61 protein-coding genes, 1 tRNA gene and 1 pseudogene (2 of these 63 running past the window's edge) are annotated in these 55,363 nt (G+C 69.9%); 56 read left to right on the top strand and 7 right to left on the bottom strand.

All coding sequences use genetic code 11. From position 1 onward, the window contains the following. The 11 genes and pseudogenes from rpoB to P3T27_RS06530 form a co-directional block, all read left to right on the top strand. Positions 1-2,290: the 3' portion of a DNA-directed RNA polymerase subunit beta gene (gene rpoB, locus P3T27_RS06580; protein WP_280675208.1), read on the top strand. It extends 1,187 nt beyond the left edge of the window; only the last 2,290 of its 3,477 coding nucleotides appear in the window; the start codon falls outside the window, past its left edge; its stop codon occupies positions 2,288-2,290. 98 nt (positions 2,291-2,388) lie between these two features. Beyond that, positions 2,389-6,282 carry a DNA-directed RNA polymerase subunit beta' gene (locus P3T27_RS06575; RefSeq protein ID WP_280675206.1) on the top strand — a complete coding sequence of 1,298 codons (3,894 nt, stop codon included), beginning with the start codon at positions 2,389-2,391 and terminating at the stop codon, positions 6,280-6,282. 144 nt (positions 6,283-6,426) lie between these two features. After that, positions 6,427-6,500: transfer RNA gene (locus P3T27_RS06570), tRNA-Met, on the top strand. A gap of 169 nt (positions 6,501-6,669) precedes the next feature. Then, a complete protein-coding gene (locus tag P3T27_RS06565) occupies positions 6,670-7,344 on the top strand; it encodes a DUF4097 family beta strand repeat-containing protein (RefSeq protein ID WP_280675204.1) in 675 nt (224 codons plus the stop codon). Positions 7,345-7,426: 82 nt separating this feature from the next. Next, positions 7,427-8,614, top strand: a complete 1,188-nt coding sequence (locus P3T27_RS06560; RefSeq protein ID WP_280675202.1) for a histidine kinase — start codon at positions 7,427-7,429, stop codon at positions 8,612-8,614. Further along, positions 8,611-9,291 (top strand): response regulator transcription factor, encoded by a 681-nt coding sequence (locus tag P3T27_RS06555; protein ID WP_280675200.1) that lies wholly within the window; start codon positions 8,611-8,613, stop codon positions 9,289-9,291. The genes P3T27_RS06560 and P3T27_RS06555 overlap by 4 nt, the downstream gene beginning before the upstream one ends. Positions 9,292-9,430: 139 nt before the next feature. After that, a complete protein-coding gene (locus tag P3T27_RS06550) occupies positions 9,431-10,087 on the top strand; it encodes a hypothetical protein (RefSeq protein WP_280675198.1) in 657 nt (218 codons plus the stop codon). A 179-nt stretch (positions 10,088-10,266) separates the two neighbouring features. After that, a complete protein-coding gene (locus P3T27_RS06545; RefSeq protein ID WP_280675197.1) occupies positions 10,267-11,007 on the top strand; it encodes a Sir2 family NAD-dependent protein deacetylase in 741 nt (246 codons plus the stop codon). A 110-nt stretch (positions 11,008-11,117) separates the two neighbouring features. After that, positions 11,118-12,332 (top strand): cytochrome P450, encoded by a 1,215-nt coding sequence (locus P3T27_RS06540; protein WP_280675194.1) that lies wholly within the window; start codon positions 11,118-11,120, stop codon positions 12,330-12,332. Between the two features lie 36 nt (positions 12,333-12,368). After that, positions 12,369-12,518 (top strand): annotated as a pseudogene (locus P3T27_RS06535) (ADP-ribosylglycohydrolase family protein); the annotation flags it as partial. Positions 12,519-12,564: 46 nt separating this feature from the next. Continuing rightward, positions 12,565-13,890, top strand: a complete 1,326-nt coding sequence (locus P3T27_RS06530; RefSeq protein WP_280675192.1) for a serpin family protein — start codon at positions 12,565-12,567, stop codon at positions 13,888-13,890. Here P3T27_RS06530 and P3T27_RS06525 read toward each other — a convergent pair whose 3' ends face one another. From P3T27_RS06525 to P3T27_RS06510, 4 genes are all read right to left on the bottom strand, one after another. Beyond that, on the bottom strand, positions 13,891-15,003 hold the full coding sequence (locus tag P3T27_RS06525) for an ADP-ribosylglycohydrolase family protein (RefSeq protein WP_280675190.1): 1,113 nt from the start codon (positions 15,001-15,003) through the stop codon (positions 13,891-13,893). A gap of 132 nt (positions 15,004-15,135) precedes the next feature. Further along, the gene (locus P3T27_RS06520) at positions 15,136-16,416 is read right to left on the bottom strand and encodes a DUF2786 domain-containing protein (RefSeq protein ID WP_280675188.1); all 1,281 of its coding nucleotides are present in this window, start codon (positions 16,414-16,416) and stop codon (positions 15,136-15,138) included. 101 nt (positions 16,417-16,517) lie between these two features. Next, positions 16,518-18,152, bottom strand: a complete 1,635-nt coding sequence (locus tag P3T27_RS06515) for a transporter (protein ID WP_280675186.1) — start codon at positions 18,150-18,152, stop codon at positions 16,518-16,520. Further along, the gene (locus P3T27_RS06510) at positions 18,149-19,015 is read right to left on the bottom strand and encodes an ABC transporter ATP-binding protein (protein WP_280675184.1); all 867 of its coding nucleotides are present in this window, start codon (positions 19,013-19,015) and stop codon (positions 18,149-18,151) included. Before P3T27_RS06510 ends, P3T27_RS06515 begins: the two co-directional genes overlap by 4 nt. 244 nt (positions 19,016-19,259) lie before the next feature. On the opposite strand from P3T27_RS06510, the gene P3T27_RS06505 reads away from it, so the two are divergent. The 8 genes from P3T27_RS06505 to P3T27_RS06470 all read left to right on the top strand — a co-directional run bounded on the left by P3T27_RS06505 (position 19,260) and on the right by P3T27_RS06470 (position 28,525). Then, on the top strand, positions 19,260-19,817 hold the full coding sequence (locus P3T27_RS06505; RefSeq protein WP_280675182.1) for a DUF1707 and DUF4190 domain-containing protein: 558 nt from the start codon (positions 19,260-19,262) through the stop codon (positions 19,815-19,817). A 446-nt stretch (positions 19,818-20,263) separates the two neighbouring features. After that, entirely contained in the window at positions 20,264-20,635 is a 372-nt protein-coding gene (gene rpsL / locus P3T27_RS06500; RefSeq protein ID WP_014144289.1) for a 30S ribosomal protein S12, read from the top strand. Between the two features lie 2 nt (positions 20,636-20,637). Continuing rightward, entirely contained in the window at positions 20,638-21,108 is a 471-nt protein-coding gene (gene rpsG / locus P3T27_RS06495) for a 30S ribosomal protein S7 (RefSeq protein WP_030055803.1), read from the top strand. 39 nt (positions 21,109-21,147) lie between these two features. After that, positions 21,148-23,253 carry an elongation factor G gene (gene fusA / locus P3T27_RS06490; RefSeq protein WP_280675179.1) on the top strand — a complete coding sequence of 702 codons (2,106 nt, stop codon included), beginning with the start codon at positions 21,148-21,150 and terminating at the stop codon, positions 23,251-23,253. Positions 23,254-23,487: 234 nt separating this feature from the next. Then, positions 23,488-24,681 (top strand): elongation factor Tu, encoded by a 1,194-nt coding sequence (gene tuf / locus P3T27_RS06485; protein ID WP_280675177.1) that lies wholly within the window; start codon positions 23,488-23,490, stop codon positions 24,679-24,681. Between the two features lie 190 nt (positions 24,682-24,871). Beyond that, on the top strand, positions 24,872-26,926 hold the full coding sequence (locus tag P3T27_RS06480) for a hypothetical protein (RefSeq protein ID WP_280675175.1): 2,055 nt from the start codon (positions 24,872-24,874) through the stop codon (positions 26,924-26,926). Positions 26,927-27,134: 208 nt separating this feature from the next. Then, positions 27,135-28,091, top strand: coding sequence for a glycosyltransferase family 2 protein (locus tag P3T27_RS06475; protein WP_280675173.1), 957 nt, complete (start codon positions 27,135-27,137; stop codon positions 28,089-28,091). Continuing rightward, positions 28,091-28,525 (top strand): GtrA family protein, encoded by a 435-nt coding sequence (locus tag P3T27_RS06470; protein ID WP_280675171.1) that lies wholly within the window; start codon positions 28,091-28,093, stop codon positions 28,523-28,525. The genes P3T27_RS06475 and P3T27_RS06470 overlap by 1 nt, the downstream gene beginning before the upstream one ends. A gap of 112 nt (positions 28,526-28,637) precedes the next feature. Here the strand turns inward: P3T27_RS06470 and rfbC are convergent, their stop codons facing one another. Together rfbC and rfbA are read right to left on the bottom strand one after the other, a co-directional pair. After that, entirely contained in the window at positions 28,638-29,246 is a 609-nt protein-coding gene (rfbC, locus tag P3T27_RS06465) for a dTDP-4-dehydrorhamnose 3,5-epimerase (RefSeq protein WP_280675169.1), read from the bottom strand. Beyond that, on the bottom strand, positions 29,243-30,118 hold the full coding sequence (gene rfbA, locus P3T27_RS06460) for a glucose-1-phosphate thymidylyltransferase RfbA (protein ID WP_280675167.1): 876 nt from the start codon (positions 30,116-30,118) through the stop codon (positions 29,243-29,245). The genes rfbC and rfbA overlap by 4 nt, the downstream gene beginning before the upstream one ends. 83 nt (positions 30,119-30,201) lie before the next feature. Between rfbA and rfbB the strand changes: the two genes are divergently transcribed. From rfbB to P3T27_RS06430, 6 genes are all read left to right on the top strand, one after another. Then, the gene (gene rfbB, locus P3T27_RS06455; RefSeq protein WP_280675165.1) at positions 30,202-31,179 is read left to right on the top strand and encodes a dTDP-glucose 4,6-dehydratase; all 978 of its coding nucleotides are present in this window, start codon (positions 30,202-30,204) and stop codon (positions 31,177-31,179) included. Next, positions 31,176-32,111 (top strand): dTDP-4-dehydrorhamnose reductase, encoded by a 936-nt coding sequence (rfbD, locus tag P3T27_RS06450; protein WP_280675163.1) that lies wholly within the window; start codon positions 31,176-31,178, stop codon positions 32,109-32,111. The genes rfbB and rfbD overlap by 4 nt, the downstream gene beginning before the upstream one ends. After that, the gene (locus P3T27_RS06445) at positions 32,108-33,445 is read left to right on the top strand and encodes a hypothetical protein (protein ID WP_280675162.1); all 1,338 of its coding nucleotides are present in this window, start codon (positions 32,108-32,110) and stop codon (positions 33,443-33,445) included. The genes rfbD and P3T27_RS06445 overlap by 4 nt, the downstream gene beginning before the upstream one ends. Before the next feature lie 68 nt (positions 33,446-33,513). After that, positions 33,514-34,203 carry a glycosyltransferase family 2 protein gene (locus P3T27_RS06440; RefSeq protein WP_280675159.1) on the top strand — a complete coding sequence of 230 codons (690 nt, stop codon included), beginning with the start codon at positions 33,514-33,516 and terminating at the stop codon, positions 34,201-34,203. After that, positions 34,200-34,598: a DUF2304 domain-containing protein gene (locus P3T27_RS06435; protein ID WP_280675157.1), complete on the top strand. Its 399-nt coding sequence runs from the start codon at positions 34,200-34,202 to the stop codon at positions 34,596-34,598. Before P3T27_RS06440 ends, P3T27_RS06435 begins: the two co-directional genes overlap by 4 nt. Before the next feature lie 5 nt (positions 34,599-34,603). Then, on the top strand, positions 34,604-35,506 hold the full coding sequence (locus P3T27_RS06430; protein ID WP_280675155.1) for a glycosyltransferase: 903 nt from the start codon (positions 34,604-34,606) through the stop codon (positions 35,504-35,506). A 96-nt stretch (positions 35,507-35,602) separates the two neighbouring features. Here the strand turns inward: P3T27_RS06430 and P3T27_RS06425 are convergent, their stop codons facing one another. Further along, positions 35,603-37,360, bottom strand: coding sequence for a hypothetical protein (locus P3T27_RS06425; RefSeq protein ID WP_280675153.1), 1,758 nt, complete (start codon positions 37,358-37,360; stop codon positions 35,603-35,605). Positions 37,361-37,751: 391 nt separating this feature from the next. Here P3T27_RS06425 and P3T27_RS06420 point away from each other — a divergent pair, with 391 nt between their 5' ends. From P3T27_RS06420 to P3T27_RS06270, 31 genes are all read left to right on the top strand, one after another. Next, complete coding sequence (locus tag P3T27_RS06420) at positions 37,752-39,551, top strand: hypothetical protein (protein ID WP_280675150.1); 1,800 nt, start codon at positions 37,752-37,754, stop codon at positions 39,549-39,551. Positions 39,552-39,941: 390 nt separating this feature from the next. Further along, positions 39,942-40,250, top strand: a complete 309-nt coding sequence (gene rpsJ, locus P3T27_RS06415) for a 30S ribosomal protein S10 (protein ID WP_012785157.1) — start codon at positions 39,942-39,944, stop codon at positions 40,248-40,250. Between the two features lie 14 nt (positions 40,251-40,264). Then, a complete protein-coding gene (gene rplC, locus P3T27_RS06410) occupies positions 40,265-40,912 on the top strand; it encodes a 50S ribosomal protein L3 (RefSeq protein WP_280675148.1) in 648 nt (215 codons plus the stop codon). Between the two features lie 4 nt (positions 40,913-40,916). Beyond that, positions 40,917-41,594, top strand: a complete 678-nt coding sequence (gene rplD, locus P3T27_RS06405) for a 50S ribosomal protein L4 (RefSeq protein WP_280675146.1) — start codon at positions 40,917-40,919, stop codon at positions 41,592-41,594. After that, the gene (rplW, locus tag P3T27_RS06400) at positions 41,591-41,914 is read left to right on the top strand and encodes a 50S ribosomal protein L23 (protein WP_104816576.1); all 324 of its coding nucleotides are present in this window, start codon (positions 41,591-41,593) and stop codon (positions 41,912-41,914) included. Before rplD ends, rplW begins: the two co-directional genes overlap by 4 nt. Before the next feature lie 43 nt (positions 41,915-41,957). After that, positions 41,958-42,794: a 50S ribosomal protein L2 gene (gene rplB / locus P3T27_RS06395; RefSeq protein WP_280675144.1), complete on the top strand. Its 837-nt coding sequence runs from the start codon at positions 41,958-41,960 to the stop codon at positions 42,792-42,794. 11 nt (positions 42,795-42,805) lie between these two features. After that, on the top strand, positions 42,806-43,087 hold the full coding sequence (gene rpsS, locus P3T27_RS06390) for a 30S ribosomal protein S19 (protein WP_030055821.1): 282 nt from the start codon (positions 42,806-42,808) through the stop codon (positions 43,085-43,087). Positions 43,088-43,137: 50 nt separating this feature from the next. Continuing rightward, a complete protein-coding gene (gene rplV / locus P3T27_RS06385; RefSeq protein WP_030055822.1) occupies positions 43,138-43,485 on the top strand; it encodes a 50S ribosomal protein L22 in 348 nt (115 codons plus the stop codon). Beyond that, entirely contained in the window at positions 43,485-44,309 is an 825-nt protein-coding gene (rpsC, locus tag P3T27_RS06380) for a 30S ribosomal protein S3 (protein ID WP_188306763.1), read from the top strand. The genes rplV and rpsC overlap by 1 nt, the downstream gene beginning before the upstream one ends. 5 nt (positions 44,310-44,314) lie before the next feature. After that, positions 44,315-44,734: a 50S ribosomal protein L16 gene (gene rplP, locus P3T27_RS06375; protein ID WP_030055824.1), complete on the top strand. Its 420-nt coding sequence runs from the start codon at positions 44,315-44,317 to the stop codon at positions 44,732-44,734. Next, positions 44,734-44,958, top strand: a complete 225-nt coding sequence (gene rpmC / locus P3T27_RS06370) for a 50S ribosomal protein L29 (protein WP_063348970.1) — start codon at positions 44,734-44,736, stop codon at positions 44,956-44,958. Before rplP ends, rpmC begins: the two co-directional genes overlap by 1 nt. Next, positions 44,958-45,230, top strand: a complete 273-nt coding sequence (rpsQ, locus tag P3T27_RS06365; RefSeq protein WP_110670527.1) for a 30S ribosomal protein S17 — start codon at positions 44,958-44,960, stop codon at positions 45,228-45,230. The genes rpmC and rpsQ overlap by 1 nt, the downstream gene beginning before the upstream one ends. Positions 45,231-45,332: 102 nt before the next feature. Then, positions 45,333-45,704 carry a 50S ribosomal protein L14 gene (rplN, locus tag P3T27_RS06360; protein WP_030393301.1) on the top strand — a complete coding sequence of 124 codons (372 nt, stop codon included), beginning with the start codon at positions 45,333-45,335 and terminating at the stop codon, positions 45,702-45,704. A gap of 15 nt (positions 45,705-45,719) precedes the next feature. After that, the gene (gene rplX, locus P3T27_RS06355) at positions 45,720-46,031 is read left to right on the top strand and encodes a 50S ribosomal protein L24 (protein WP_030055828.1); all 312 of its coding nucleotides are present in this window, start codon (positions 45,720-45,722) and stop codon (positions 46,029-46,031) included. Further along, entirely contained in the window at positions 46,031-46,600 is a 570-nt protein-coding gene (rplE, locus tag P3T27_RS06350; RefSeq protein ID WP_030300393.1) for a 50S ribosomal protein L5, read from the top strand. Before rplX ends, rplE begins: the two co-directional genes overlap by 1 nt. Positions 46,601-46,604: 4 nt before the next feature. Continuing rightward, complete coding sequence (locus P3T27_RS06345) at positions 46,605-46,790, top strand: type Z 30S ribosomal protein S14 (protein ID WP_030055830.1); 186 nt, start codon at positions 46,605-46,607, stop codon at positions 46,788-46,790. 271 nt (positions 46,791-47,061) lie between these two features. Next, a complete protein-coding gene (gene rpsH, locus P3T27_RS06340) occupies positions 47,062-47,469 on the top strand; it encodes a 30S ribosomal protein S8 (RefSeq protein ID WP_031063036.1) in 408 nt (135 codons plus the stop codon). Between the two features lie 22 nt (positions 47,470-47,491). Further along, positions 47,492-48,031 (top strand): 50S ribosomal protein L6, encoded by a 540-nt coding sequence (gene rplF / locus P3T27_RS06335; protein ID WP_280675127.1) that lies wholly within the window; start codon positions 47,492-47,494, stop codon positions 48,029-48,031. A gap of 3 nt (positions 48,032-48,034) precedes the next feature. Then, a complete protein-coding gene (rplR, locus tag P3T27_RS06330; protein ID WP_030232494.1) occupies positions 48,035-48,418 on the top strand; it encodes a 50S ribosomal protein L18 in 384 nt (127 codons plus the stop codon). A gap of 48 nt (positions 48,419-48,466) precedes the next feature. Next, positions 48,467-49,090 (top strand): 30S ribosomal protein S5, encoded by a 624-nt coding sequence (gene rpsE, locus P3T27_RS06325; protein WP_030055834.1) that lies wholly within the window; start codon positions 48,467-48,469, stop codon positions 49,088-49,090. Next, complete coding sequence (gene rpmD / locus P3T27_RS06320; protein WP_030055835.1) at positions 49,090-49,272, top strand: 50S ribosomal protein L30; 183 nt, start codon at positions 49,090-49,092, stop codon at positions 49,270-49,272. Before rpsE ends, rpmD begins: the two co-directional genes overlap by 1 nt. Continuing rightward, on the top strand, positions 49,272-49,727 hold the full coding sequence (rplO, locus tag P3T27_RS06315; protein ID WP_097237491.1) for a 50S ribosomal protein L15: 456 nt from the start codon (positions 49,272-49,274) through the stop codon (positions 49,725-49,727). The genes rpmD and rplO overlap by 1 nt, the downstream gene beginning before the upstream one ends. A 306-nt stretch (positions 49,728-50,033) precedes the next feature. After that, complete coding sequence (secY, locus tag P3T27_RS06310) at positions 50,034-51,344, top strand: preprotein translocase subunit SecY (RefSeq protein WP_280675123.1); 1,311 nt, start codon at positions 50,034-50,036, stop codon at positions 51,342-51,344. Then, positions 51,344-51,997: an adenylate kinase gene (locus tag P3T27_RS06305; protein WP_280675121.1), complete on the top strand. Its 654-nt coding sequence runs from the start codon at positions 51,344-51,346 to the stop codon at positions 51,995-51,997. The genes secY and P3T27_RS06305 overlap by 1 nt, the downstream gene beginning before the upstream one ends. 108 nt (positions 51,998-52,105) lie before the next feature. After that, positions 52,106-52,945, top strand: a complete 840-nt coding sequence (gene map / locus P3T27_RS06300) for a type I methionyl aminopeptidase (RefSeq protein ID WP_280675119.1) — start codon at positions 52,106-52,108, stop codon at positions 52,943-52,945. Positions 52,946-53,084: 139 nt separating this feature from the next. Continuing rightward, complete coding sequence (gene mscL, locus P3T27_RS06295) at positions 53,085-53,510, top strand: large conductance mechanosensitive channel protein MscL (protein WP_280675117.1); 426 nt, start codon at positions 53,085-53,087, stop codon at positions 53,508-53,510. A 194-nt stretch (positions 53,511-53,704) separates the two neighbouring features. Then, positions 53,705-53,926 (top strand): translation initiation factor IF-1, encoded by a 222-nt coding sequence (infA, locus tag P3T27_RS06290; RefSeq protein WP_003956442.1) that lies wholly within the window; start codon positions 53,705-53,707, stop codon positions 53,924-53,926. A 32-nt stretch (positions 53,927-53,958) separates the two neighbouring features. Then, on the top strand, positions 53,959-54,072 hold the full coding sequence (gene rpmJ, locus P3T27_RS06285) for a 50S ribosomal protein L36 (protein ID WP_003956441.1): 114 nt from the start codon (positions 53,959-53,961) through the stop codon (positions 54,070-54,072). Positions 54,073-54,250: 178 nt separating this feature from the next. Then, on the top strand, positions 54,251-54,631 hold the full coding sequence (rpsM, locus tag P3T27_RS06280; RefSeq protein ID WP_148644398.1) for a 30S ribosomal protein S13: 381 nt from the start codon (positions 54,251-54,253) through the stop codon (positions 54,629-54,631). Positions 54,632-54,703: 72 nt separating this feature from the next. Further along, positions 54,704-55,111, top strand: a complete 408-nt coding sequence (gene rpsK, locus P3T27_RS06275; RefSeq protein ID WP_014136257.1) for a 30S ribosomal protein S11 — start codon at positions 54,704-54,706, stop codon at positions 55,109-55,111. A gap of 144 nt (positions 55,112-55,255) precedes the next feature. Next, on the top strand, positions 55,256-55,363 hold the 5' portion of the coding sequence (locus P3T27_RS06270) for a DNA-directed RNA polymerase subunit alpha (protein WP_030055844.1). Its footprint extends 915 nt past the window's final position; only the first 108 of its 1,023 coding nucleotides appear in the window; the start codon lies at positions 55,256-55,258; its stop codon lies beyond the right edge, outside the window.

The following is a 55,363-nucleotide window of genomic DNA, read 5'->3' as shown; positions in this document are numbered from 1 at the left end:
GCCGCAGACCCTGATCAACATCCGGCCGGTCGTCGCCTCCATCAAGGAGTTCTTCGGCACCAGCCAGCTGTCGCAGTTCATGGACCAGACGAACCCGCTGTCGGGCCTGACCCACAAGCGTCGTCTGTCGGCCCTCGGCCCCGGTGGTCTCTCCCGTGAGCGCGCCGGCTTCGAGGTCCGTGACGTGCACCCCTCGCACTACGGGCGCATGTGTCCCATCGAGACCCCTGAAGGCCCGAACATCGGTCTGATCGGGTCGCTGGCCTCGTACGGCCGGGTCAACGCCTTCGGCTTCATCGAGACCCCGTACCGCAAGGTCATCGAGGGTGTCGTCACCGAGCAGGTCGACTACCTGACCGCCGACGAGGAGGACCGCTACGTCATCGCGCAGGCCAACGCCCCGCTGACGGCGGAGCTGACCTTCGCCGAGCCGCGCGTCCTGGTCCGCCGCCGTGGCGGCGAGATCGACTACATCCCCGGCACCGAGATCGACTACATGGACGTCTCGCCGCGCCAGATGGTGTCGGTCGCGACCGCCATGATCCCGTTCCTCGAGCACGACGACGCCAACCGCGCGCTCATGGGCTCGAACATGATGCGCCAGGCGGTGCCGCTGCTGAAGAGCGAGGCTCCGCTGGTCGGTACCGGCATGGAGTACCGCTGCGCCGTCGACGCCGCGGACGTCATCACCGCCGAGAAGTCGGGTGTCGTCCAGGAGGTCTCGGCCGACTACGTCACCGTGGCCAACGACGACGGCACGTACACCACGTACCGCGCCGCCAAGTTCACCCGCTCCAACCAGGGCACCGCCTTCAACCAGAAGGTGCTCGTGGACGAGGGCGCCCGGGTCGAGGTCAACCAGGTGCTGGCCGACGGCCCGTGCACCGACGAGGGCGAGATGGCCCTCGGCAAGAACCTGCTCGTGGCGTTCATGTCGTGGGAGGGTCACAACTACGAGGACGCGATCATCCTGTCGCAGCGCCTCGTCCAGGACGACGTCCTCTCCTCGATCCACATCGAGGAGCACGAGGTCGACGCCCGTGACACCAAGCTCGGCCCCGAGGAGATCACCCGGGACATCCCGAACGTCTCCGAGGAGGTCCTCGCCGACCTCGACGAGCGCGGCATCATCCGGATCGGCGCCGACGTCGTCACCGGCGACATCCTCGTCGGCAAGGTCACCCCGAAGGGTGAGACCGAGCTGACCCCCGAGGAGCGCCTGCTCCGCGCGATCTTCGGTGAGAAGGCGCGCGAGGTCCGCGACACCTCGCTGAAGGTCCCGCACGGTGAGTCCGGCAAGGTCATCGGCGTGCGCGTCTTCGACCGCGAGGAGGGGGACGAGCTTCCCCCGGGCGTGAACCAGCTGGTGCGCGTCTACGTGGCCCAGAAGCGCAAGATCACCAACGGTGACAAGCTCGCCGGCCGTCACGGCAACAAGGGCGTCATCTCCAAGATCCTGCCGGTCGAGGACATGCCGTTCCTGGAGGACGGCACCCCGGTCGACATCATCCTCAACCCGCTGGGTGTCCCGTCCCGAATGAACCCGGGACAGGTCCTGGAGATCCACCTCGGGTGGCTCGCGAAGCAGGGCTGGGACGTCTCCGGCCTCGCCGACGAGTGGGCCCAGCGCCTCCAGGCGATCGGCGCCGACACCGTCCAGGGCGGCACCAACCTCGCCACCCCGGTCTTCGACGGCGCCCGCGAGGACGAGATCACCGGCCTGCTGGACAACACCACCCTCACCCGTGACGGTGAGCGCCTGGTGAACTCCACCGGCAAGGCCCGGCTGTTCGACGGCCGCTCCGGCGAGCCGTTCCCGATGCCGGTCTCGGTCGGCTACATGTACATCCTCAAGCTGCACCACCTGGTCGACGACAAGCTGCACGCCCGTTCGACCGGTCCGTACTCGATGATCACCCAGCAGCCGCTCGGTGGTAAGGCGCAGTTCGGTGGTCAGCGCTTCGGTGAGATGGAGGTGTGGGCCCTTGAGGCGTACGGCGCTGCTTACGCGCTGCAGGAGCTGCTCACCATCAAGTCCGACGACGTCCTCGGCCGTGTGAAGGTCTACGAGGCCATCGTCAAGGGCGAGAACATCCCCGAGCCCGGCATTCCCGAGTCCTTCAAGGTTCTCATCAAGGAAATGCAGTCGCTCTGCCTCAACGTGGAGGTGCTGTCCTCGGACGGCCAGTCCATCGAGATGCGGGACTCCGACGAGGACGTGTTCCGCGCCGCCGAGGAGCTCGGCATCGACCTGTCCCGGCGCGAGCCGAGCAGCGTCGAAGAGGTCTGACGGAGGTTGGGCCGGCTGCCCGCGCAGCCGGCCCGCCCCCAGGCCCCCCTCAGACCACATGAACGACTCTCGACTTACGAAAGAGGGCTTGACGACCAGTGCTTGACGTCAACTTCTTCGACGAGCTCCGCATCGGCCTGGCCACCGCCGACGACATCCGCCAGTGGTCGCACGGCGAGGTCAAGAAGCCGGAGACCATCAACTACCGCACCCTGAAGCCCGAAAAGGACGGACTCTTCTGCGAGAAGATCTTCGGCCCCACCCGGGACTGGGAGTGCTACTGCGGTAAGTACAAGCGCGTCCGCTTCAAGGGCATCATCTGTGAGCGCTGCGGCGTCGAGGTGACCCGCGCCAAGGTGCGCCGTGAGCGGATGGGCCACATCGAGCTGGCCGCCCCGGTCACCCACATCTGGTACTTCAAGGGCGTGCCGTCCCGCCTGGGCTACCTGCTCGACCTGGCGCCGAAGGACCTCGAGAAGGTCATCTACTTCGCCGCCTACATGATCACCTGGGTCGACGACGAGCGCCGCCAGCGCGACCTGCCGTCCCTGGAGGCGCACGTCTCGGTCGAGCGTCAGCAGATCGAGAACCGCCGCGACTCCGACCTCGAGGCCCGTGCCAAGAAGGCCGAGACCGACCTGGCCGAGCTGGAGGCCGAGGGCGCCAAGGCCGACGTGCGCCGCAAGGTGCGCGAAGGCGCCGAGCGCGAGATGAAGCAGCTGCGCGACCGTGCGCAGCGCGAGCTCGACCGCCTCGACGAGGTGTGGGCCCGCTTCAAGAACCTCAAGGTCCAGGACCTCGAGGGCGACGAGCTGCTCTACCGCGAGCTGCGCGACCGCTTCGGCACCTACTTCTCCGGCTCGATGGGCGCGGCGGCCCTCAAGGACCGCCTCGAGACCTTCGACCTGGCGGAGGAGTCCGAGCGCCTGCGCGAGATCATCCGCACCGGCAAGGGCCAGAAGAAGACCCGTGCGCTGAAGCGCCTCAAGGTCGTCTCCGCGTTCCTGCAGACCACCAACAAGCCCAACGGCATGGTGCTGGACTGCGTCCCGGTCATCCCGCCGGACCTGCGTCCGATGGTGCAGCTGGACGGTGGCCGCTTCGCGACCTCCGACCTGAACGACCTGTACCGCCGCGTGATCAACCGCAACAACCGCCTGAAGCGCCTGCTCGACCTCGGTGCCCCCGAGATCATCGTGAACAACGAGAAGCGCATGCTCCAGGAGGCCGTCGACGCGCTGTTCGACAACGGCCGCCGCGGCCGTCCGGTCACCGGCCCGGGCAACCGCCCGCTGAAGTCCCTCAGCGACATGCTGAAGGGCAAGCAGGGTCGTTTCCGTCAGAACCTGCTCGGCAAGCGCGTCGACTACTCGGCCCGTTCGGTCATCGTCGTCGGCCCGCAGCTCAAGCTGCACCAGTGCGGTCTGCCCAAGGCCATGGCGCTGGAGCTCTTCAAGCCGTTCGTGATGAAGCGCCTGGTCGACCTGAACCACGCGCAGAACATCAAGTCGGCCAAGCGCATGGTCGAGCGGGCCCGCCCGGTCGTGTGGGACGTGCTCGAAGAGGTCATCGCCGAGCACCCCGTCCTGCTGAACCGTGCGCCCACCCTGCACCGCCTCGGCATCCAGGCCTTCGAGCCGCAGCTGGTCGAGGGCAAGGCCATCCAGATCCACCCGCTCGTCTGCACCGCGTTCAACGCGGACTTCGACGGTGACCAGATGGCCGTCCACCTGCCGCTCTCCGCGGAGGCGCAGGCCGAGGCCCGCATCCTGATGCTGTCCTCGAACAACATCCTGAAGCCGGCCGACGGTCGCCCCGTCACCATGCCGACCCAGGACATGGTGCTCGGTCTGTTCTTCCTGACCTCGGACCGCGACAACGTGAAGGGCGCCGGTCGCACCTTCTCGTCGACCGCCGAGGCGATCATGGCCTTCGACGCCCGCGACCTGGACGTCCAGGCCCCGATCGAGCTGCGCCTGCCGGCCGGCACCGTCCCGCCGCGCGGCTGGACCCCGCCGGTGGACGAGGACGGCCAGTCGACCTGGTTCGACGGCGAGCCGTTCCGCCTGACCACCACCCTGGGCCGCGCGCTCTTCAACGAGCTGCTGCCCGAGGACTACCCGTTCGTCGACTACGAGGTGGGCAAGAAGCAGCTCTCCGCGATCGTCAACGACCTGGCGGAGCGCTACCCCAAGGTCGTCGTCGCGGCGACCCTGGACAACCTGAAGGCGTCCGGTTTCCACTGGTCGACCCGCTCGGGCGTCACCGTCTCGATCTCCGACGTCGTCGTCCCGCCGAACAAGCCCCAGATCCTGGAGGGCTACGAGGCGAAGGCGGAGAAGGTCCAGCGTCAGTACGAGCGCGGCCTGATCACCAACGACGAGCGCAAGCAGGAGCTCATCGGCATCTGGACCCAGGCGACCAACGAGGTCGCCGAGGCCATGAACGAGAACTTCCCGAAGACGAACCCCATCTTCATGATGGTCGACTCGGGTGCTCGTGGAAACATGATGCAGATGCGCCAGATCGCCGGTATGCGTGGTCTGGTGTCGAACGCCAAGAACGAGACCATCCCGCGACCCATCAAGGCGTCGTTCCGTGAGGGTCTCACCGTGCTGGAGTACTTCATCTCCACCCACGGTGCCCGTAAGGGTCTGGCGGACACCGCCCTCCGTACCGCCGACTCCGGCTACCTCACCCGTCGTCTGGTCGACGTCTCCCAGGACGTCATCATTCGCGAGGAGGACTGCGGCACCGAGCGCGGCCTGAAGCTGGCGATCGGCTCCGTGGGTGCGGACGGCGTGCTCCGCAAGGCCGACGACGTCGAGACCAGCGTGTACGCCCGCATGCTCGCCGAGGACATCACCGTCGACGGCAAGCTGCTGGCCACCGCCAACACCGACCTCGGTGACGTGCTGATCGACGAGCTGATCCGCCACGGCATCGCCGAGGTCAAGACCCGCTCGATCCTGACCTGTGAGTCGGCCGTCGGCACCTGCGCCATGTGCTACGGGCGCTCGCTGGCCACCGGCAAGCTGGTCGACATCGGTGAGGCGGTCGGCATCATCGCCGCCCAGTCCATCGGTGAGCCCGGTACCCAGCTGACCATGCGTACCTTCCACACCGGTGGTGTGGCCGGTGACGACATCACCCAGGGTCTGCCGCGTGTCGTCGAGCTCTTCGAGGCCCGTACCCCCAAGGGTGTGGCCCCGATCTCGGAGGCCACCGGCCGGGCGCGGATCGAGGACACCGAGAAGACCCGCAAGATCGTCATCACCCCGGACGACGGCAGCGAGGAGATCGCCTACCCCGTCTCCAAGCGTGTGAAGCTGCTGGTCGGCGAGGGCGAGGCGGTCGAGGTCGGCCAGAAGCTGACCATGGGTGCCACCAACCCGCACGACGTTCTGCGCATCATGGGCCAGCGGGCCGTCCAGGTCCACCTGGTCGCCGAGGTCCAGAAGGTCTACAACTCGCAGGGCGTGTCGATCCACGACAAGCACATCGAGATCATCATCCGGCAGATGCTCCGCCGCGTGACGATCATCGAGTCGGGCGACGCCGAGCTGCTCCCGGGCGAGCTCGTCGAGCGCGGCCGCTTCGAGACCGAGAACCGTCGTGTGGTCTCCGAGGGCGGTCACCCCGCCTCCGGCCGTCCGCAGCTGATGGGTATCACCAAGGCCTCGCTGGCCACCGAGTCCTGGCTGTCGGCCGCCTCCTTCCAGGAGACGACCCGGGTCCTCACCGACGCGGCGATCCACGCCAAGTCGGACCCGCTGCTGGGCCTCAAGGAGAACGTCATCCTCGGTAAGCTCATCCCGGCCGGTACGGGTCTGCCCCGCTACCGCAACATCCGGGTCGAGCCGACCGAGGAGGCCAAGGCCGCGATGTACTCGGCCGTCGGCTACGACGACTACGACCTGTCGCCCTTCGGCGCCGGCTCCGGCCAGGCGGTCCCGCTGGACGACTACGACTACGGCCCGTACACCGGCTGAGTCCGAGTTCGGCTGGCAGGGCGGTCACCCCTCGCGGGGTGGCCGCCCTGCGGCGTTTCGCTCTGCGGCGTTTCCGCAGGTCACACGGGTTTGGGAGGCCGGTTAGGTAATCCGGCTGAAGTCGCGTAGAGTCATGTTTACCGACGCGGGGTGGAGCAGCTCGGTAGCTCGCTGGGCTCATAACCCAGAGGTCGCAGGTTCAAATCCTGTCCCCGCTACACATCGAAGGGCCCGGAGGCATTCAGCCTCCGGGCCCTTCGGCGTTCCCGGGACCGGCCCTCCCCCGCACGGGGGAGGGCGTGGAACCGCTCTGGTGGGGGAGGCGGGTGAGGGGGCGGTCGGGGAAGGCTGGTCGGCGGAAGACGGGGCTTTCGAAGGGGACCGGACATGAAGCGGATGCTGGGCGCGGTGGCGATCACGGGGGCGGTCCTGGTGGGGATGTCGGCCTGCCTGCCCGTCGGGGACGACCAGGAGCACCGGACGGTGGGCTACGGCGTCGCGGAGCCGGTCAGGGAGCTGGTGGTCGACGCGCACACCGGCGGGATCGTGGTGACCGGCGGCGGCGACGCGGTGCACGTGGTCGAGGAGCAGAACTACCGGGGCGACGTGCCGCGGACCACCCACGAGGTGAAGGACGACGTGCTGCGGCTGACGTACGACTGCCGCGGCTGCGGCGTCGGGTACACCGTGCAGGTGCCGGCCGGGACGAAGGTGCGGGTGACCCAGGAGACCGGCGGGGTGCGGCTGGTCGGGCTGGCCGCCGAGGTGGAGGCCACGGTGGAGACCGGCGGGGTCGAGGCCACCGGGCTGACCTCGAAGGACGTCCGGCTGAGCACCGGGACCGGCGGGGTGCGGGTCGATTTCGCGGCCGCCCCCGAGAAGGTGGAGGCGAAGGCCTCGACCGGCGGGGTGCGGGTGGCGGTGCCGGCCGGGGAGGCGTACGCGGTGGACGCGCACGCCGGGGCCGGCGGGGTGGACGTCAGGATCCCCTCGCAGCCGGGTGCGGCGCGCAGCATCACGGCGCGGACCGGGACCGGCGGTGTGACGGTCAGTGCTCTCTGACCGGGCCGTTCCGGAGGCCCTGCCGGTAGGGCATGATCTTCTCCGCGGGGGCGGCGCCCCCGGCTACGGGGGAGGGGCGGCAGTGGTGCGAGCGGTGCGCTGGCGGAGCTGGTCGGCCGGGCTGAGTCCGTACGTGCCGGACTCGCTGCTGGCGGCGGCCGCGGCGGGGGTCGCGGTCTGGGCGGTGTACCAGGACACGACGGTCCGGTCGTGGTGGATTTATCTGCTCGCGGTGGCGACCGCGCTGCCGCTGCCCTGGCGTCGCCGGTGGCCGCTGGCGGTGCTGGTGCTGGCGACCGTACCGTCGCTGGTGATCTCGGTCGTGGCGCACTCGGCGAACCCCCAGGTGCCGCTGTCCGGGGTGATCTCCTTCTACACGGTGGCGGAGCGGTCCTCGGAGCGGGCGCGGTGGAGCGTGCTGGCGGTCGTGGTGGTCGGCAACGTGCTCGGCACCCACTCCCCGAACGGCGCGTTCTTCAGCCTGGTCACCTCCGTCGGTACCTTCGTGTTCGGCTCGCTGGTGCGCGCCCAGCGGCAGTTGGCCCGGGTGCAGGCGGAGCGGGCCCGGGAGACCGGCGAGCGGGCGGCGAGCGACGCGGCCCGGGCGGTCGCGGAGGAGCGGGCCAGGATCGCCCGGGAGATGCACGACATCCTGGCGCACGCCGTCTCGTTGATGATCATCCAGGCCGAGGCGGGGCCGCTGGTGGTGCACTCCAACCCGGACCGGGCGGTCCGCGCGTTCGACACCATCGCCGACGCGGGCCGTGACGCGATGGTCCAACTGCGGCGCGTCCTCGGGGTGCTGAAGGAGGAGGGGGCCGGTCCGGTGCTGGCCCCGCAGCCCCGGCTGGCCGAACTCGCCGACGTGGCCGAGCGGGTGCGCCGGGCCGGACTGGCGGTGGAGCTCGAACTGCCCGACGGGCCGGGCGCGGTGCCCGCCGACCTGCAGGCGGCGGCGTACCGGATCGTGCAGGAGGCGCTGACCAACACGGTCAAGCACTCCGGTGCCGACCGGGCGGCCGTCCGGGTGCGGCGGGTCGGAGACGCCCTGGAGGTGGTGGTGTCCGACAACGGCCGCGGGCTGCCGGTGACCGCCGCCGGCCCGCCGAACGGCTGGTCCGGCGGTCGCGGGCTGGTCGGCATCCGGGAGCGGGCGGTGGCCTGCGGCGGGCGGGCCGAGGCCGGCCCCGGGCCGGAGGGCAGGGGCTTCCTGGTGAGTGCCCGGCTCCCGTTGGGGGCGGCGGGCGTGGTCGAGAAGGTGGGCGGATGAAGCCGATTCGGGTGGTCGTCGCGGACGACCAGGAGCTGGTGCGGGCCGGGTTCGGGATGATCCTGGACGCGCAGCCCGACATCGAGGTGGTGGCCGAGGCCTGCGACGGCGCGGAGGCGATCGAGGCGGTCCGCGCCCACGGTCCGGACGTCCTGCTGCTGGACGTCCGGATGCCGGTCATGGACGGGCTGGAGGCGGCCCGCCGGGTCTGCGCCGAGTTCCCGTCCACCAAGGTGATCATGCTGACCACCTTCGACGTGGACGACTACGTCTTCGACGCGCTGTACGCGGGCGCCAGCGGCTTCCTGCTCAAGGACGTCCGGCGGGACGACCTGGCCCACGGAGTGCGGATGGTGGCCTCCGGGGAGGCGCTGCTCGCGCCCTCGGTGACGAGGCGGCTGATCAGCGAGTTCGCCGCCCGCCGCCCGGGCGCGCCCGAGCGGGCGGTGCGGCCGCCGTCCAAGCTGCTGGAGCAACTCACCCTGCGCGAGCGGGAGACGCTGCGGCTGCTGGCGCGCGGGCTGTCCAACGCGGAGATCGCGGCCGAGCTGGTGGTCAGCGAGCACACCGTGAAGACGCACGTCAGCAATGTGCTGAGCAAGCTGGGGCTGCGGGACCGGGTGCACGCGGTGGTGTTCGCGTACGAGGCGGGAGCGGTGGTGGCGGGGGAGGCGTAGGGCCCGGCGGGCGGGGCCACGGTCGGACCTCCCCCGTGCGGGGGAGGCGGCGGGTTCGCCGGTGCGGGCGATCCGGGACGAGGGGTGCGGCGGACAGCATCGGTGGCGTCGGAACGGACCACCGCAGGGAGATCGTCAGATGAACGCCACTCGGAACACCCAGAGCACCTGGAACGCCCAGAGCACCTGGAACGCCCGGAACACCCGCCTCGCCACCTACGCCGTCGTCGGCGCCCCCGTGCTGATGGCCCTGTACGGGGGGATCCGGCTGGTGCCGGGCTCCCGGGAGCCCGGCCTCGGCTGGACGGCCGGCCACACCGCGATGTTCGCCGGGCTGCTGCTGTTCGCCCCGGTCCTGCTCGCCCTGCACGGGCTGCTCGCCCGGCGCGGCACGACGGCCGGGCGGCTGGTGGCCGGGGCCGCGCTGGGGACGGCGTTCGCGGGCCTGGCGGCCTCGCTGGTGCAGATCGGGATCGACCTGTACGTCGGCCTGGCGGCGGCGGACAAGGCCGAACAGTCGCGGCTGTTCGACCGCGTCCAGGGCGTCCCGGGGGTGCTGCCGGCCGTCTACCAGGTCGGCCCGCTGCTGTTCTACGTCGGCCTGCTGGCGCTGCTGGTCGCCGCCTCGGTCGGCCCGGCCCGGACGCTGCGCTGGTGGAGCCCGGTGCTGATGCTGGTCGGCACCGCCGCCTCGGGGGTCGACCTGGCGCTGATCCCGCTGGCCGCCGTCTGCTACCTGGCGGCGCTGGCCCCGCTGGCCCGGCTCGGCGGTGCGGCCCGTCCGGCGCTGGCCTGACCGGGCGGCGGGGCCGGATGGGGGGTGGGCACGGACGGGCGGCCGCTCCCGCAGGGGAGGAGCGGGCGCCCGTCCGCCCCGGCGCGTCCGGAGGATCGGCCCGCTGTGCGGCGGGAGTTGACGCGACGCAGTCGGACTTTCGGTGGCGGCCCGGCCGGCCCGCCCGTACCGTCCGGGGCATGAACGCGAAGCGTCCCCTGATCGCCGTGCTCACCGGCGCGGGCATCTCGACCGACTCCGGTATCCCCGACTACCGCGGCCCGCAGGGACTCTGGCAGCGCGACCCGTCGGCCCAGGAGCTGGTCACCATCGGCCCGTACCGCGCCGATCCCGAGGTGCGGCGGCGGGCCTGGCTGATGCGGCTGGAGACCGGCGCGCTGGCCGCCGAACCGAACGCCGGGCACCGGGCGCTGGTCGACCTGGAGCGCTCCGGGCTGCCGCTGCGGGTGCTCACCCAGAACGTGGACGGGCTGCACCAGCGGGCCGGCCTGCCCGCCCGCAAGGTGCTCGAACTGCACGGCACCGCGCGGGAGGTGCAGTGCCTGCGCTGCCGGGTGACCGGCGACATGGCGGAGGCGTTGGCCCGGGTCGAGGCGGGGGAGTCGGACCCGGCCTGCCGTGCGTGCGGGGGGATCCTGAAGCCGCGCACGGTGATGTTCGGCGAGAACCTGGACCCGGAGGTGCTCGGGCAGGCCGACTCGATCGCCCGCGCCTGCGACCTGTTCATCGCGGTCGGTACCAGCCTGCAGGTGTTCCCGGTGGCGGCGTTGCCGTACAGCGCGGTGAAGCGCGGGGCGAGGCTGATCATCCTGAACGCCGAGCCGACGCCGTACGACGAGGCCGCCGACGAGGTGATCCGGGAGCCGATCTCCCGGGCCCTGCCGGAGCTGGTGCGGCGGCTGGTCGCCGAGGAGGCTTGAGCACAGGGCTCCGAGAGGAAAGGTCCTGAAACGAAGGGCCTTAGAGCGGGCGAACCGCATGCGTACGATGATCCTTCTGGCTCCCCCTCACGGCCTGGAGTGATCGACCGATGACGACGACGGCGAAGTTCGACCCCTGGTCGGCGGCGTTCGTGGCCCACCCGTACGACGCGTACGCCGAACTGCGCGAGCACGCGCCGGTGACGTACTTCGAGCCGACCGGGCAGTGGCTCGTCTCGCGCCACGAGGACGTCAGCGCGCTCCTGCGGGACCGGCGGCTCGGCCGTACCTACACCCACCGCTTCAGCCACCAGGAGTTCGGCCGACCCGAGCCCGATCCGGCGCACGAGCCCTTCCACACCCTCAACGACCACGGGCTGCTCGACCTGGAGGCCCCCGACCACACCCGGATCCGCCGGCTGGTCTCCAAGGCCTTCACCCCGCGCATGGTCGAGGGCCTGCGGCCGACCGTGCGGCGGCTCGCCGGCGAACTCGTCGACGACCTGCTCGCGGCCGGCGGCGGTGACCTGATCGCCACCGTCGCCGAGCCGCTGCCGGTCGCCGTGATCGCCGAGATGCTCGGCGTACCGGAGAGCGACCGCCACCTGCTGCGGCCCTGGTCCGCCGACATCACCGGCATGTTCGAGCTCAACCCGACCGAGGAGGCCGCCCGCCGGGCCGTCACCGCGAGCACCGAGTTCTCCGACTACCTGCGCGCCCTCATCCGCGAACGCCGCACCGCCCCCGGCGGCGACCTGATCAGCGCGCTGATCCAGGCCCAGGAGGGCGCCGACGCGCTCAGCGAGCAGGAGATGATCTCCACCTGCGTGCTGCTGCTCAACGCCGGCCACGAGGCGACCGTCAACACCACCGGCAACGGCTGGTGGGCGCTGTTCCGCAACCCCGGTGAACTCGCCCGGCTGCGCGGCTCGGTCGACGAGCTGCTGCCCACCGCCGTCGAGGAACTGATGCGCTGGGACACCCCGCTGCAGATGTTCGAGCGGTGGGTCCTGGAGGACATCGAGCTGCGCGGCGTCACCATCCCGCGCGGCTCCGAGATCGCCCTCCTCTTCGGCTCCGCCAACCGCGACCCCGAGCGCTTCACCGACCCCGACCGCCTCGACCTCGCCCGCACCGACAACCCCCACATCACCTTCGGCGCCGGAATCCACTTCTGTCTCGGCGCCCCCCTTGCCAGACTGGAGCTCACCGAGTCCTACGGCACCCTCCTGCGCCGCGCGCCGGAGCTGCGGCTGACCCGCGAACCCGAGTGGAACCCGGGCTACGTGATCCGGGGACTCAAGGAACTGCTGGTCGAGGTCTAGAGCCGAGGTCTAGAGCCGAGGTCTGGAGCCGAGGTCTCCTACTCCAGCGGGGACTGCGACCCCCTCGCCTGCCTGACCGGCGCCTTCGCCGGAGCCCACCACGGCGGGTCGGCCTGGCCGTCCGGCTGGGTCGGGCGGAGCGAGCACCGGGACGAACCGCTCGCCCTCGGCGCGCTCTGGGACTGAACCGGGGCCCGGGGAACCGGGGTGGGGGGTGGCGCGTCGAAGGGCCATGACGAAGCGGAGTGCTGGAGGGCGGCGAGGCCTGCGCCGGGTGGCGGGGGCGGTGCTGGCCGGTGGGATGCTGGTGGCCGGGTGCGGCAGTACGGCGGCCGACGGGCCCGCGGTGGTGCGGGCCTCGGGGTCGGCGAGTCGGGTGCCGGTGGATCCGGCGCAGGTGGCGGCGGTCTCGGCCGCCACCAACGCCTTCGGGCTGGATCTGCTGCACGCGCTGGCCGCGGCGCCGGACGGGGCGGGGCGCAATGTCGTCCTCTCGCCGTCCGGCCTGGCCACCGTGCTCGCCATGGTGCTGCCCGGGGCCCGCGGAGCCACCGCCGAGGAGCTGTCCAAGGCCCTGCACACCGACCTCACCCCGCAGCAGTACGCGTCGGCGGTGGGCGCGCTCGACCGTTCGGTCCCGGCCGGCGGCCGGGACACCCTGCGGCAGGCGGACGACCTGTGGACGCAGCAGGGCCTGGCCGTCGCCCCGGAGTACCTGGACACGCTCGCCGCCGCCTTCGACACCGGCGTGCACCCCGTCGACTTCGCCAAGGACCCGCAGGGCTCCCGCAAGAGCATCAACGCGGCCGTGGAGAAGGCCACCGAGGGACGGATCAAGGACCTCTTCGGCGAGCGGCAGATCACCGCCGACACCCGGCTGGCGCTCACCGACGCGCTCTACCTGAAGGCGAAGTGGGCCTCCGGGTTCAAGCCGGCGAACACCTCCGACCGGCCGTTCCACCGGCTGGACGGCTCCACCCCCTCCGTCGCCGCGATGAGCCAGACCGGCGCCTTCCGGTACGCCGAGGGCTCCGGCGGCATCGTCGGCGAGCCCTGGCAGGCCGTCGAACTCCCTTACGCGGACAGCACGTTGGCGATGGATCTGATCGTCCCCGCGCAGGGCGGGTTCGCCGCCTTCAACAAGGGCCTGGACCAGGCTCAGCTCGACCGGATCCTCGGCGGGCTCGGCGAGCGGACCGTCGACCTGACCCTCCCGCGCTTCCGCTTCGACACCGCCAACGACCTCGTCCCCGTGCTGCGTTCGCTCGGCGTGAGGGCGGCGTTCGACGGCGCCGACTTCGGAGGGATCACCAAGGAGCCGTTGGCGCTCGGCACGGTGGTGCAGAAGGCCACCGTCGAGGTGGACGAGGACGGTACGGTCGCGGCGGCCGGTAGCGGCGCGGGGCTCGCCGCGGCGGCGGCCCCGGCCGCGCCGGAGTCCGTCCAACTGCACATCGACCGGCCGTTCCTGTTCCTGATCCGGGACACCGACGGCGGACGGCCGCTCTTCCTCGGCCAGGTCACCGACCCGTCGGTCCAAGACCGCCCGTCCAAGTAGCTACCAGGCCGGGTAGCGCCCGCCGAGCGCCGGGTGGAGCGGGTCGCGGCTGCCGAACAGCACCAGCAGGTCGTCCGCGACCCGGAGCAGTTCGGCCCTGCCCTCGACCGCTCCGGCCCACTCGGCGGGCAGCGCCGCGGCGCCGTACGCGGCGCCGACCAGGTTGCCGCAGACCGCGCCGGTGGAGTCGCTGTCCCCGGAGTGGTTCACCGACAGCAGCAGCGCGGTGCGCACCGGGTCGGGGTCGAGGGTGGCCGCCAGTAGCGAGTACACCGCGATGGCCAGGCACTCCTCGGCGATCCAGCCGAGCCCGACCCGCTCCACGGCCTCCGCCGACGGCTGCGACTCCTGGGCCACCCGGACGGCCCGGGCCAGCGCCTGCACCGTCTCCTTGGAGGACGGTAGCTCGCGGATCTGCTCCACGGTCTCGCCGACCGCCGCCCACGGCTCGGTCCCGTTCGCGAGCCGCTCGACCAGCGCCGCGAAGGCGCCCGCCGCGAGGTAGCCGGTCGGGTGCCCGTGGGTGAGCTGGGCGCACTGCACGGCCAGCCCGAAGGCCAGCTCGGTACCCAGCCGGGCCAGGCCGAACGGCGCCGAGCGCATCACCGTGCCGCAGCCCTTGGAGTGCGCGTTGATCGGCCCCGGCTGCCCGACCGGGGACGGCGACTCGAACACCGGGTGCTCGGACATCCCGCTCAGGCAGGCGTTGCCCGGCGCCCGCTGCGCGTACAGGAAGGGCTGCCGCAGCAGCCAGCCGTCGTACGGGCGGGGCTGCGGCGCGGTGTCCGGCGAGGGCTGGTACTGGGTCAGCAGCCAGCGGCGGTAGGCGCCGTGGACGGCCTCCGGCACCGAGCCGCCGCCGCCCGTCCAGCCGCGGACGAAGCCGCGGATCAGCCCCTCGGCGGTGAACAGGGTCATCTGGGTGTCGTCGGTGACCTCGGCCGGCCCGGGGCCGGCCGGCAGCCCGGCCACGCCGTCCGGCCCGTACCGCTGCTGGATCTGGTACAGCTGCTGGAACTCCACCGGCCAGCCCAGCGCGTCGCCGACGGCCCCGCCGAGCAGCGCCCCGCGCACCCGGTCCCGGTATCCCGACTCGACCGCCGACTCCGTCACGTGGTCCCCCTTGGTTCGTGGCGGACTACGTTCTATCAGGTCCGGCTGAAAGCGTGCTGCCACGACGTGTCCGACGATTCCCGCCGGGCGTGCGGCGCCGCGGGCACGCGTAGGACGCGCCGAGGACAGGCCCTAGCTGCGGATCTCCCCGGCGCGTCCGTGCAGGGCGGCGCGGTCGGCGGCGGCCCGGCCGGCCGCCCAGCCCACGCCGTCGCTCACCCGTACGCGCTGCGAGACCAGCTTCGGGAACAGCCGGCCGACCTCCTGGTCCACCGCCTCGGAGCGGGCGGCGAGCGCGGGCAGCAGCCGCCCGTCCGGGACCAGCTGCTCCTCGGTGCCATCCTCGCGCAGGTGCCGGCCGGCCGCGGCGGCGCTGGTGGCCCGTTCGGTGGCGGCCGTCAGCCGCTCGCGGATCCGCGCCGCGTAGGCGACCAGGAAGGACTGCCGGAACGCCTTGCTGCGCGAATCCCGCCGCGAGCCGACCTTGTTGAGCGCGTGCGTCGCCTGCACCAGCAGTGAGGTGTAGAGCAGCTCGACGCCGTCCAGATCGCCGTCGAAGCCGACGACGGTGCAGAAGCCGAACTCCTTGGCCCACACGACCCGGCACCGGTTGGCCACCGCGACGGCGTCCAGCAGCATCGTCTTGGGTCCCTCGTACGGGTTGTCCACGCCGATCCGCAGCGCGGCCGGGGTGTCGCGGTCGGCGCCGGCGGCGGCCAGCAGCGCCTCGTCGATGCTGTGCTGGGCCATCAGCTGCTGGGCCTTGGCGGTGAGCGCCTCGGCCTCCTCCGGGTACTCGGTGGACTCGGCCTTCGCCAGCAGCGCCCGGATCCGGGACAGCATCCGGGGCTCGCCGGGCACCGGCCCGGGCCGGTGCGTCCGTGCCGGGGCCTGGCCCGGGGCGGGGCCGACCGGGGCGATCGGCGGCAGCCGGCCCCAGGTCCGCAGCAGTTCCAGGGCGGTGGTGGCGAGCGCGAAGCGGTCCAGCCGGTGCCGGTCGGCGAAGGCGCCGAGGTACTGCTCGTCGCCGGGCCACCACACCTCGGCCTCCAGCTCGCGCAGCTGCTCCTGCCAGCGCCGGTCGAGGGCGGCCGCGGAGTGCCGGCGGTTCTCGGCCGCGATCAGGTCCGCCGCGAGGGCCAGGTGGACGGGCTTCAGCTCGCGCCGGACCACTCGGGCCAGGTCGGCCGGGCGCCACCCGGCGGACCAGCAGCGGCCGACGGCGGTGTCCGCGTACCCGAGCAGCGCCCGGCTGACCGCGGGCCACTGCCCGGCCGAGGCGGCGAGCAGCGATGCTCCGGTGTCCAGGGCGAGGTCCAGCGCTTCGTCCGAGGCCGTCAGCACCGCCCGCACCGCCTGCTCCAGCAGCGGGCCGGCGCCCCCGTCCCCGTCCTGCTGTGCGCGCTTGCCCACGGTGTGTCCCTGCTCTCCTCGACGGTCCGGCCCTTCCGCCCATGATGCCGGAGCGCCCGGCCCCTTCGACGGGACCGGGCGCTCGGGACGGGCCCGGGGGCTCAGCGCTCGACGGCCTTGGCCAGGATCTCCGGGGCGCGCTCCAGCAGCCTCCGGGCCGCGAAGCGGACGCCGAGGGCGGCGATCAGGGCGCCGTAGAGCGGGCCGAGCAGCAGGATCGGCCAGCTCGGGCTGCCGGAGTACAGCGCCCAGCCGAGGTAGCCGCTCACCGGCAGGGAGAGCAACGCCACACCGAGCAGCGAGCCGAACTGGTTGACCAGCAGCAGCCCGCCCTGCCCGGGGGCGGCGTTGCGCATCGGGTTGTTGTCGGCCGGCATGGTGTACGGCGCGAGCACGCTGAGCGTCGAGCCGAGGGCGACGCCGCAGCCGAGCAGGGCGAGCGCGAGGCCGAGTGCGGCGGGCAGCTCGGACCAGCCGTCGGTGACGGCGGCCAGGACGAACCCGAGCACCACCGTCACCGGGAGGGCGTACGACAGCACCGCGTAGGCCCGGCCGCGCAGTTCGTCCCGGGCGTCGGCCGGGGTGACCAGGGTGGCGGCGACCATCCAGAACGCCGAGCCGTCCATGCCGAACAGGTTGAGCATCTGCAGTCCGAGGAACATCCCGGTCATCGCCAGCAGGTAGACGCTCGACCAGCCCTGGACCACCGACAGCACGCAGATCACCAGCGTCATGCCGATGCTGGTGAACACCGCGGCCTTGGCCCGCGGCTCGCGCCAGGCGTACCGCAGGTGGCGCTGCATCACCGCGCCGGCCCGGCCCTCGGGCAGGAAGCTCCAGCCGCGCGAGCTCTGCACCCCGCGGGCCACCTCCAGGGTGGAGGAGTCGGCGGTGACCATCAGCTCCTGCAGGCTGCCGCGCCACCAGCGCAGCAGCAGCACGAGCAGCGCGCCGGCCGCGGCGAGCTGGAGCAGCGCCAGTCCGTACCGGCCCTCGCCGGCGGTGCGGGCCGCGTCCGCCGCGCTGACCGGCGGGAGCCAGCGCAGCACGGAGGCGATCGGCTTCAGCGGGCTGAGGTCGAGGGTGTCGCCGGGCCGCCCGAAGATGCTCTGCGAACCGATGTTGGCGACCTGGGCGAGCAGCGCGAACAGCAGGCCGCCGAAGATCGCGAAGTCCTTGCCGCGCCGGCTGGAGAGCATCCGGGCGTTCCCGGCGGCGACCGCCCGGGAGAGCGTGACCAGGCAGAGCACGGCCAGCGGGACGCCGACCAGGGCGGCCGCGGCGGCCGTGCCGCCGTTCGCGCCGGACAGCGCCGCGCCGGTCACCAGCACCAGGCTGACCAGCGGGCCGGGCCCGATCAGCGCGGCCAGCAGCGAGCCGCGCAGCAGCGGGCCGGGCCGCAGCGGGAGCATGGTGAGCCGGGTCGGGTCGGCGCTCTCGTCGCTGGAGAAGAGGAACAGCGGCAGCGCGGCCCAGCCGAGGGTGAGCACGCCGAGCAGCATCACCCCGGCGTCCCCGGAACCGGCGAAGCGCCCGTTCATCATGGCGAGGGCGAAGGCGATGCCGGCCGCGAAGGCCAGGCCGACGACGCCGCCGATGACGTACACGGCGGTCCGGCCGGGGCTGCGTCGCAGGCCGTTGCGCAGCAGCCGCAGCTTGAGCGCCACCAGGGCGCGGACCACCGTCCGCCCGTCCGGCACCGGGGTACGGACGGCTGCGGCGGCGGCGCTGCTCACTGCCCGCCCCCGAGCTGCCCGCTGGCGGCCTGCCCGCTGCCGAGCTGCCCGCTGGCGGCCTGCCCGCCGCCGAGCCAGCCGAGCGCCTGGCCGTCGTCCTCGCGGACGCCGATCAGGCCGAGGAAGGCCTCGTGCAGGCTGCGCCCGCCGCGCACGGTGTCCAGCGGGCCGTGGGCGATCACCCGGCCGGCGTTGACCACCGCGACCCAGTCGCAGAGCTGCTCGACCAGCTCCATGACGTGGCTGGAGAAGACCACCGTGGATCCGGCCGCCGCGTACCGCTTGAGCACGCCGCGGATGGTCTGCGCCGAGACCGGGTCGACGCCCTCGAAGGGTTCGTCGAGGAACAGCACGTCGGGGTTGTGCAGCAGCGCGGCGGCCAGGCCGATCTTCTTGCGCATGCCGGTGGAGTAGTCGGCGACCAGCTTGTCGGCGTCGCGGGCGAGGTCCAGGACGGCCAGCAGCTCCTCGGCGCGCCGGTCCACCTCGGCGCCGGGCAGGCCGCGCAGCCGCCCGTTGTACTGCAGCAGTTCGCGGCCGCTGAGCCGCTCGAACATCCGCAGCCCCTCGGGCAGGATGCCGATCCGGGCCTTGACCGCGACCGGGTCGGCCCAGACGTCGCCGCCGTGGATGAGGACGGTGCCCTGGTCGGGCCGGAGCAGGCCGGTGGCCATGGACAGCGTGGTGGTCTTGCCGGCGCCGTTCGGGCCGACCAGGCCGATGAAGGCGCCGGCCGGCAGCTCCAGGCTGAGTCCGGCGACGGCGGGTTGGCCGCCGAAGTGCTTCCACAGCCCCTGGATGCTGACGGCGGAGGGGGGAACGGATCCGGGTCGGTCGGACGGCGGCGGCGCTGACGCCTGCATGGCGGCCTTCTCTACTCGCTGGCGGGTGGGTTCCTCAGGACCAGCCTGTCATTGCCCCGACAGGCTGTCGTCCGAGTTGAGGATCCCCTGAGCGAATGGGCCGAACGGGTGAGGCGCGCCGTCAGGGCGGCGTGTTCCGGCGGGTGTCGGGCTGAAATTGGCACCTACTCAGCTGCGCCGTTCGTCCTGCACTATGAGGAACAGCGAGGGGTGCGGGGCCGCGTCGGGTGCCGGGAGGTGGCGGATGGCCGTTCAACCGTGGGGCGCGTCGGGCCCCGGCGACCCGGACCGGCGTCCGGACGGCGGCCGGACGCCCGCACCCGCCCCGCAGGCCGGGTTCCCCGCCGGGATGCGCGCCGGGCACGCGGACCGGGACCGGACGATCGACGTGCTGAAGGCCGCGTTCGCCGAGGGCCGGCTCTCCACCGAGGAGTACGAGCAGCGCCACGAGGAGGCGGCCGCCGCGCAGACCTACGGCCAGCTGGCCGGCCTGGTGGCCGATCTGCCCATCGGCCCGATGCCCGCGCCGATGGCCTTCGCCGCCCCGCCCGTCCCGGCGACCTTCCTCCCGCCGCCTCCGCCGCCGGCCCGTTCGATCAACGTGCTGGCGGTCACCTCGCTGGTGTTCGGCCTGACCGGCTTCTCGCTCCCCGCGGTGGTGGTCGGGCACGTCGCGAAGGCCCAGCCGAGCCGCCGCGACCGGGACGGCGACTGGATGGCCACCCTCGGCCTGGTCTTCGGCTACGCCGGCTGCGCGTTCTGGACGCTCGTGCTCCTGGTCCTGCTCCGGGTACCGGCCTGACCGGGCCGCTGCGCGGGAGGCCGGCTCGGGCACCACGGGGGCGGGCCGCCTCCGGTGGCGGCGGGCGGCGGCCTGTGGTAGGGCGGGTGAAGGGCGGCCCGACACCGGGTGGTCGCGTCCGGGACACTCCCGGGACATCCGGCCGAAGGTCACGACCTGCGGCGTTGCATTTGTTTTGACCGAGCCCCATGCGCTAGGTACGCTCTGACCTTGTGCCTGGGGTGTCCCCGGGTCCTTGTGCGTGCATGCACACCGGTCGCCGCGCCGAGCCGGAGCGCCTTCCAGCGCCCCGCGCGTTGAGCGCCGTCGCTGTACATCAGCTCATGGGATTCCGTGTCGGAATACGCCCAACACACCCGACCGCGTGGGTCGACCACGGGGCCGTGTGTGAGGGATCACCGCAGGTTAGTTCCACCAAGCCTTGGCACACAGAAAACGGAGAAACGGTGCCTACGATCCAGCAGCTGGTCCGAAAGGGCCGGCAGGACAAGGTCGAGAAGAACAAGACTCCCGCGCTGAAGGGTTCCCCGCAGCGCCGTGGGGTCTGCACGCGTGTGTACACGACCACCCCGAAGAAGCCGAACTCGGCTCTCCGCAAGGTCGCCCGTGTGCGCCTCACCAGCGGGATCGAGGTCACCGCTTACATTCCGGGCGAGGGCCACAACCTGCAGGAGCACTCCATCGTGCTGGTGCGCGGTGGTCGTGTGAAGGACCTTCCTGGTGTCCGCTACAAGATCATCCGCGGCTCGCTTGACACCCAGGGTGTCAAGAACCGCAAGCAGGCTCGCAGCCGCTACGGCGCCAAGAAGGAGAAGTAAGAATGCCTCGTAAGGGCCCCGCCCCGAAGCGCCCGGTCATCATCGACCCGGTTTACGGCTCCCCGGTCGTCACCCAGCTGGTCAACAAGATCCTGCTGCACGGCAAGCGCTCCACCGCCGAGCGGATCGTCTACGGCGCCCTCGAGGGCGTCCGCGAGAAGACCGGCTCGGACCCGGTCGTCACGCTGAAGCGCGCGCTGGAGAACGTCAAGCCGGCCCTCGAGGTCAAGTCCCGCCGTGTCGGTGGCGCGACCTACCAGGTTCCGGTCGAGGTCCGTCCGGGCCGCGCCAGCACCCTGGCGCTGCGCTGGATGGTCGGTTACTCCCGCGCCCGTCGCGAGAAGACCATGACCGAGCGCCTGATGAACGAGATCCTCGACGCCAGCAACGGCCTGGGCGCTTCCGTGAAGCGTCGCGAGGACACCCACAAGATGGCCGAGTCCAACAAGGCCTTCGCGCACTACCGCTGGTAGTCCGAACCCCGTCACTAGACAGAGAGAGAACGAGCCACCATGGCTGCAACCTCCCTTGACCTCGCCAGGGTCCGCAACATCGGGATCATGGCGCACATCGACGCGGGCAAGACCACCACCACCGAGCGGATCCTGTTCTACACCGGCGTCTCGTACAAGATCGGTGAGGTCCACGATGGCGCTGCCACCATGGACTGGATGGAGCAGGAGCAGGAGCGCGGCATCACGATCACGTCGGCCGCGACGACCTGTCACTGGACGGTCGACGGCGTCGACAACACCATCAACATCATCGACACCCCGGGTCACGTCGACTTCACCGTCGAGGTGGAGCGTTCGCTGCGCGTCCTCGACGGTGCCGTGACGGTGTTCGACGGTGTCGCCGGTGTCGAGCCCCAGTCCGAGACCGTGTGGCGGCAGGCTGACCGCTACGGCGTCCCGCGCATCTGCTTCATCAACAAGCTGGACCGCACGGGCGCGAACTTCTTCTTCTGCGTCAAGACCATCGTGGACCGCCTCGGCGCGACCCCGCTGGTCATGCAGCTCCCGATCGGTGCCGAGGCGGACTTCAAGGGCGTTGTCGACCTTGTCCGCATGAAGGCGCTGGTCTGGTCCGCCGAGGCCGCCAAGGGCGAGATGTACGACGTCGTCGACATCCCGGCCGAGCTGGTGGAGCAGGCGAACGAGTACCGCGAGGCGCTCCTGGACGAGGTGTCGAACGTCAGCGATGACGTGATGATGCTCGCCATGGAGGGCGAAGAGGTCCCCGAGGAGCTGCTGTACGAGGCGATCCGCAAGGGCACCCTGGAGTCGGCCTTCACGCCGATCTTCTGCGGTACCGCGTTCAAGAACAAGGGCGTTCAGCCCCTGCTCGACGCGGTCGTCAAGTACCTGCCGTCGCCGCTGGACATCGAGTCGGTCGAGGGCACCAAGCCCAACGACCCGGAGACCAAGATCTCCCGCAAGGCCTCGGACGACGAGCCGCTCGCCGCGCTGGCGTTCAAGATCATGTCCGACCCGCACCTGGGCAAGCTCACCTTCGTCCGGATCTACTCCGGTCGCCTGGAGTCCGGCACCTCGGTGCTGAACGCCGTGAAGGGCAAGAAGGAGCGCATCGGCAAGATCTACCGCATGCACGCGAACAAGCGTGAGGAGATCGAGTCGGTGGGCGCCGGCGACATCGTCGCCGTCATGGGCCTGAAGCAGACCACCACCGGTGAGACGCTGTCCGACGAGAAGAACCCGGTCATCCTGGAGTCCATGGACTTCCCGGCCCCGGTCATCCGCGTCGCGATCGAGCCCAAGTCCAAGGGTGACCAGGAGAAGCTGGGTGTCGCCATCCAGCGTCTCGCGGAGGAGGACCCCTCCTTCCAGGTCAACACGGACGAGGAGACCGGCCAGACCATCATCGCGGGTATGGGCGAGCTGCACCTCGAGGTGCTGGTCGACCGTATGAAGCGTGAGTTCAAGGTCGAGGCCAACGTCGGCAAGCCGCAGGTCGCGTACCGCGAGACGATCCGTCAGGCCGTCGAGCGCATCGACTACACCCACAAGAAGCAGACCGGTGGTTCCGGTCAGTTCGCCAAGGTGCAGATCGCGATCGAGCCGCTCGAGCAGGCCGAGGGCTACGAGTTCCTCAACCTGGTCACCGGTGGCCGCGTGCCGCGGGAGTACATCCCGTCGGTCGACGCCGGCTGCCAGGAGGCCATGGAGTTCGGCGTGCTCGCCGGCTACCCGCTGCAGGGTGTCCGCGTGAAGCTGCTCGACGGTCAGTCGCACGACGTCGACTCCTCCGAGCTCGCGTTCAAGATCGCCGGCTCGATGGCCTTCAAGGAAGGCGCGAGGAAGGCCAAGCCGGTTCTTCTCGAGCCGATGATGGCCGTCGAGGTCACCACGCCCGAGGACTACATGGGCGACGTGATCGGCGACATCAACTCTCGCCGTGGCCAGATCCGGTCCATGGACGAGCGTCACGGTGCCCGCGTCGTCACGGCGCTGGTGCCGCTCTCCGAGATGTTCGGCTACGTCGGTGATCTGCGCAGCAAGACCTCTGGTCGCGCGAGCTACTCGATGCAGTTCGACTCGTACGCCGAGGTTCCGAAGGCCGTGGCGGAGGAGATCATCGCCAAGGCCAAGGGCGAGTAAGGACCGGCACCAGCCGGCTCCCTACGAGGCCGCAGGACATCCCGACATTCGGGACGATTGCGAACCCTTAGGCTATTAGGAGGCGTCCCGGGAGAATCCGGTCGGGTTCTCCCGGGGGCCTCCGGCCCCCACCCCGCGGGACGGTGCGAGGTGCTTCGGCACCCCGGGCCCAATCCCGATCAAAGACCAACTGACGTCAGCACGGCGTACAGAACTGTCCTCAGGAGGACTGCAGTGGCGAAGGCGAAGTTCGAGCGGACGAAGCCCCACGTCAACATCGGCACCATCGGTCACATTGACCACGGTAAGACGACCCTTACCGCGGCCATCACCAAGGTGCTGCACGACGCGTACCCGGAGATCAACCCCTTCACGCCGTTCGACCAGATCGACAAGGCGCCGGAGGAGCGGCAGCGCGGTATCACCATCTCGATCGCGCACGTCGAGTACCAGACCGAGGCGCGTCACTACGCCCACGTCGACTGCCCGGGTCACGCGGACTACATCAAGAACATGATCACCGGTGCGGCCCAGATGGACGGTGCGATCCTCGTCGTCGCCGCCACCGACGGCCCGATGCCGCAGACCAAGGAGCACGTCCTCCTGGCCCGCCAGGTCGGCGTCCCCTACATCGTCGTCGCCCTGAACAAGGCCGACATGGTGGACGACGAGGAGATCCTGGAGCTCGTCGAGCTCGAGGTCCGCGAGCTCCTCTCGGAGTACGAGTTCCCGGGTGACGACCTGCCGGTCGTCCGCGTCTCCGCGCTGAAGGCGCTGGAGGGCGACAAGGAGTGGGGCGAGAAGCTCCTCGGCCTGATGCACCAGGTCGACGAGGCCATCCCGACCCCGGCCCGCGCCGTGGACCAGCCGTTCCTGATGCCGATCGAGGACGTCTTCACGATCACCGGTCGTGGCACCGTCGTCACCGGTCGTATCGAGCGTGGCATCCTCAAGGTCAACGAGACTGTCGACATCATCGGCATCAAGGAGACCAAGACCACCACCACGGTCACCGGCATCGAGATGTTCCGCAAGCTGCTCGACGAGGGCCAGGCCGGTGAGAACGTCGGTCTGCTGCTCCGTGGCATCAAGCGCGAGGACGTCGAGCGCGGCCAGGTCATCATCAAGCCGGGTTCGGTCACGCCGCACACCGACTTCGAGGCCCAGGCCTACATCCTGTCGAAGGACGAGGGTGGCCGTCACACCCCGTTCTTCAACAACTACCGCCCGCAGTTCTACTTCCGTACCACGGACGTGACCGGCGTCGTGACCCTCCCCGAGGGCACCGAGATGGTCATGCCGGGCGACAACACCGCCATGACGGTCGCGCTGATCCAGCCGATCGCCATGGAGGAGGGCCTGAAGTTCGCCATCCGTGAGGGTGGTCGTACCGTCGGCGCCGGCCAGGTCACCAAGATCATCAAGTAATTGATGCTCTGACACTTGACCTCTGGTCAGGGAGGGCTTGGTGGAGATCCCAGGATCTTCACCAAGCCCTCTGTCTTTGTGCGAAAAAGGATCAACTAGGATCGCGGCATATCGCCGGACTGAACCCGGGCGCAAGGGTGCCCGTGACAGGGGATGGGGTTTCTGGGTCTCGATGGAAAGACTCCGCACCATGGTGGCCGCGCGTACCTCGTCCGAGGAGGCCGCACCGGGTAGCACGCCCGGACCCGAACGCCCCGCCGTCGCAAGGACCGCCCGAAGCCTGCCGTTCCTGGCCGGCGCCCTGCTCGCGTCCTGGCTGGTCCCGGCCGCGCTGATCCCGACCGGCCTCGGGATCGTGCTGCTGCCGCTGCTGGTCCTGGCCGTCGCCTCGGTGATCCGGGTCGGCGGCGTGCTGCTCGACCGGCTGGTCGCCGCGGCGCTGATCGTCGCCGGCGGCGTGCTCGTCACCGGCCTGCTCTTCTCGCTCTGGCCGTGGGGGCTTGACCCGGTCCCCACCTCCGGGGCGCTGTTCTCGATCGTGGCGCTGACCGGCTGGCTGGGCCGCCGCGCGCCCCGGCTGCCGCTGCGGTTCCGGCCCTCGGACCTGATGGTGCTCGGCACCGGCTACGTGATGTGGCACTACCTGCACAAGCCGCTGGTCGGCAAGGGGCCGGGCTGGCGGCTGGAGTTCCTCACCACCTCCGAGGACCGGCTCAACCACTTCTCGTACTTCGTCGGCATCGAGCACGTCGGCGGCTACAACTTCCTGCACCAGGAGGCCGCCAAGGCCTACATGATGTCGGGGGAGGGGGTGTACCCGCAGGGGTCGCACTTCCTGCTCGCCTGGGTCGACTCGCTGGTCCGCTCCTCCGCGGACCTCGGCTCGACGCTCGACACCATGAACCGCTACCTGCTCTACGTCCTGGCGGCCTACGCGCTGCTCGGCGTGGCGCTGGTCTGGGCGGCCCGCTGGATCGGCGGACCGAGGCTGCGCGGCTGGCGCACCGCCGCGGTGTGCGGGACGGTCGCGGCGCTGGTGTTCTCCAGCAACTACACCGACCTGGTCACCCATGGCTTCGACTCGACGGTCATCGGCCTGCTCATGGTGGCCGTCCTCACCGCGTTCCTGGTGCGGCCCGCGCTGCGGACGCCGGAGTTCCTGCTGCTCGCCGGGTCCGGCCTGATCGCGGTCACCTACGTCTACAACCTGTTCGGCGCCGTCGCCGGGGTCGCCGTGGTGGCCACCCTGGTGGTCCACCGGCGGAGGTTCCGGCTCTCGCGCTGGCCGCTCTACGCGCTCCTCGCGGTGGTCGCGCTCGGGCTGGCCGCACTGCCGAGCGTGGTCTCCGTGCTGTCCGACCTCGACGTCGCCGGCACCTCCAACCTGGGCGGCCCGAGCGTCGGCGCCGACCGGACGATCCTGGTCGGCGGTCTGCTGCTGGCCCTGCTGGCCGCGGCGGCGCCGACCAACCGGCGCACCGGCACCGGCCGGGCGCACCTCGCGCTGGTGCTCGGCGCCGGGCTGGTGATCTGCGGCTTCGCCTGGTGGCAGATGCACACGATCGGGCACGTCTCGTACTACTTCGAGAAGCTGGCCGGCACCGGGGTGGTGATCGCGCTGGTCTCGATCGGCGCGGTCGGCCCGCTGCTGCGGACCACCTCGCCCGCCCGGGTGCCGGTCCTGCGGCGCCGGATCGGCGACGGCGTGCTCTCGGTGGTCGCGGTGGCGACGGCGCTCAGCCTGTTCGCCGGCGTCCAGTGGGGGATGGAGTCGTTCAAGGCGGGGCCCACCGCCTGGTCCCAGAACTCGTTGACGGCCTGGAGCCGGGGCGACTCCTGGAGCGACATCGGCCCGCGCGACGGCGCCACCGTCATGGCGGACCTCGACGGCATCTCCGAGCCGATGATGGTGCTGTACTCCAACGACGACTACAAGAACCTCAAGTCCACCTGGGTCACCGCGCTGCTGCGCGGGCGCGGCGGTGACATGCGGGCGCTCTACGAGGCGCACTGGGTGAACATCGGCGCCGAGCCCCGGAAGGAAGCGGAGCACCAGGCGGCGCTGGCCCACGTGAAGAAGGCCGCCGAGAAGCTCGGCGGGCCGATGACCGTGGTGGTCGCCGACCCGGCCACCGGGGACCTGCTGCGCAAGGAGCTGACCGGCTTCCAGCCGCGGATCACCGTGGTGGCCAAGCCGGGCAACAACTGGATCCACCCGTGGAACCGGAGCTTCCCCGGGGACTGATCCCCGGGCCCCGGCGAGGCCGGGGCGACTCGGCGCGGGGGCGCCGCCCGAGCAGGGCGGCGCCCCCGCGGCCGTCCGGACGACCCCGGTGGCCGGACGGGATCTCACCCGGTGCTCATCGGGCCCCGCCGGGTCTCATCGGGGCCTCACCACCGGCTGCTATTGTCGGCGGAAATCCAGCCTCACCAGCGGAAAGCGGGACCAACTCATGTCGACAGCGCCGCAGTTGTCGGTCGTCATGCCGATCTACAACGAGCAGGAGGCGCTTCCACTGACCGTCGAGAGGCTGCGGCCGATCCTCGACGGGCTCGGGATCGACTACGAGGTGGTCGGCGTCGACGACGGCAGCACCGACGCCACCCCGGTGCTGATGCAGAAGATCCGGCAGGACTGGCCCGAGTTCCGGATCATCCGCTTCGCCCGCAACTCCGGCCACCAGGCCGCGCTCAAGGCCGGCCTGGACCGGGCGTTCGGCGACTACGTGGTGAGCATCGACGCGGACCTGCAGGACCCGCCGGAGAAGATCCCGGAGATGCTCTCGCTCGCCCGCGAGCAGAACCTCGACATCGTCTACGGCGTGCGCGGCGACCGCGGTACGGACAGCTTCTTCAAGCGGCGGACGGCCGGCGCCTACTACTGGCTGATGCGCAAGCTGGTCGGCAAGCGGATGCCCAGCCAGGCCGGCGACTACCGCCTGCTCAGCCGCGCCGCGGTGGACGCGATCAAGGCGCTGCCCGAGCACCAGCCGGTCTACCGGCTGCTGGTGCCGTGGCTGGGCTTCCCCAGCGGCGAGGTGGTGTACGTCCGCGAGGAGCGGGTGGCCGGCGCGACGCACTACCCGCTGGCCAAGATGGTCCGGCTGGCCCTGGACAGCGTCACCAACTTCTCCGCCGCCCCGCTGCGGCTGGCCACCTGGCTCGGCCTGCTGAGCTTCGCGGTCTGCCTGCTGCTGGCGGTCTACACCACCATCTCGTTCGCGCTCGGCTCGACCGTGCCGGGGTGGTCCTCGCTCTTCATAGGGATGCTGTTCATCGGCGCCGTCCAGTTGATCTGCGTCGGCCTGCTCGGCGAGTACACCGGGCGGATCTACTCGGCGGTCCAGGCCCGCCCGGCGTACTTCGTCGGCTACGACTCGGCCGAGGAAGAACGACGGGACAACTCCTGATGAACATCACCGACGACCCGGCCCGGTCCGCGGAGACCGGCCGGGCGGCCCGTCGCCAGCTGCCGTCCTTCCTGGTCATCGGCGTTCTCAGCACGCTCTTCTACCTGCTGCTGTTCGTCGCCGCGCGCGGGTTCACCGGCGCGCAGGCCGCCAACCTGATCGCCCTCGCGGTCAGTGCGGTCGCCAACACGGCCGCCAACCGCCGCTTCACCTTCGGCGTCACCGGCAGTGAGGGTGCGCTGCGGCACCAACTGCAGGGCGCGGTGGCCTTCCTCATCGGGCTGGGCCTGAGCAGCGGCGCGCTCGCCCTGCTCGACCTGGCGGTGCCGAACGCCTCCCGGCCGGTCGAGATGGCCGGGCTGGTCGTGGCCAACGGGCTCGCCACGGTGGTCCGGTTCGTGCTGCTCAAGGTCTGGGTCTTCCGGGGCCGTTGAGGGCTGCCCGGGCGCTGGGCCCGACACCGGCGGGTCCGGACATGCGAGGGCTCGGAAAGCCGAGGGCCCGGCCGCGTCGAACGCGACCGGGCCCTCGCGGGTCGTCCCCGGATCAGCCCTGGTGGGCCTTGCCGAGCCCGGCGCGGAACGCCTTGACGGCCTCGTAGTCCGGCAGCAGGCCGCTCGCCAGCGCCTCGGCGAGCGACGGCGCCTCGGCGTCCTTGGCGGACAGCTGCGGGGCCTCGGCCGGCCACTCGATGGCCAGGTCCGGGTCCAGCGGGTGCACGCCGTGCTCGCCGGTCGGGTTGTAGGTCTCCGAGCAGAGGTAGGTCAGCGTCGCGTCGTCGGTGAGCGCGCAGAACCCGTGGCCGAGGCCCTCCGAGATGTAGACGGCCTTGCGCTCGGTCTCGTCCAGGCGCACGCCCTCCCACCGGCCGAAGGTCGGCGAGCCGACCCGCAGGTCGACGATGACGTCCAGCACCGCGCCGCGCACGCAGGTCACGTACTTGGCCTGGCCGGGCGGGACGTCGGCGAAGTGGATGCCGCGGACGACGCCCCGGCTGGACAGCGAGAGGTTGGCCTGCGCCAGCTTCAGCGGGTGCCCGGCCACCTCGGCCAGCCGGTCGAAGCGGTACCACTCGGTGAAGTGGCCGCGCGCGTCGCCGTGCACCTGCGGGGTGAGCTCCCAGGCGCCCTCGATGGACAGCTCGCGGATCTTCATCGCGCGGCCTCCTCGTCCAGCAGCGCCACCAGGTACTGGCCGTAGCCGCTCTTCAGCAGGGGCTCGGCCAGCTCGCGCAGCTGCGCGTCGTCGATCAGGCCGGCCCGCCAGACCGCCTCCTCGATGCAGCCGATCTTGAAGCCCTGGCGCTCCTCGATGACCCGGACGAACTCCGAGGCCTGCACCATCGAGACGAAGGTGCCGGTGTCCAGCCAGGCGGTGCCGCGGTCGAGGATGGTCACGTGCAGGTCGCCGGCCTTGAGGTACGCCTCGTTGACGGCGGTGATCTCCAGCTCGCCGCGGGCGCTCGGCTTCAGGCCGCGGGCGATCTCCACCACGCGGTTGTCGTAGAAGTACAGGCCGGGGACGGCGTACCGGGACTTGGGCTCGGTCGGCTTCTCCTCGATGGAGATGACCTGGCCGTCCTCGTCGAACTCGACCACGCCGTACGCCGTCGGGTCGGCCACCGGGTACGCGAAGACCCGGCCGCCCTTGGCGTCGGTGTGCTCGGAGAGCCGGGTGCCCAGGCCGCTGCCGTGGAAGATGTTGTCGCCGAGGATCAGCGCCACGGGCTCGTCGCCGATGAAGTCGGCGCCCAGGACGAAGGCCTGGGCGATGCCCTCGGGGCGCTCCTGGACGGCGTACTCCAGGCGGAGGCCGAACTGGGAGCCGTCGCCCAGCAGGCGCTCGAACTGTTCCCTGTCGTTCGGGGTGGTGATGATCAGGATCTCGCTGATCCCCGCCATCACCAGGGTCGAGAGGGGGTAGTAGATCATCGGCTTGTCGAAGACCGGGAGGAGCTGCTTCGACACCGCCCGGGTCAGCGGCCAGAGCCGCGAGCCGGTGCCGCCGGCCAGAAGGATTCCACGCATGAGGTGCACCTTATTCGAGTCCGAAGGGACGGGTGAGGGCCGGGTCGGCGGGTCCCCGGCGCGACGGTAGACTACGGCGTACTATGCGCATCCTCGTGACCGGCGGTGCCGGCTTCATTGGTTCTGAATTCGTCCGCCAGCTTCTCGGCGCCGACACCACTGACCAGATCACGGTCTTCGACAAGCTCACGTACTCGGGCGTCGAGGCCAACCTGGAGCCGGTGGCGGGTCACCGCGGCTACTCCTTCGTCCGGGGCGACATCTGCGACGTCGACGCCGTCGACGCCGTGATGCCCGGCCACGACGTCGTGGTGCACTTCGCGGCCGAGTCCCACGTGGACCGCTCGATCGCGGGCGCCGGCCCCTTCGTGCTGACCAACGTGGTCGGCACCCAGGTCCTGCTGGACGCCGCCCGCAAGCACGGCGTCGGCCGCTTCGTGCACATCTCCACCGACGAGGTGTACGGCTCCATCAACGAGGGCTCCTGGACGGAGGAGTGGCCGCTGGTGCCGAACTCCCCGTACTCGGCCTCCAAGGCCTCCTCGGACCTGCTGGCGCTGGCCTACCACCGCACGCACGGCATGGACGTCGTGGTGACCCGCTGCTCCAACAACTACGGGCACTACCAGTTCCCCGAGAAGGTCATCCCGCTCTTCACCACCAACCTGATCGACGGCAAGAAGGTGCCGCTGTACGGCGACGGTGGCAACGTCCGCGACTGGCTGCACGTCTCGGACCACTGCCGGGGCATCGAGCTGGTCATGCGCGGCGGCCGCGCCGGCGAGGTCTACAACATCGGCGGCGGCACCGAGGCCACCAACAAGGAGCTCACCGGCCTGCTGCTGGAGGCCGCCGGCGCCGGTTGGGACATGGTCGAGCACGTGGCCGACCGCAAGGGCCACGACCTGCGCTACTCGATCGACATCAGCAAGATCCGCGAGGAGCTCGGCTACGAGCCGCAGGTCCGCTTCGAGGACGGCCTCGCCGCGACCATCGCCTGGTACCGCGACAACCGCGCCTGGTGGGAGCCGCTGAAGCAGAAGGCGGCGCTGCAGAAGTGAGCGCCACCGCCCCGGGCCAGGTCCGCTGGCTGGTGACCGGCGCGGCCGGCATGCTCGGCCGCGACGTGCTGAGCGTCCTGGCCGCCGACCCGCAGGCCGAGGTGACCGCCCTCGGCCGCGCCGACCTCGACATCACCGACGCGGCGGCCGTCCTGGCCGCCGTCGAGGGTCACGACGTCGTCGTCAACTGCGCCGCCTGGACCAACGTGGACGCCGCCGAGACCGAGGAGGCGGCCGCCACGGCCGTCAACGGCACCGGCGTGCGCAACCTCGCCGCCGCCTGCGCCAAGGCCGGCGCCCGGCTGCTGCAGGTGTCGACCGACTACGTGCTGCCCGGGGACGCCACCGAGGCGTACGCCGAGACCGCGCCCACCGGCCCGGTCAACGCGTACGGCCGCGGCAAGCTGGTGGGCGAGCAAGCCGTCGCCGAACTGCTCCCGGAGCGCGGCTACGTCGTGCGCACCGCCTGGCTGTACGGCGAGCACGGCAAGAACTTCGTCGCCACCATGCTGCGGCTCGCCGCCCAGCGCGAGACCCTGGACGTGGTGGACGACCAGCAGGGCCAGCCGACCTGGTCGCTGGCGCTGGCCCGGCAGCTGGCCGCGCTCGGCCGGGCCGCGCTCGCCGGGCGGGCCCCGGCCGGGGTCTACCACGGCACCGGCGCCGGCCGCACCACCTGGTGCGGGCTGGCCCGGGAGACGTACCGACTGAGCGGGCTCGACCCGGAGCGGATCCGCCCGACCACCTCCGCCGCGTACGTCACCCCCGCCGTCCGGCCCGCGTTCAGCGTGCTGGGCCACGACGGCTGGGCCGCCGCCGGCCTGAGCCCGCTGCCGGACTGGCGCGAGCAGCTCGCCGAGGCGCTCGGCACCCCCGCCTTCACCGAACTGGCCGCCGCGGCCCGGACATCCGAGAGCGACAGAGCGCAGTGACCAATCCGCTGACCAAGGTGGCCGCCGCGCTACCGCCGGGAACCCTGGCGGTGGCGGGCGGCACCGTCGTGCTCGGCGCGGCCTCGTACATCCACCTGGGTGTGGCGGGCCACAGCCTGTCCGTCGACGACATGGCGAACGTCTCCCTGCTGTGGACGATCGTGATGTCCGTCGGGATCGGCGTCTTCTTCCCGATCGAGCAGGAGCTGACCCGGATCGTCGCGGCCCGCGCCGCGCTCGGCCACGGCGCGGCCCCGGTGCTGCGCCGGGCCACCCTGCTGACCGGCGGGATCCTCGCCGCGGTGCTGCTGGTGCTCGGCCTCGGCTCGCGGAAGATCGCCGACGCGATGTTCCACGGCGACCGGTCGCTGGTGCTGGCGCTGGGCGGGGCGTTCCTCGGCATGGCGGTCTGCTACCTCACCCGTGGCGTGCTGGCCGGCCTCGGCAGGTTCGGCGCCTACGGCACCCAGCTCGGCATCGACGGCGGCCTGCGGATCGGGCTGGCCTTCGGCGCCGCCGTCGCCGGGGTGCACTCGGCGCTGGCGTTCAGCCTGATCCTGGCCGTCGCGCCGGTCGCGGCCACCCTGCTCACGTTGCCGCCGCTGCTGCGGGCGGTACGGCCAGGTCCGCGCGTCCCGTGGTCCGAACTCTGTTCCGGCCTGGGCCTGCTGATCTGCTCGACCCTGCTCTCCCAGGTTGTGGTGAACGCTGCGGTGGTGAGCACCAAGCTGCTCGCCCCGACGGAGTCGGCGCTGATCGCGGCGCTGCTCAACGCTCTGGTGCTGGCCCGCGTCCCGCTCTTCGTGTTCGGCTCGCTGCAGGCCTCGCTGCTCAGCGGGCTCTCCTCGGCGATCGCCGTCGGCGACCGGGCGGCCTTCAGCGGCATGCTCCGCCGGATCGGCCTCGTGGTCGGCGGGCTGGGCGTGCTCGGCGGGATCCCGGCGGTGGCCCTCGGGCCCTGGCTGATCCAGGTGCTCTTCGGCGCCAAGCCGGTGCTCGGCTGCCTCGACTTCTTCTGGATGTCCGCCGGCACCGTGGCGTACATGTTCGCGATGGTGCTCGGTCAGGCGTTGATGGTATTCAAGCGGCACAACCTGCAGCTGCTCTGCTGGGCGGTCGGTACCGCGGCCCTCGCCGGGGTCACCTTCATGCCCGGTGACGTGGCCACCCGCGTGGTCGTGGCGTACACCGCCGGATCGGTGGTCACGGTGCTCGGTATGCTGGCCGCGCTCAGGCGCAGCTTCCCCGGTTCGACGGCGAACCAGGCCGGTACCGCGCGGAGCACGTCGGAGCAGGCCGCGCCCACCATGACTGCCGGGGTGGTCGGCGAATGACCGTCTCACCCCCCGACATACAGATTGCCGCGCGCGAGCGCGCGAGACACCCCGAACATGGAGCCCCCGTGTCCCAGTACGACGATGTCTGGCTGGTGATCCCGGCCTACAACGAAGGCCAGGTGATCGCTGACGTTGTTGAGGGAGCGCGCAAGACGTTCCCGAACATCGTTGTGGTCGATGACGGCAGTGCGGACGACTCCGCCAAGCACATCATGTCCACGGGTGCGCACCTGGTGCGGCACCCGGTCAACCTCGGCCAGGGCGCGGCGCTGCAGACCGGCCTCGCCTACGCGCTCGCCCAGAACGGCGCCCAGTACTTCGCGACCTTCGACGCGGACGGCCAGCACCAGACGGCCGACGTCGAGAAGATGGTCGCCCTGCTCCGCACGGGCGAGGTCGACGTGGTCCTCGGCTCGCGCTTCATCGAGCAGAACGGCCAGGTGCCGTGGATCAAGCGGGTCGTCCTGCGGACCGCCGCGACGGTCAGCCCCACCGCCCGCAAGCTCAAGCTCACCGACTCGCACAACGGCCTGCGCGTGCTCAACCGTGAAGCCGCGGGCCGGTTGCGGATCACCATGAACGGCATGGCCCACGCCTCGGAGATCGTCAGCTTCCTGGCCGGCGCCGACCTGCGGGTGGCCGAGCTCCCGGTGGACATCCTGTACACCGACTACTCACGCGCCAAGGGTCAGTCCTTGATCAACGGCGTCAACATCATCTTCGACATCTCGCTTCGGGAGCGTGGCCGCCGATGAACTACTTCTGGATCCAGCTGGTTCTGATCGTGGGCGCGGTTTCCCTCGCGTTCATGTTCATCCGGCGCTGGGACCGCGCGAACACGCGCGCCTGGAAGCGCATCGCCTTCTCCGTCTTCGTGATCGCCAACATCTACGCGATCCTGCGCCCGAGCGACGTCACCTGGGTGGCCCACAAGTTCGGCGTCGGCCGCGGCACCGACCTGGTGCTGTACGTGATGGTCCTGGCCATGGGCTTCCTGACCCTGAACACCTTCCTGCGGTTCCGCTCGCTGGAGAAGAAGCTCACCGACCTGGCCCGCACCGTCGCGATCAACGAGGGCTCCAGGCTCAACGAGGAGCGCTTCGACCTGGACCTCCCGGTCTCCGTCCCGGTGAAGAGCAACGGAGCCTGACCGTCATGGCCACCTTCGAGTTCATGCTGCCGTACTACGGCGACGTGGCCCTGATGCAGGCCGCGGTGCGCAGCATCCTCAATCAGAGCGACCCGGTCCTGCGGCTGACCGTCATCGACGACGGCAAGGAGCCGGACGTCCCGGGCTGGTTCGCCGAGCTCGGCGACCACCGGGTGCGGTACCTGCGCAACGAGCAGAACCTCGGGATCACCAAGAACTTCCAGAAGTGCGTGGAGCTCTCCACGGCGGACCACGTGGTCATCATGGGCTGCGACGACCTGCTGCACCCGCACTACCTGGAGACCGTCCGGGCGATCCTCAAGGTCAACCCGGACCTGGGCATGGTGCAGCCGGGCGTCGAGGTGATCGACGGTGACGGCGTGGTCAGCTCCGGCCTGGCCGACAACGTGAAGGGCAAGCTCTACGCCCCGAACGTCAAGGGCCGGCGCCTGATGGGCGGCGAGGAGCTGGCCGCCAGCGTGCTGCGCGGCAACTGGCTCTACTTCCCGTCGATCTGCTGGCGGGGCGAGGCCCTGCGGGCGGTCAACTTCCGCGACGAGTACTCGGTCATCCAGGACCTCGCGCTGGTCGTCGACCTGCTGGAGCGCGGCGAGACGATGATGATCGACAACACCACCGTCGTCTTCCAGTACCGCCGCCACGCGGTCAGCGAGTCCGCGGTGCAGGCCTTCTCGGGCACCCGCTTCACCGAGGCGGAGCGCTACTTCAACGCGGTGGCCGAGCGGATGGACGCCCGCGGCTGGCCCAGGGCGGCGCGCGCCGCCCGGGTCCGCAGCGCCTCCCGCTTCCACGCGATCACGATGCTCCCCGGCGCCCTGCGCCGCGGCGAGAAGTCCGGCCTCAAGGTGCTCGCCAAGCACGCGTTCACCTCGGGCCAGCGCCACTAGCACCGCGTCCGCAGGGACGAAGGAGCCCGGCCCCACCGCTCAGGCGGTGGGGCCGGGCTCCTTTTCGGTACCGGTGCCGGGGCCGGCCCGCCCGGTTCAGCCCTCCAGCAGCGCCAGCACGTTGCCGACCACTCCGGAGGCCTTCGGCCGGACCGGGTACGGGTTGGCCGGGGAACAGCCCAGCGTGCCCTGGTCGGGCCCGTCGACCAGCCGCGTGGACAGGTCACTCGGCTTCGAGCACTTGCCGTCCGGGGCGTACTGCGAGCAGTGCCCGTCGAAGCTCGCGGTGGTCTGCGCGTAGTAGGCGAGGTCGCCGCCGTCCCCCTTCATGTTCGGCATGAAGCGGTCGGCGGTGGCGGAGCCGGCCATCGCGTACAGCAGGCCGAGGGAGCAGAGCGCGCCGAGCGCGACCGCACGCGGGGTGAACCGGGCGAGTCCGCGGATCGGCACCGGCTCGCCGGCCTGGGCGCGGCGGGCGCCGAAGCGGCGGGCGGCCAGGTAGCAGGCGAGGCCGGTGAGCACGAGGGTGCAGTAGAGCAGTTGGGCGCTGGTGCGCGGGTAGAGCATCACCGCCTGGTTCTTCTCCATGTGGGAGGCGTACCAGTAGCGCATGATCAGGGCGCTGGCCGCACAGGCGGCGGTCACCAGGACGGAGGGGCGGTTGACGCCGAGGGCGAGCGCGACGCCGAGGCCGACGAGCAGCAGGATGGAGAAGAGGCCGACGCCGCCGAGCTCGCCGGGCAGCGGCCAGGTGCTCCAGGCGTCGCTGCCGGGCAGGTCGTCGCGCCACATCGCGAAGTAGGTCGGCTCGGCGTAGGTGTCGAAGTAGCAGTAACGGTCGACGGTGGAACCGGCCGAGGAGAGCAGGCGGACCAGGTAGCTTCCGGCTATCAGGAGGAAGACCCCGGTGGTGGCCAGGAGGGTGGCCCCGGCCGTCGCCAGCGCCCGGCCCCCGCCGTCCCGCCAGACCCGGACCACGATGACGACGGTCAGCACGATCACGCCGAGCGCCGACCAGATGAACCAGCCGGAGTACAGGATGAACAGCAGGCCGATCACCAGGCCGAGCCCGCCGCCCTGGACGGCGGCGCGCTTGCGGGGAAGCTCCGAGGAGCGCTGGAGCAGCTGTACGAATTTGCCGAGCACCGGGACGAGCGCGACTAGGACGAGGTTGGTGTACGGCTTGTACGGCTGCATCATCGGCAGCGAGGCGGTGACGCCGATGCCGAGCGCCCACAGCGGCGGGAGCATCAGTCGCCAGGCCAGGTACGCGAGCGGGCCGAGCAGGCCCATGAAGAGCAGCGAGACGATCTTCATCGCGTAGCCGACGTCGCCGTCGGTGAAGTACTCGGCGGTCCAGGCGATCAGGTGCGGGAACATCGGCGGGTAGGCGCCGTCGAGGGGCTTGCCCTGCATGAGGGCGCCGGCCCAGGCCTGCAGCGTGCCGGAGTCCCCGCCCTGCCCGTTGAGCGGCCACATGGTGTCGCGCAGGGCGAGCGAGACGCCGGCCGCGACGACGCCGGAGGAGAGCCCGGCGACGGCCGCCGCCCCGAACCGCAGCGGGGCGTCCGCCCAGCGGCGCATGGCCGGGACGCAGACCAGCAGGACGACGCCGAGCAGGAGCAGCAGTTGCAGCTGCAGCGCGGCCAGGCCGCTGACCTGGCCGATCCGGGTCATCGGGTTGAGGTCGACGAACCGGGCGAGGTAGGTCATCAGCAGCGAGGCCGCCAGGGCGACCAGACCCTCCAGGACCCAGAGCAGAAAGGCGCCGGGCGATGGTCTGTCCTTGACTCTTCGGCGTATCGGGGCCCGTCGGAGTTCGGTCGAGGTGGCCGCGGTCTGGAGGCTTGTCACTGCGAGGTCCTTTGTGGCCGGGCGATCGAGGAGGGACGAACTGAAGCCGAGCGTCCGGGACCGGTCGCTCATTTGCTCGACTGATTCTGCCAGGGGGTCAAACGCTTCCTGTGCACTGGTTGGACACATGTACGGACGTTCCATGGCGGTGGAACGGAGCAGTGCGCGCAAATCGGCGGAAACCCGCAGCGCCGGGCTCGCGCCGGGGGAGGAGACCGGGAGGAGGCCGCCGTGAGCGCCTCGGTACGGCCCGTGCCCGGGGCGGTTGTGGGGGCCGGTCGGGCGGACTCCGGCTGCCCGGTGGGGCCTTGGCACGCGGTACTGTCCTTCGAGGGCCCCGACCGCCCGTACCGCCCAGCAGCAGCCCGAAGTCCTACGGAAGTGAAGCGACATGACCGATCTGGCAACCGACCGGCTCCGCGGATCGGACGTGCCACCCGACGGGGCGGACCAGGCCCGCCCCGTCGACCCGGGGGCCGGCGACCGCTGGTTCGAGCGGCGCGGGGTGCTCGTGGCGGGGGAGATCCTGGTCAGCGTGGTGGCGGCGCTCGGCTTCACGCTGCTGTGCCGTCACATCAGCGTCAACCCGATGAACCGGATCGGGCAGGTCAGCGGCCTGGCCAAGATCCAGCAGTACGTGGCGATGGTCGGCCTGCCGATCCTGGCCGTCCTGGTCTACACCGCCTACCGGGGCGGGCTGCGCCGGCACGGCATCGTCCAGCGGCTGGTCTGCGCCGCGCTGGCGGGCCTGGCCACCGGCGTGGTGGCCGGCGGCGTGGTGGTCGCGCTGCGCGGCACCCCGTGGCCGCTCGGCGGGCAGGAGGGCGACCCGAGCGTCCTGATCGACATGGCGACGTCGATGATGCACGGCAAGGGCATCTCCGGCGTGTACCCGCCGCTGTTCCCGGCGGCGATCGCGATCTGGTCCAAGCTGCGTTACGGCGGGGTCGGCGGCGCCGGCTTCGCCCTGCACGACCTGCAGATCATCTGCAGCGCGCTGGTCGGCCCGATGAGCTACCTGGCCTGGCGGCTCATGCTGCGGCCGTTCTGGGCGCTGGCCATCGCGGTGCCGTCCGCGCTGGTCTTCCTGGACCCGATCCGCCCGTACAGCCACGTGACGATGATCGTCCTGCTGCCGCTGCTGGCGGCCTGCCTGCGCGAGCTGCGCCGGGCGGGGGAGCTGTCGACCCGGGCGCTCTGGCTGCGCGCCCTCGGCTTCGGCGCGGCCTTCGGCATCCTCTTCCTCTGGTACTCGGGCTGGTACCTCTGGTCGGCGCCGGGCGTCTTCCTGCTGACCCTGTTCGTCTTCCCGTGGCGGCGCGGCAAGCAGACCGTCCGCCGCGGGTTGCTGTTCCTGGGCGTCACCGTGGGCACCGCCGGGGTGATAGGCGCGCCGCTGCTGTACCAGATCGTCAAGCTCGGCGCGGACACCCCCGACCGCTACGCCTACATCGTCAACTACGTCGACCCGACGTACGTGCTCGGCTGGATGTCGGACCGCAACGGCGGGCTGACGTACCACAACTGGCCTCAGTCGGGCGAGCTGGCCGGCCAGACCGGCTTCGCCATCATGCTGGTCGCGGCGGTCGGCATCGGGGTGGGCCTGGGCCTGCGCAGCATGGTGGTCCGGGTGGCGGCGGCGGTGCTGGCCGGGGCCTGGTTGCTGCGGTTCTGGTTCGCCTCGCACATGGCGCACGAGCAGATGATCCAGCTGTACCCGCGGACCACCTGGATCATCATGTACTGCCTGCTGATCCTGGCCGTGGTCGGGCTGATGACCGGCCTGGAGCGCGGCGCCGGCTGGCTGGAGCGGCTGCTCCGTTCGAACGGCCGCGCGGCCTCCGCCGGGCCGGCGATCCCGCGCCGGGTCACCAAGCAGCTGGCCGCCGGTCTGATCTGCGCGCTGGCGCTGTTCGCGACGATGGGCGCCTCCTGGTCGGTCGACCGCTACATGCCGCAGGCGGAGTCCACCAACAGCATGGGCCTGGACGCCTGGCGGGCGCACACCATCAAGAAGAAGGACGGCACCTGTCCGAAGTTCTCGCCGGTGGCGAAGTGCGCGGACATCATCACCAAGGACTGGAAGCCGGAGACCGACAAGGGCTTCATCTGGTGCGCCAACGTGAGCACCGAGGACTGGCCGGCGGTCTGCGGCCGGCAGGCCCCCTGGGTGAACGAACAGAAGAAGTAATCCGCACGAGCGACCAGCGGGGCCGGTGAGGGGTACCTCACCGGCCCCGATTGGCATCCGGGCTGCTCCATGTGGCAGTATGTCCAAGTTGCTCGGTTGAGTGCCGATGCTGCGCGTCTCCCGCCGGGAGGACTGGAAGCGAGTCCCATGTACTCGTCGTTCCCGTGATGGCCGTTAAGCGTGAAGTCGACGCCACGGCAGCTGCGGGGCGAAAGTACGGGAATCTTCCGGGAAGCGTGTGCGGGGCCTCGGCCCGGCGCCCCCCAACCCCGAAGGTTTGAAGCCGACGAGTTTTTCGCCGGTTTTTTGCAAGCGCGAGTGCGACACGCCCGAGCGCGGGGGTCGGAGGGTGGTCGTGCAGTGACTAGGACAAAGGACTACTGAGTAGCCATGGCGGGACAGAAGATCCGCATCCGGCTCAAGGCCTACGACCACGAGGTCATCGACTCTTCGGCGAAGAAGATCGTCGAGACGGTGATCCGTACTGGTGCGCAGGTCGCGGGCCCGGTGCCGCTGCCCACTGAGAAGAACGTGTACTGCGTCATCCGCTCGCCGCACAAGTACAAGGACTCGCGCGAGCACTTCGAGATGCGTACTCACAAGCGTCTGATCGACATCCTCGACCCCACGCCGAAGACGGTTGACTCGCTCATGCGTCTCGACCTGCCGGCGGGCGTCGACATCGAGATCAAGCTCTGAGAGGCGCACCGAAGATGGCTAAGCAGATTAAGGGCATCCTGGGCGAGAAGCTCGGCATGACCCAGGTCTGGGACGAGAACAACCGGGTCGTTCCGGTGACCGTCGTCAAGGCTGGGCCCAATGTCGTGACCCAGGTCCACACCGCCGACAGTCCGGCCGGCTACGACGCCGTCCAGATCGGCTTCGGCGAGATCGACCCCCGCAAGGTGAACAAGCCCCTCGCGGGCCACTTCGCCAAGGCCGGTGTCACCCCGCGCCGCCACCTGGTCGAGCTCCGCACCGCGGATGCTTCCGAGTACACCCTCGGCCAGGAGATCACCGCGGAGCTGTTCGAGGCGGGTGTCCGGGTCGACGTGACCGGCACCTCCAAGGGCAAGGGCTTCGCCGGTGTCATGAAGCGCCACAACTTCCGGGGCCTCGGCGCCGGTCACGGTGTGCAGCGCAAGCACCGCTCGCCCGGCTCGATCGGTGGCTGTGCCACCCCGGGTCGCGTGTTCAAGGGCGTGAGGATGGCCGGCCGGATGGGCCACGAGCGTGTGACCACCCAGAACCTGACCATCCATGCCGTTGACGCGGAGAAGGGGCTGCTCCTGATCAAGGGCGCAATCCCGGGCCCGAACGGCGGCCTCGTCCTCGTCCGCACCGCGGCGAAGGGGCTGTGAGGATATGAGCACCATTGACATCCTGTCGCCCTCGGGCGACAAGACCGGCAGCCTCGAGCTGCCGGCCGAGATCTTCGACGCGAAGGTCAGCGTTCCGCTGATGCACCAGGTCGTCGTGGCGCAGCTCGCTGCGGCCCGTCAGGGCACCCACAAGACCAAGACTCGTGGCGAGGTCCGCGGTGGCGGCAGGAAGCCGTACCGCCAGAAGGGCACCGGCCGCGCCCGTCAGGGCTCGACCCGTGCGCCGCAGTTCGCCGGCGGTGGCGTCGTGCACGGTCCCGTGCCGCGCGACTACTCGCAGCGGACCCCGAAGAAGATGATCGCCGCCGCCCTGCGCGGTGCGCTCACCGACCGGGCCCGCCACAACCGCATCCACGTCATCACCGACGTGACCGCGACCGAGGCGCCGTCGACCAAGGCCGCCAAGAGCCTGTTCGGCAAGATCACCGAGCGCAAGAACGTCCTTCTGGTCGTCGAGCGCGCGGACGAGCTGGGCCTCAAGTCCGCTCGCAACCTGCCGCACGTGCACATCCTGGACGCCGGTCAGCTGAACACCTACGACGTGCTCGTCTCCGACGATGTGGTCTTCACCCAGGCCGCCTTCGAGCGTTTCGTGGCGGGTCCCGCCGCGTCCGCCAAGGCCGTGGCTGCTGAGGGCGAGCTCGAAGGGAGCGCCGCCTGATGGCTGCAGAGATCACGAGCAAGACGTTCACGGACCCCCGTGACGTCCTGGTGAAGCCGGTCATCTCGGAGAAGAGCTACTCGCTCCTCGACGAGAACAAGTACACGTTCGTCGTGTCGCCCGGTGCCAACAAGACCCAGATCAAGCAGGCCGTCGAGGCGGTCTTCTCGGTCAAGGTCGAGTCCGTCAACACGCTCAACCGTCAGGGCAAGCGCAAGCGCTCCAAGACGGGCTTTGGCAAGCGCAAGGACACCAAGCGCGCCATCGTGACGCTGGCTGAGGGCAACCGCATCGACATCTTCGGTGGTCCGGTCTCCTAACGGGGATCGTGATCGTCGATAAGGACGAGGACGAGAGAGCCAAATGGGCATCCGCAAGTACAAGCCGACTACGCCGGGCCGTCGTGGCTCCAGCGTGGCCGACTTCGTAGAGATCACGCGGTCCACGCCGGAGAAGTCGCTGGTTCGCCCCCTGCACAGCAAGGGCGGCCGTAACAACGCCGGTCGGATCACCGTTCGCCACCAGGGTGGCGGTCACAAGCGCGCCTACCGCGTGATCGACTTCCGTCGTCACGACAAGGACGGCGTGCCGGCCAAGGTCGCGCACATCGAGTACGACCCGAACCGCACCGCGCGCATCGCGCTCCTGCACTACGCGGACGGCGAGAAGCGCTACATCATCGCGCCGCGCGGCATCGCGCAGGGTGACCGGGTCGAGAACGGCGCTGGCGCCGACATCAAGCCGGGCAACAACCTGCCGCTGCGCAACATCCCGGTCGGTACCACCATCCACGCGGTGGAGCTGCGTCCCGGTGGCGGTGCCAAGCTGGCCCGCTCCGCCGGTTCCGGCATCCAGCTGCTCGCCCGTGAGGGTCGCATGGCGCACCTGCGCATGCCCTCCGGTGAGATCCGCCTGGTCGACGCGCGTTGCCGCGCGACCGTCGGCGAGGTCGGCAACGCCGAGCAGTCGAACATCAACTGGGGCAAGGCCGGCCGCATGCGCTGGAAGGGCGTCCGCCCGACCGTGCGTGGTGTCGCCATGAACCCGATCGACCACCCGCACGGTGGTGGTGAGGGTAAGACCTCTGGTGGCCGCCACCCGGTCTCGCCGTGGGGCCAGAAGGAGGGTCGCACCCGTCGCCCGAAGAAGGCGTCGGACGCTCTCATCGTGCGCCGCCGCAAGACCAACAAGAAGCGCTAGGAGCAGGTCAGATGCCGCGCAGTCTCAAGAAGGGCCCCTTCATCGACGGCCACCTTCTCAAGAAGGTGGACGCGCAGAACGAGGCGGGTACCCAGAACGTCATCAAGACCTGGTCCCGTCGCTCCGTGATCTTCCCGGCCATGCTCGGCCACACGATCGCGGTGCACGATGGCCGTAAGCACGTCCCGGTGTTCGTCACCGAGTCGATGGTCGGCCACAAGCTCGGCGAGTTCGCGCCGACGCGCACGTTCCGCGGTCACGTCAAGGACGACCGCAAGTCGAAGCGTCGCTAGTCGCCAGCGAGATTACCGACTCAATGACTTACACCAGCAAGGGGACAACCATGGAAGCCAGGGCCCAGGCGCGGTACATCCGCGTCACGCCCATGAAGGCCCGCCGCGTGGTGGACCTCATCCGTGGCCTGCCGGCCACGGAGGCCCAGGCCGTCCTGCGTTTCGCTCCGCAGGCCGCCACCGTGCCCGTCGGCAAGGTGCTCGACAGCGCCATTGCCAACGCCGCGCACAACTACAACCACTCCAACGTGGACGACCTCGTCATCAGCGAGGCGTACGTTGACGAGGGCCCGACCCTGAAGCGGTTCCGTCCGCGTGCCCAGGGTCGTGCCTACCGGATCCGCAAGCGGACCAGCCACATCACCGTGGTCGTCAGCAGCAAGGAAGGGACCCGGTAATGGGCCAGAAGGTTAACCCGCACGGGTTCCGCCTCGGCATCAGCACGGACTTCAAGTCCCGCTGGTACGCCGACAAGCTGTACAAGGACTACGTCAAGGAAGACGTCGCCATTCGTCGCATGATGACGAAGGGCATGGAGCGCGCCGGCATCTCCAAGGTCGAGATCGAGCGCACCCGCGACCGCGTCCGCGTCGACATCCACACCGCGCGCCCCGGCATCGTCATCGGTCGCCGTGGCACCGAGGCCGACCGCATCCGCGGCGACCTCGAGAAGCTGACCGGCAAGCAGGTCCAGCTGAACATCCTCGAGGTCAAGAACCCCGAGCTGGACGCCCAGCTCGTGGCTCAGGGCGTCGCGGAGCAGCTGTCCTCCCGCGTCTCCTTCCGCCGTGCCATGCGCAAGTCGATGCAGGGCACCATGAAGTCCGGCGCCAAGGGCATCAAGGTCCAGTGCTCCGGTCGTCTCGGCGGCGCCGAGATGAGCCGTTCGGAGTTCTACCGCGAGGGCCGTGTGCCGCTGCACACCCTGCGCGCGAACGTCGACTACGGCTTCTTCGAGGCCAAGACGACCTTCGGCCGCATCGGTGTGAAGGTCTGGATCTACAAGGGCGACGTCAAGAACATCGCCGAGGTCCGCGCTGAGAACGCCGCTGCCCGCTCGGGCAACCGCCCGGCCCGTCCCGAGGGTGGTCGTCCCGCCCGCGGTGGCGAGCGCCGTGGTGGCGAGCGCGGTGGCCGTGGCCGTCGCCCCGCCGCTGCCGAGGCCTCCGCGGCCCCGGTCGCCGAGGCTCCGGCTGCCGAGAACACCGGAACGGAGGCCTGACTCCAATGCTGATCCCCCGTCGGGTCAAGCACCGCAAGCAGCACCACCCCAAGCGCCGCGGCGCCGCCAAGGGTGGCACCGAGCTCGCCTTCGGCGAGTACGGCATCCAGGCCGTCACCCCGGCCTACGTGACGAACCGGCAGATCGAGTCCGCTCGTATCGCCGTCACCCGTCACATCAAGCGTGGCGGCAAGGTCTGGATCAACATCTACCCGGACCGTCCGCTCACCAAGAAGCCGGCCGAGACCCGCATGGGTTCCGGTAAGGGTTCGCCCGAGTGGTGGATCGCGAACGTGCACCCGGGTCGGGTCATGTTCGAGCTGTCGTACCCCAACGAGAAGGTGGCTCGTGAGGCGCTGACCCGCGCTGCTCACAAGCTCCCGATGAAGTGCCGGATCATCCGGCGCGAGGCAGGTGAGAGCTGATGTCGGCCGGCACCAAGGCTGCTGACCTCCGCGAGCTGGACAACGAGGGTCTCGTTGCCAAGCTCCGTGAGGCCAAGGAGGAGCTGTTCAACCTCCGCTTCCAGGCGGCGACCGGGCAGCTCGACAACCACGGACGGCTCAAGCTCGTCCGTAAGGACATCGCGCGGATCTACACCCTGATGCGCGAGCGCGAGCTGGGCATCGAGACGGTGGAGAACGCCTGATGACTGAGAACACCAACGAGACGCGCGGTTTCCGCAAGACCCGTGAGGGTCTCGTCGTCAGCGACAAGATGGACAAGACCGTCGTCGTCGCCGTCGAGGACCGCGTCAAGCACGCTCTGTACGGCAAGGTCATCCGCCGTACGAACAAGCTGAAGGCGCACGACGAGCAGAACGCGTGCGGCATCGGTGACCGGGTCCTCCTCGCGGAGACCCGCCCGCTGTCCGCGACGAAGCGCTGGCGCGTCGTCGAGATCCTCGAGAAGGCCAAGTAACGAAGTTGATGCGGTACGGCCGTATGTGCATCAGGCCCCTTGCGGGCGCTGGTGTGAGCAGCGGCCGGCCCCTCAGCTCTCGTTGACGATCAGGAGAAAGCTGTGATCCAGCAGGAGTCGCGACTGCGAGTCGCCGACAACACGGGCGCGAAGGAAATCCTTTGCATCCGCGTTCTCGGTGGTTCCGGTCGCCGCTACGCCGGTATCGGGGACGTCATCGTCGCGACCGTCAAGGACGCGATCCCCGGCGGTTCGGTGAAGAAGGGTGACGTCGTCAAGTGCGTCGTCGTCCGTACCGTGAAGTCGCGCCGTCGTCCGGATGGCTCGTACATCCGCTTCGACGAGAACGCCGCGGTCGTTCTGAAGAACACCGACGGTGACCCCCGTGGCACCCGCATCTTCGGCCCGGTGGGCCGCGAGCTGCGCGACAAGAAGTTCATGAAGATCATCTCGCTTGCGCCGGAGGTGCTCTAACCCATGGCGAACAGCATGAAGATCAAGAAGGGTGACCTGGTTCAGGTCATCACCGGCAAGGACCGCGGCAAGCAGGGCAAGGTCATCCAGGCCATGCCCGCCGAGAACAAGGTCCTGGTCGAGGGTGTGAACCGGGTCAAGAAGCACACCAAGCCGGGCCCGGGCACTCAGGGTGGCATCGTCACCGTCGAGGCCCCGGTGCACGTCTCCAACGTCCAGCTGGTCGTGGAGAAGGACGGCAAGAAGGTCGTCACCCGCGTTGGCTACCGCTTCGACGACGAGGGCAACAAGATCCGCGTTGCCAAGCGAACCGGTGAGGACATCTGATGTCTGAGACGAGTGTTGAGAAGGTGACCCCCCGTCTCAAGGAGCGTTACAACTCCGAGATCAAGGGTCAGCTGCAGGAGCAGTTCTCGTACGAGAACGTCATGCTGACGCCCGGCCTGGTCAAGGTCGTCGTCAACATGGGTGTCGGCGAGGCCGCTCGTGACAGCAAGCTGATCGAGGGCGCGATCCGCGACTTGACCGCGATCACCGGTCAGAAGCCGGCCGTGACCAAGGCCCGTAAGTCCATCGCGCAGTTCAAGCTGCGCGAGGGCCAGCCGATCGGCACGCACGTCACCCTCCGTGGTGACCGCATGTGGGAGTTCCTGGACCGTCTGGTCTCGCTGGCCCTGCCGCGAATCCGTGACTTCCGTGGCCTCTCCCCGAAGCAGTTCGACGGCCGTGGCAACTACACCTTCGGTCTGACCGAGCAGGTCATGTTCCACGAGATCGACCAGGACAAGGTCGACCGTCAGCGCGGTATGGACATCACCGTCGTGACCACCGCTCAGACCGACGACGAGGGCCGGGCGCTCCTGCGTGCTCTGGGCTTCCCGTTCAAGGAGGCGTGAGCCAATGGCGAAGAAGTCCCTCATCGCGAAGTCCGAGCGCAAGCCGAAGTTCGGCGTCCGGGCCTACACCCGGTGCCAGCGCTGCGGCCGTCCGCACTCGGTGTACCGCAAGTTCGGCCTCTGCCGTGTGTGCCTTCGTGAGATGGCGCACCGTGGCGAGCTGCCGGGCGTGACCAAGAGCTCCTGGTAGTCCAGGACCTCGCGGTAATGCCATAGCGAAGCAGGTGTGCCCGACCCCACAGCGCCCCCTTTTTTGGGGCTGCGTACGGAATCCCGTAAGGTAGTGGGGTCGGGCCCCCTGTCGCGGTAGCTCCATAGCTGCCGTCGACCCTCTTCGGAGGGCTCGCACCCAGTCTTACGACGCCGCAGGTCCCCTGCGTCTGTGCCCCCGCCGCACTCCTCGGAGTGCGGCGGGGGGACCTGGCGCGGAGAAACCACGGCGAGAGAGGCCTGAGGCCATCATGACCATGACCGACCCCATCGCAGACATGCTCACGCGTCTGCGTAACGCGAACTCGGCGTACCACGACTCCGTGGCGATGCCGGCCAGCAAGATCAAGGCGCACGTCGCCCAGATCCTGCAGCAGGAGGGGTACATCTCCTCCTACAAGGTTGAGGAGCCCGTTGAGGGCGAGGTCGGCAAGAAGCTGACCATCGAGCTCAAGTTCGGCCCCAACCGTGAGCGCTCGATCGCTGGCATCAAGCGGATCAGCAAGCCGGGCCTGCGGGTCTACGCAAAGTCCACCAACCTGCCGAAGGTGCTCGGCGGCCTGGGCGTGGCGATCATCTCCACGTCCTCCGGCCTCCTCACCGACAAGCAGGCTGCCAAGAAGGGCGTAGGCGGAGAAGTTCTCGCCTACGTCTGGTAATTCGGGAAACGGAGGTACAGCAATGTCGCGCATTGGACGGCTGCCCATCCAGGTCCCCGCTGGCGTGGACGTCACCATCGATGGCCAGGCGGTCTCGGTGAAGGGCCCGAAGGGCTCCCTCACCCACGTTGTCGCCGCGCCGATCGAGATCGGTAAGGGCGAGGACGGCACGCTGCTCGTCACCCGCCCCAACGACGAGCGTCTGTCGAAGGCCCTGCACGGCCTTTCCCGCACGCTGGTGGCGAACATGATCACCGGCGTGACCGCGGGCTACCGCAAGTCGCTGGAGATCAGCGGTGTCGGCTACCGAGTTCTGGCGAAGGGCTCCAACATGGAGTTCCAGCTGGGCTACAGCCACCCGATCCTGGTCGAGGCCCCCGAGGGCATCTCCTTCGTCGTCGAGTCGGCCACCAAGTTCCACGTGGACGGCATCGACAAGCAGAAGGTCGGCGAGGTCGCCGCGAAGATCCGCAAGCTGCGCAAGCCCGACCCGTACAAGGCCAAGGGCGTCAAGTACGCGGGCGAGGTCATCCGCCGCAAGGTCGGAAAGAGTGGTAAGTAAGCGATGAGCGTCTCTGTCAAGATCGGCAAGGGCAACGCCTACAAGAGCGCCGCTCGCAAGCGCCGCGCGATCCGCGTTCGCAAGCGCGTCGTCGGCACCGAGGTGCGTCCGCGCCTCGTCGTGACGCGCTCGAACCGTCACATGGTCGCCCAGGTCATCGACGACGCCAAGGGGCACACCCTGGCGTCGGCGTCCACCCTCGACGTGTCCATCAAGGGCGCCGAGGGCGACAAGACCGAGCTGGCCAAGAAGGTCGGGAGCCTGGTCGCCGAGCGCGCCAAGGCCGCCGGCATCGAGGCGGTCGTCTTCGACCGCGCGGGCAACCGGTACGCCGGCCGCATCGCCGCCCTGGCGGACGCGGCTCGCGAGGCCGGGCTCGACTTCTAAGCCGCTCGTCGACTCAGTCGACGGACGTAATCGAGAGAGGTAATTCCAATGGCTGGACCCCAGCGCCGCGGTAGCGGCGCCGGCGGTGGCACCGGCGGTGGCGAGCGGCGCGACCGTAAGCGTGACGACCGGGGCAACGCCCCCGCCGTCGAGAAGACCGCTTACGTCGAGCGCGTTGTCGCGATCAACCGTGTCGCCAAGGTTGTCAAGGGTGGTCGTCGTTTCAGCTTCACCGCGCTGGTCGTGGTGGGCGACGGTGACGGCACCGTGGGTGTCGGTTACGGGAAGGCGAAGGAGGTTCCGGCCGCCATCGCCAAGGGTGTTGAGGAGGCCAAGAAGAACTTCTTCAAGGTCCCCCGTATCCAGGGCACCATCCCGCACCCGATCCAGGGTGAGAAGGCCGCCGGCGTCGTGCTGCTGAAGCCCGCCGCCCCCGGTACCGGTGTTATCGCCGGTGGTCCGGTGCGCGCCGTCCTGGAGTGCGCCGGCATCCACGACATCCTGTCGAAGTCGCTCGGCTCGGACAACGCGATCAACATCGTGCACGCCACCGTGGCCGCTCTGAAGGGCCTCGTGCGCCCCGAGGAGATCGCCGCCCGCCGTGGCCTGCCGCTGGAGGACGTGGCTCCCGCCGCTCTGCTGCGGGCTCGTGCTGCAGGGGTGAGCGCCTGATGGCTCGCCTGAAGATCACGCAGACCAAGTCGTACATCGGCAGCAAGCAGAACCACCGCGACACCCTGCGTTCGCTTGGTCTCAAGCGCATGCACGACGTGGTGGTCAAGGAGGACCGTCCCGAGATTCGCGGGATGGCCCACACGGTCCGTCACCTGGTGACGGTTGAGGAGGTGGACTGATCATGGGCGACAACCCGATCAAGATCCACAACCTGCGTCCCGCCCCGGGTGCCAAGACCGACAAGATCCGCGTGGGTCGTGGTGAGGGCTCCAAGGGTAAGACCGCCGGTCGTGGTACCAAGGGCACCAAGGCCCGCTACCAGGTTCCGCAGCGCTTCGAGGGTGGCCAGATGCCGCTCCACATGCGCCTGCCGAAGCTGAAGGGCTTCAAGAACCCGTTCAAGATCACGTTCCAGGTCGTCAACCTCGACAAGCTGGCCGAGCTCTACCCGCAGGGTGGAGAGGTCACCGTCGAGGACCTGGTCGCCAAGGGCGCGGTTCGCAAGAACTCCCTCGTCAAGGTGCTCGGCACCGGCGAGATCTCGGTTGCGCTGCAGGTGACGGTTGACGCCGTCTCCGGCTCCGCCGCCGAGAAGATCACCGCCGCCGGCGGTACCGTCACCGAGCTCGTCTGAGCCCGCTGACTTCGGTGCGAGCCCCGTACCTCCTTCGGGAGGTGCGGGGCTCGCGCGTTTCTCCGGGCGTCCCGTTGACGGGCTCTCGTTCTTTTGTGTGGCAAAACCGGGCATCCCGTACCCCGTGAGTGGGGGAGGGGCCGTACGCGCTTCTTCCGAGTGGCCGCGCACTGTTAGAGTCCGTGGAGTTCCCTTGTAGGCTGCGCATAGGCTCGCCTGTGCCGTCCGTACGGGAGCCCGTACCGCCAAACTCCCATTCAGGACCGACCCTCCCGCCGACGACGTGCGGGAGGCGCAGGAGGCACCGTGCTCAGTGCGTTCGCGCGGGCGTTCCAGACGCCCGACCTGCGCAAGAAGCTGCTGTTCACGCTGGGCATCATGGTGCTGTTCCGGCTGGGCTCGCACATTCCGATCCCCGGCGTGAGCTTCACGGCCGTGAACGAGTGTGTGAAGGAGACCAAGAACAACGGCCTCTTCGGGCTCGTCAACCTGTTCAGCGGTGGCGCGCTCCTCCAGCTGACGATCTTCGCGCTCGGCATCATGCCGTACATCACCGCGAGCATCATCCTCCAGCTCCTCACGGTCGTGATCCCGCGACTGGAGGCGCTGAAGAAGGAGGGCCAGGCCGGCACAGCGAAGATCACCCAGTACACCCGCTACCTGACCATCGCGCTCGCCGTGCTCCAGGGCACCGGCATCGTGGCGACGGCCTCCAGCGGCGCGCTGTTCTCGGGCTGCCCCGTGGCCAACCAGATCGTGCCGGACACCGGCGTCTTCCGGATCGCCGTCATGGTGATCACGATGACCGCCGGCACCACGGTGATCATGTGGCTGGGCGAGCTGATCACCGACCGCGGCATCGGCAACGGCATGTCGCTGCTGATCTTCACCTCGATCGCCGCGCAGTTCCCGTCCTCGATGTGGGCGATCAAGAGCTCCGGCACCATCGGCGGCGGCTGGGTCGAGTTCCTGTCCGTGGTCGCGGTCGGCGTCATCGTCGTGATGCTGGTCATCTTCGTGGAGCAGGCCCAGCGCCGGATCCCGGTCCAGTACGCGAAGCGGATGATCGGCCGGCGGGCGTTCGGCGGCACCTCGACCTATATCCCGCTCAAGGTGAACCAGGCCGGTGTCATCCCGGTCATCTTCGCCTCGTCGCTGCTGTACATCCCGGCCCTGGTGGTCCAGCTGACCAACAGTCAGGCGGGCTGGGCCACGTGGATCCGGACGAACTTCGTCAAGGGTGACCACCCGATCTACATGGCCACCTACTTCCTGCTGATCGTCTTCTTCGCCTTCTTCTACGTCGCCATCTCCTTCAACCCCGAAGAAGTTGCCGACAATATGAAGAAGTATGGTGGCTTCATCCCGGGCATCCGGGCCGGCCGACCGACGGCCGAGTACCTGAACTACGTGCTGACCCGAATCACGTGGCCGGGTTCGCTCTACCTGGGCCTGATCGCGTTGATCCCGATGATCGCCCTGGTCGCCTTCGGACAGCAGACCAACTTCCCGTTCGGCGGCACCAGCGTGCTCATCGTCGTCGGCGTCGGACTCGAAACTGTGAAGCAGATCGAGAGCCAGCTCCAGCAGCGCAATTACGAAGGGTTCCTCCGCTGATGCGTATCGTCCTCGTTGGTCCTCCCGGGGCCGGGAAGGGTACTCAGGCGCACTTGCTCGCCAAGACCCTGTCCATTCCCCACATCTCCACCGGCGACCTGTTCCGCGCCAACATCGGTCAGGGCACCCCGCTGGGGCTCGAGGCCAAGAGCTACATGGACGCGGGCCGCCTGGTGCCGGATGAGGTCACCATCGGGATGGCCAAGGACCGCATGCTCCAGGATGACGCCGCCAACGGCTTCCTGCTCGACGGCTTCCCCCGCAACCTGGGCCAGGCCAAGGCGCTGGACGAGTTCCTCGCCGAGCAGGGCATCAAGCTGGACGGCGTGCTGGACCTGGAGGTCCCCGAGGACGAGGTCGTCCGCCGGATCGCCGGCCGCCGCCTGTGCCGCAACGACGGTGGCCACGTCTTCCACGTGGACTACAACCCGCCGAAGGTCGACGGCGTCTGCGACGAGTGCGGCGGCGAGCTGTACCAGCGCTCGGACGACACCGAGGACAAGGTGCGCACGCGCCTGGAGGTCTACCACACGGAGACCGAGCCGATCATCGACTACTACGCCCAGCAGGGCCTGGTGGCGACGATCTCGGCCCTCGGCAAGGTGGACGAGGTCACCCGGCGCGCGATCGAGGCGCTGAAGCAGGACAACTGAGTTTCCAGGCGACGCCGTACGGCCGCGCTCCCCGATCCCGGGCGGCGCGGCCGTACGGCGTCGTACGGTGGTAGGCAGTGGCAAACAGAACGTGGAAGGCGTGACCAGATGGTGGAGATCAAGACCCCCGAGCAGATCGCGAAGATGCGAGCGGCCGGGCTGGTCGTCGCCGAGGCGCTCAAGGCCTGCCGGGAGGCGGTCGCTCCGGGGGTGACGACCCAGGAGCTCAACGACATCGCGGACAAGGTCATCACCGGCCATGGCGCGACCTCCAACTTCCGTGCCCACCACGGCGGCCTGTGGTTCCCGGGGGTGATCTGCGCCTCGGTGAACAACGAGGTCGTGCACGGCATCCCCGGCGACCGGGTGCTCCAGGAGGGCGACGTCATCTCGATCGACTGCGGCGCCATCCTGGACGGCTGGCACGGCGACTCGGCGATCACCGTGGCGGTCGGCGAGGTCCGCCCCGAGGTCGAGATGCTGAGCCGGGTCACCGAGGGCTCGATGTGGGCCGGCATCGCCCAGATGAAGAAGAACAACCGCCTGGTCGACGTCTCCAAGGCGATCGAGGGCTTCATCCGCCGCCAGCCGCTGCCCCCCAAGGGCAAGTGGGGCATCACCGAGGGCTACGGCGGCCACGGCATCGGCACCGCGATGCACATGGAGCCGCACGTGCTGAACTACGTCGAGCGCGGCCGCGGCAAGGGCCCGAAGCTGATCCCCGGCACCGTGCTGGCGATCGAGCCGATGGTCTCGCTGGGCACCCCGCACACCACCGTGCTGGAGGACGACTGGACGGTCGTCACCGACGACGGCACCTGGGCCTCGCACTGGGAGCACTCGGTGGCCGTCACCGAGGAGGGCCCGCTGGTCCTGACCGCCTTCGACGGCGGCAAGGCGGAGCTCGCGAAGCTGGGCGTCACCGCTGCTCCGGACCCGCTCGGCTAGTCGGTCGGTGGCCGGCTGAGCGGCCGGCTTCCGCCGCTGACAAGGGATCAGAGCCCTGGAGGTTTGGACCTCCAGGGCTTTTGTCCTATTTTTATCGGCTGGCAGTGGCTTCAGCAGCTTCGATCGGCAGGAGAGAGCAGTGCTCAAGGGATTCCGCGACTTCATGATGCGCGGCAACGTGGTCGACATGGCGGTCGGTGTGGTCATCGGCGCCGCGTTCACCGCGGTGGTGACCGGCTTCGTGTCCGCCTTCCTGACTCCGCTGGTCGGTGTGGTGGTCGGCGCGGCCGGTGACTTCAGCTCGTACAAGGCGACGGTCGCCGGGGTGACCTTCCCGTACGGCCAGTTCCTGAACGTGCTGATCGCCTTCGTGATGACCGCGGCGGTGCTCTACTTCTGCGTCGTCCTGCCGATCACCAAGGCGACCGCGCGGTACCTGCCGAAGAAGCCGAAGACCCCCAAGCGGCCCTGCCCCGAGTGCCTGACCGAGATCCCCGAGGCCGCCCGCCGCTGCTCGGCCTGCACCGCCCACGTCGAGCCGCTGGCGGTCACCACCCGGGTGTGACCCGCTCGGGTGTGACGGCGGCCGCGTTCCGGGATCCCGTTTTGGCCCACCGGACGCGCTGGCGTAGGATGGACCGTCGGCTCACTCGTAGCGTGCTTCAGCGCGCCCTCTTCCCCTCGGGGACGGGGTGAACCCAGGTTCGCACGAGCGTTCCGCATACGGTAGCCGGTCCCGGAAGGTGGATCTCGCAGTTCATGGCTAAGAAGCAAGGCGCCATTGAGATCGAGGGCACCGTGATCGAGTCTCTGCCGAACGCGATGTTCAAGGTCGAGCTGCAGAACGGTCACAAGGTCCTCGCGCACATCAGTGGCAAGATGCGCATGCACTACATCCGCATCCTGCCGGACGACCGGGTCGTCGTGGAGCTCAGCCCCTACGACCTCACGCGCGGGCGGATCGTCTACCGCTACAAGTAAGAACGTCAGATCTAGACCCGGAGAACCTGAACATGAAGGTCAAGCCGAGCGTCAAGAAGATCTGCGACAAGTGCAAGGTGATCCGCCGTCACGGCCGGGTCATGGTGATCTGCGACAACCTGCGCCACAAGCAGCGCCAGGGCTGATCTCTCCCCAGCATTTCTCGTAGTACTTCGCGCGACGCGAAAACGTCATAAGCGGGCTACCCGATCCATCCTTGTGAAAGGGCGGACTGCCGCCCCCGGTCAGAGGCCGGGGCTCCCTCACCGTGAGGTGACGGAGTAGGTAGCACGCAAGACCTCTGAAGAAACACAGGAGCCTTGAATGGCACGCCTCGCCGGCGTTGATCTCCCCCGTGAGAAGCGGATCGAGATCGCCCTTACGTACGTGTACGGCATCGGCCGTACCCGCGCCCAGCAGACCCTGGCCGAGACCGGCGTCAACCCGGATGTCCGCGTTCGCGACATCACCGAGGAAGACCTCGTCAAGCTGGGCCAGTACATCGACGCCAACTACACGGTCGAGGGTGACCTCCGCCGTGAGGTGGCCGCCGACATCCGCCGCAAGGTCGAGATCGGCTGCTACGAGGGTCTGCGTCACCGTCGCGGCCTGCCGGTCCGCGGCCAGCGCACCCACACCAACGCGCGTACCCGCAAGGGCCCGCGTCGCGCGATCGCCGGTAAGAAGAAGCCGGGCAAGAAGTAGTCCGTCCCGTAACCGGACATCCCTCCGGCCCGCGGGTCAGCGGACCGACCACCTCAGTAGGAGAACAGACTTATGCCCCCCAAGGGTCGTCAGGCTGCCGGCGCGAAGAAGATCCGCCGCAAGGAAAAGAAGAACGTCGCTCACGGCCACGCGCACATCAAGAGCACGTTCAACAACACCATCGTTTCGATCACCGACCCCTCGGGCAACGTGATCTCCTGGGCCTCCGCCGGCCACGTCGGCTTCAAGGGCTCGCGCAAGTCCACCCCGTTCGCCGCGCAGATGGCCGCCGAGGCCGCTGCCCGTCGCGCGCAGGAGCACGGCATGCGCAAGGTCGACGTCTTCGTGAAGGGTCCGGGCTCCGGCCGCGAGACCGCGATCCGTTCGCTCCAGGCCACCGGCCTGGAGGTCGGCTCGATCCAGGACGTCACCCCCACCCCGCACAACGGCTGCCGTCCGCCGAAGCGCCGCCGCGTCTGACGCAGCGCCTTCGGGCTCGCGGGTAACGCTTTAACCTCGTACGGGGTCCCACGTAGTGACTCGTCGCTGCTTGCGGGACCCCGTACGCTTGGTCCTGTCGGCATCAAATAGTGGGTGCCGAAGACAACTGGAGGAACACCCCTCATGCTTATCGCTCAGCGCCCCTCGCTGACCGAAGAGGTCGTCGACGAGTTCCGCTCGCGGTTCGTGATCGAGCCGCTGGAGCCGGGCTTCGGCTACACCCTCGGCAAC

It is taken from the genome of Kitasatospora sp. MAA19, assembly GCF_029894125.1.
Taxonomy (GTDB): Bacteria; Actinomycetota; Actinomycetes; order Streptomycetales; family Streptomycetaceae; genus Kitasatospora.
This window is presented reverse-complemented; position numbering and strand designations above follow the sequence as displayed.

Bases quoted from the DNA above. Each gene is read 5' to 3' on its own strand.
- P3T27_RS06565 (WP_280675204.1), top strand. From the start codon at position 6,670: ATGAAGCGGATGCTGGGCGCGGTGGCGATCACGGGGGCGGTCCTGGTG.
- P3T27_RS06555 (WP_280675200.1), top strand. From the start codon at position 8,611: ATGAAGCCGATTCGGGTGGTCGTCGCGGACGACCAGGAGCTGGTGCGG.
- P3T27_RS06550 (WP_280675198.1), top strand. From the start codon at position 9,431: ATGAACGCCACTCGGAACACCCAGAGCACCTGGAACGCCCAGAGCACC.
- P3T27_RS06545 (WP_280675197.1), top strand. From the start codon at position 10,267: ATGAACGCGAAGCGTCCCCTGATCGCCGTGCTCACCGGCGCGGGCATC.
- P3T27_RS06540 (WP_280675194.1), top strand. From the start codon at position 11,118: ATGACGACGACGGCGAAGTTCGACCCCTGGTCGGCGGCGTTCGTGGCC.
- P3T27_RS06530 (WP_280675192.1), top strand. From the start codon at position 12,565: ATGACGAAGCGGAGTGCTGGAGGGCGGCGAGGCCTGCGCCGGGTGGCG.
- P3T27_RS06510 (WP_280675184.1), bottom strand. From the start codon at position 19,015: ATGCAGGCGTCAGCGCCGCCGCCGTCCGACCGACCCGGATCCGTTCCC.
- P3T27_RS06505 (WP_280675182.1), top strand. From the start codon at position 19,260: ATGGCCGTTCAACCGTGGGGCGCGTCGGGCCCCGGCGACCCGGACCGG.
- rpsG (WP_030055803.1), top strand. From the start codon at position 20,638: ATGCCTCGTAAGGGCCCCGCCCCGAAGCGCCCGGTCATCATCGACCCG.
- fusA (WP_280675179.1), top strand. From the start codon at position 21,148: ATGGCTGCAACCTCCCTTGACCTCGCCAGGGTCCGCAACATCGGGATC.
- P3T27_RS06480 (WP_280675175.1), top strand. From the start codon at position 24,872: ATGGTGGCCGCGCGTACCTCGTCCGAGGAGGCCGCACCGGGTAGCACG.
- P3T27_RS06475 (WP_280675173.1), top strand. From the start codon at position 27,135: ATGTCGACAGCGCCGCAGTTGTCGGTCGTCATGCCGATCTACAACGAG.
- P3T27_RS06470 (WP_280675171.1), top strand. From the start codon at position 28,091: ATGAACATCACCGACGACCCGGCCCGGTCCGCGGAGACCGGCCGGGCG.
- rfbC (WP_280675169.1), bottom strand. From the start codon at position 29,246: ATGAAGATCCGCGAGCTGTCCATCGAGGGCGCCTGGGAGCTCACCCCG.
- rfbA (WP_280675167.1), bottom strand. From the start codon at position 30,118: ATGCGTGGAATCCTTCTGGCCGGCGGCACCGGCTCGCGGCTCTGGCCG.
- rfbB (WP_280675165.1), top strand. From the start codon at position 30,202: ATGCGCATCCTCGTGACCGGCGGTGCCGGCTTCATTGGTTCTGAATTC.
- P3T27_RS06435 (WP_280675157.1), top strand. From the start codon at position 34,200: ATGAACTACTTCTGGATCCAGCTGGTTCTGATCGTGGGCGCGGTTTCC.
- P3T27_RS06430 (WP_280675155.1), top strand. From the start codon at position 34,604: ATGGCCACCTTCGAGTTCATGCTGCCGTACTACGGCGACGTGGCCCTG.
- P3T27_RS06420 (WP_280675150.1), top strand. From the start codon at position 37,752: ATGACCGATCTGGCAACCGACCGGCTCCGCGGATCGGACGTGCCACCC.
- rpsJ (WP_012785157.1), top strand. From the start codon at position 39,942: ATGGCGGGACAGAAGATCCGCATCCGGCTCAAGGCCTACGACCACGAG.
- rplC (WP_280675148.1), top strand. From the start codon at position 40,265: ATGGCTAAGCAGATTAAGGGCATCCTGGGCGAGAAGCTCGGCATGACC.
- rplD (WP_280675146.1), top strand. From the start codon at position 40,917: ATGAGCACCATTGACATCCTGTCGCCCTCGGGCGACAAGACCGGCAGC.
- rplB (WP_280675144.1), top strand. From the start codon at position 41,958: ATGGGCATCCGCAAGTACAAGCCGACTACGCCGGGCCGTCGTGGCTCC.
- rpsS (WP_030055821.1), top strand. From the start codon at position 42,806: ATGCCGCGCAGTCTCAAGAAGGGCCCCTTCATCGACGGCCACCTTCTC.
- rplV (WP_030055822.1), top strand. From the start codon at position 43,138: ATGGAAGCCAGGGCCCAGGCGCGGTACATCCGCGTCACGCCCATGAAG.
- rpsC (WP_188306763.1), top strand. From the start codon at position 43,485: ATGGGCCAGAAGGTTAACCCGCACGGGTTCCGCCTCGGCATCAGCACG.
- rplP (WP_030055824.1), top strand. From the start codon at position 44,315: ATGCTGATCCCCCGTCGGGTCAAGCACCGCAAGCAGCACCACCCCAAG.
- rpmC (WP_063348970.1), top strand. From the start codon at position 44,734: ATGTCGGCCGGCACCAAGGCTGCTGACCTCCGCGAGCTGGACAACGAG.
- rpsQ (WP_110670527.1), top strand. From the start codon at position 44,958: ATGACTGAGAACACCAACGAGACGCGCGGTTTCCGCAAGACCCGTGAG.
- rplX (WP_030055828.1), top strand. From the start codon at position 45,720: ATGAAGATCAAGAAGGGTGACCTGGTTCAGGTCATCACCGGCAAGGAC.
- rplE (WP_030300393.1), top strand. From the start codon at position 46,031: ATGTCTGAGACGAGTGTTGAGAAGGTGACCCCCCGTCTCAAGGAGCGT.
- P3T27_RS06345 (WP_030055830.1), top strand. From the start codon at position 46,605: ATGGCGAAGAAGTCCCTCATCGCGAAGTCCGAGCGCAAGCCGAAGTTC.
- rpsH (WP_031063036.1), top strand. From the start codon at position 47,062: ATGACCATGACCGACCCCATCGCAGACATGCTCACGCGTCTGCGTAAC.
- rplF (WP_280675127.1), top strand. From the start codon at position 47,492: ATGTCGCGCATTGGACGGCTGCCCATCCAGGTCCCCGCTGGCGTGGAC.
- rplR (WP_030232494.1), top strand. From the start codon at position 48,035: ATGAGCGTCTCTGTCAAGATCGGCAAGGGCAACGCCTACAAGAGCGCC.
- rpsE (WP_030055834.1), top strand. From the start codon at position 48,467: ATGGCTGGACCCCAGCGCCGCGGTAGCGGCGCCGGCGGTGGCACCGGC.
- rpmD (WP_030055835.1), top strand. From the start codon at position 49,090: ATGGCTCGCCTGAAGATCACGCAGACCAAGTCGTACATCGGCAGCAAG.
- P3T27_RS06305 (WP_280675121.1), top strand. From the start codon at position 51,344: ATGCGTATCGTCCTCGTTGGTCCTCCCGGGGCCGGGAAGGGTACTCAG.
- map (WP_280675119.1), top strand. From the start codon at position 52,106: ATGGTGGAGATCAAGACCCCCGAGCAGATCGCGAAGATGCGAGCGGCC.
- infA (WP_003956442.1), top strand. From the start codon at position 53,705: ATGGCTAAGAAGCAAGGCGCCATTGAGATCGAGGGCACCGTGATCGAG.
- rpmJ (WP_003956441.1), top strand. From the start codon at position 53,959: ATGAAGGTCAAGCCGAGCGTCAAGAAGATCTGCGACAAGTGCAAGGTG.
- rpsM (WP_148644398.1), top strand. From the start codon at position 54,251: ATGGCACGCCTCGCCGGCGTTGATCTCCCCCGTGAGAAGCGGATCGAG.
- rpsK (WP_014136257.1), top strand. From the start codon at position 54,704: ATGCCCCCCAAGGGTCGTCAGGCTGCCGGCGCGAAGAAGATCCGCCGC.